Annotated in this window: 56 protein-coding genes (2 of these 56 only partly in view); 35 read left to right on the plus strand and 21 right to left on the minus strand. The window is 71.9% G+C overall.

The genetic code is table 11. From position 1 onward, the window contains the following. Together WDW90_RS03170 and WDW90_RS03175 are read right to left on the minus strand one after the other, a co-directional pair. On the minus strand, positions 1-903 hold the 5' portion of the coding sequence (locus WDW90_RS03170; RefSeq protein ID WP_336485813.1) for an alpha/beta fold hydrolase. It extends 9 nt beyond the left edge of the window; 903 of the gene's 912 nt are visible here — the first part of the coding sequence; its start codon is at positions 901-903; its stop codon lies off the left edge, out of view. A gap of 19 nt (positions 904-922) precedes the next feature. Then, positions 923-1258, minus strand: a complete 336-nt coding sequence (locus WDW90_RS03175) for a GIY-YIG nuclease family protein (protein ID WP_336485814.1) — start codon at positions 1256-1258, stop codon at positions 923-925. Positions 1259-1378: 120 nt separating this feature from the next. On the opposite strand from WDW90_RS03175, the gene WDW90_RS03180 reads away from it, so the two are divergent. From WDW90_RS03180 to WDW90_RS03205, 6 genes are all read left to right on the plus strand, one after another. Further along, a complete protein-coding gene (locus tag WDW90_RS03180; RefSeq protein ID WP_336485815.1) occupies positions 1379-2002 on the plus strand; it encodes a DUF2239 family protein in 624 nt (207 codons plus the stop codon). A gap of 555 nt (positions 2003-2557) precedes the next feature. Further along, on the plus strand, positions 2558-2719 hold the full coding sequence (locus WDW90_RS03185) for a hypothetical protein (RefSeq protein ID WP_336485816.1): 162 nt from the start codon (positions 2558-2560) through the stop codon (positions 2717-2719). Between the two features lie 92 nt (positions 2720-2811). Next, positions 2812-3015, plus strand: coding sequence for a hypothetical protein (locus tag WDW90_RS03190; RefSeq protein WP_336485817.1), 204 nt, complete (start codon positions 2812-2814; stop codon positions 3013-3015). A gap of 19 nt (positions 3016-3034) precedes the next feature. After that, positions 3035-3202, plus strand: a complete 168-nt coding sequence (locus tag WDW90_RS03195; protein WP_336485818.1) for a hypothetical protein — start codon at positions 3035-3037, stop codon at positions 3200-3202. 96 nt (positions 3203-3298) lie between these two features. Then, a complete protein-coding gene (locus tag WDW90_RS03200; protein ID WP_336485819.1) occupies positions 3299-4393 on the plus strand; it encodes a catalase family protein in 1095 nt (364 codons plus the stop codon). Between the two features lie 124 nt (positions 4394-4517). Further along, on the plus strand, positions 4518-4910 hold the full coding sequence (locus WDW90_RS03205) for an MAPEG family protein (protein ID WP_336485820.1): 393 nt from the start codon (positions 4518-4520) through the stop codon (positions 4908-4910). Positions 4911-4925: 15 nt separating this feature from the next. Here WDW90_RS03205 and WDW90_RS03210 read toward each other — a convergent pair whose 3' ends face one another. Both WDW90_RS03210 and WDW90_RS03215 read right to left on the minus strand, forming a co-directional pair. Beyond that, the gene (locus WDW90_RS03210) at positions 4926-6167 is read right to left on the minus strand and encodes an AI-2E family transporter (RefSeq protein WP_336485821.1); all 1242 of its coding nucleotides are present in this window, start codon (positions 6165-6167) and stop codon (positions 4926-4928) included. Positions 6168-6176: 9 nt separating this feature from the next. Continuing rightward, positions 6177-6647 carry a molybdenum cofactor biosynthesis protein MoaE gene (locus WDW90_RS03215; protein ID WP_336485822.1) on the minus strand — a complete coding sequence of 157 codons (471 nt, stop codon included), beginning with the start codon at positions 6645-6647 and terminating at the stop codon, positions 6177-6179. Between the two features lie 203 nt (positions 6648-6850). Here WDW90_RS03215 and WDW90_RS03220 point away from each other — a divergent pair, with 203 nt between their 5' ends. Beyond that, the gene (locus WDW90_RS03220) at positions 6851-7870 is read left to right on the plus strand and encodes a gamma carbonic anhydrase family protein (protein ID WP_336485823.1); all 1020 of its coding nucleotides are present in this window, start codon (positions 6851-6853) and stop codon (positions 7868-7870) included. 6 nt (positions 7871-7876) lie between these two features. On the opposite strand, the gene WDW90_RS03225 is transcribed toward WDW90_RS03220, so the two are convergent. The 3 genes from WDW90_RS03225 to WDW90_RS03235 all read right to left on the minus strand — a co-directional run bounded on the left by WDW90_RS03225 (position 7877) and on the right by WDW90_RS03235 (position 9503). Next, positions 7877-8434, minus strand: coding sequence for a pyridoxamine 5'-phosphate oxidase family protein (locus WDW90_RS03225; RefSeq protein ID WP_336485824.1), 558 nt, complete (start codon positions 8432-8434; stop codon positions 7877-7879). A gap of 178 nt (positions 8435-8612) precedes the next feature. Continuing rightward, complete coding sequence (locus WDW90_RS03230; protein ID WP_336485825.1) at positions 8613-8903, minus strand: hypothetical protein; 291 nt, start codon at positions 8901-8903, stop codon at positions 8613-8615. Positions 8904-8990: 87 nt separating this feature from the next. Next, positions 8991-9503: a TetR-like C-terminal domain-containing protein gene (locus WDW90_RS03235; RefSeq protein ID WP_336485991.1), complete on the minus strand. Its 513-nt coding sequence runs from the start codon at positions 9501-9503 to the stop codon at positions 8991-8993. 353 nt (positions 9504-9856) lie between these two features. On the opposite strand from WDW90_RS03235, the gene WDW90_RS03240 reads away from it, so the two are divergent. Further along, the gene (locus tag WDW90_RS03240; RefSeq protein ID WP_336485826.1) at positions 9857-13270 is read left to right on the plus strand and encodes an acyl-[ACP]--phospholipid O-acyltransferase; all 3414 of its coding nucleotides are present in this window, start codon (positions 9857-9859) and stop codon (positions 13268-13270) included. A gap of 33 nt (positions 13271-13303) precedes the next feature. Here WDW90_RS03240 and WDW90_RS03245 read toward each other — a convergent pair whose 3' ends face one another. Next, entirely contained in the window at positions 13304-14437 is a 1134-nt protein-coding gene (locus tag WDW90_RS03245) for an aminotransferase class I/II-fold pyridoxal phosphate-dependent enzyme (RefSeq protein ID WP_336485827.1), read from the minus strand. An 82-nt stretch (positions 14438-14519) separates the two neighbouring features. On the opposite strand from WDW90_RS03245, the gene WDW90_RS03250 reads away from it, so the two are divergent. The 3 genes from WDW90_RS03250 to WDW90_RS03260 all read left to right on the plus strand — a co-directional run bounded on the left by WDW90_RS03250 (position 14520) and on the right by WDW90_RS03260 (position 17159). Then, positions 14520-15773: an adenosylmethionine--8-amino-7-oxononanoate transaminase gene (locus tag WDW90_RS03250; RefSeq protein ID WP_336485828.1), complete on the plus strand. Its 1254-nt coding sequence runs from the start codon at positions 14520-14522 to the stop codon at positions 15771-15773. 113 nt (positions 15774-15886) lie between these two features. Beyond that, positions 15887-16276, plus strand: coding sequence for a response regulator (locus WDW90_RS03255; protein ID WP_336485829.1), 390 nt, complete (start codon positions 15887-15889; stop codon positions 16274-16276). Between the two features lie 175 nt (positions 16277-16451). Next, entirely contained in the window at positions 16452-17159 is a 708-nt protein-coding gene (locus tag WDW90_RS03260) for a MarR family winged helix-turn-helix transcriptional regulator (RefSeq protein ID WP_336485830.1), read from the plus strand. Positions 17160-17230: 71 nt separating this feature from the next. On the opposite strand, the gene WDW90_RS03265 is transcribed toward WDW90_RS03260, so the two are convergent. After that, complete coding sequence (locus WDW90_RS03265) at positions 17231-17500, minus strand: hypothetical protein (RefSeq protein WP_336485831.1); 270 nt, start codon at positions 17498-17500, stop codon at positions 17231-17233. A 392-nt stretch (positions 17501-17892) separates the two neighbouring features. Here WDW90_RS03265 and ileS point away from each other — a divergent pair, with 392 nt between their 5' ends. The 9 genes from ileS to WDW90_RS03310 all read left to right on the plus strand — a co-directional run bounded on the left by ileS (position 17893) and on the right by WDW90_RS03310 (position 30262). Beyond that, entirely contained in the window at positions 17893-20859 is a 2967-nt protein-coding gene (gene ileS, locus WDW90_RS03270) for an isoleucine--tRNA ligase (RefSeq protein ID WP_336485832.1), read from the plus strand. 109 nt (positions 20860-20968) lie between these two features. Next, complete coding sequence (gene lspA / locus WDW90_RS03275) at positions 20969-21481, plus strand: signal peptidase II (protein ID WP_336485833.1); 513 nt, start codon at positions 20969-20971, stop codon at positions 21479-21481. A 178-nt stretch (positions 21482-21659) separates the two neighbouring features. Further along, positions 21660-22307 carry a hypothetical protein gene (locus tag WDW90_RS03280; RefSeq protein WP_336485834.1) on the plus strand — a complete coding sequence of 216 codons (648 nt, stop codon included), beginning with the start codon at positions 21660-21662 and terminating at the stop codon, positions 22305-22307. A gap of 145 nt (positions 22308-22452) precedes the next feature. Then, positions 22453-23847, plus strand: coding sequence for a M16 family metallopeptidase (locus WDW90_RS03285; RefSeq protein ID WP_336485835.1), 1395 nt, complete (start codon positions 22453-22455; stop codon positions 23845-23847). A gap of 70 nt (positions 23848-23917) precedes the next feature. Beyond that, positions 23918-25201, plus strand: coding sequence for a M16 family metallopeptidase (locus tag WDW90_RS03290; protein WP_336485836.1), 1284 nt, complete (start codon positions 23918-23920; stop codon positions 25199-25201). Between the two features lie 177 nt (positions 25202-25378). Beyond that, the gene (locus tag WDW90_RS03295) at positions 25379-26311 is read left to right on the plus strand and encodes a ring-cleaving dioxygenase (RefSeq protein WP_336485837.1); all 933 of its coding nucleotides are present in this window, start codon (positions 25379-25381) and stop codon (positions 26309-26311) included. 147 nt (positions 26312-26458) lie between these two features. Beyond that, complete coding sequence (locus tag WDW90_RS03300; RefSeq protein WP_336485838.1) at positions 26459-27232, plus strand: ferredoxin--NADP reductase; 774 nt, start codon at positions 26459-26461, stop codon at positions 27230-27232. Next, entirely contained in the window at positions 27229-27915 is a 687-nt protein-coding gene (gene bioD / locus WDW90_RS03305; protein WP_336485839.1) for a dethiobiotin synthase, read from the plus strand. Before WDW90_RS03300 ends, bioD begins: the two co-directional genes overlap by 4 nt. Positions 27916-28312: 397 nt before the next feature. Next, a complete protein-coding gene (locus WDW90_RS03310; protein ID WP_431310962.1) occupies positions 28313-30262 on the plus strand; it encodes a potassium transporter Kup in 1950 nt (649 codons plus the stop codon). Positions 30263-30638: 376 nt separating this feature from the next. Here the strand turns inward: WDW90_RS03310 and WDW90_RS03315 are convergent, their stop codons facing one another. Beyond that, the gene (locus WDW90_RS03315) at positions 30639-31649 is read right to left on the minus strand and encodes a 2-dehydropantoate 2-reductase (protein ID WP_336485840.1); all 1011 of its coding nucleotides are present in this window, start codon (positions 31647-31649) and stop codon (positions 30639-30641) included. Between the two features lie 144 nt (positions 31650-31793). Beyond that, entirely contained in the window at positions 31794-32558 is a 765-nt protein-coding gene (locus tag WDW90_RS03320; protein WP_336485841.1) for a fumarylacetoacetate hydrolase family protein, read from the minus strand. 393 nt (positions 32559-32951) lie between these two features. Between WDW90_RS03320 and WDW90_RS03325 the strand changes: the two genes are divergently transcribed. The 7 genes from WDW90_RS03325 (at position 32952) to WDW90_RS03355 (ending at position 37176) form a co-directional block, all read left to right on the plus strand. Continuing rightward, positions 32952-33164 (plus strand): CsbD family protein, encoded by a 213-nt coding sequence (locus tag WDW90_RS03325; protein ID WP_336485842.1) that lies wholly within the window; start codon positions 32952-32954, stop codon positions 33162-33164. A gap of 176 nt (positions 33165-33340) precedes the next feature. Continuing rightward, a complete protein-coding gene (locus WDW90_RS03330) occupies positions 33341-33691 on the plus strand; it encodes a CsbD family protein (RefSeq protein WP_336485843.1) in 351 nt (116 codons plus the stop codon). A 221-nt stretch (positions 33692-33912) separates the two neighbouring features. After that, entirely contained in the window at positions 33913-34695 is a 783-nt protein-coding gene (locus tag WDW90_RS03335; RefSeq protein WP_336485844.1) for a creatininase family protein, read from the plus strand. Between the two features lie 90 nt (positions 34696-34785). Beyond that, a complete protein-coding gene (locus WDW90_RS03340; RefSeq protein ID WP_336485845.1) occupies positions 34786-35466 on the plus strand; it encodes a DUF1223 domain-containing protein in 681 nt (226 codons plus the stop codon). A gap of 73 nt (positions 35467-35539) precedes the next feature. Next, positions 35540-35782, plus strand: a complete 243-nt coding sequence (locus WDW90_RS03345) for a pentapeptide MXKDX repeat protein (protein WP_336485846.1) — start codon at positions 35540-35542, stop codon at positions 35780-35782. A gap of 172 nt (positions 35783-35954) precedes the next feature. Next, positions 35955-36524: a sigma-70 family RNA polymerase sigma factor gene (locus tag WDW90_RS03350; protein WP_336485993.1), complete on the plus strand. Its 570-nt coding sequence runs from the start codon at positions 35955-35957 to the stop codon at positions 36522-36524. Continuing rightward, entirely contained in the window at positions 36517-37176 is a 660-nt protein-coding gene (locus tag WDW90_RS03355; protein ID WP_336485847.1) for an NrsF family protein, read from the plus strand. The genes WDW90_RS03350 and WDW90_RS03355 overlap by 8 nt, the downstream gene beginning before the upstream one ends. A gap of 20 nt (positions 37177-37196) precedes the next feature. Here the strand turns inward: WDW90_RS03355 and WDW90_RS03360 are convergent, their stop codons facing one another. Then, a complete protein-coding gene (locus tag WDW90_RS03360) occupies positions 37197-37700 on the minus strand; it encodes a YciE/YciF ferroxidase family protein (RefSeq protein WP_336485848.1) in 504 nt (167 codons plus the stop codon). A gap of 154 nt (positions 37701-37854) precedes the next feature. Beyond that, positions 37855-38358 (minus strand): YcgN family cysteine cluster protein, encoded by a 504-nt coding sequence (locus WDW90_RS03365; protein ID WP_336485849.1) that lies wholly within the window; start codon positions 38356-38358, stop codon positions 37855-37857. A 268-nt stretch (positions 38359-38626) separates the two neighbouring features. On the opposite strand from WDW90_RS03365, the gene WDW90_RS03370 reads away from it, so the two are divergent. The 3 genes from WDW90_RS03370 to WDW90_RS03380 are packed head-to-tail and all read left to right on the plus strand — an operon-like array spanning position 38627 to position 42230. Then, positions 38627-40882: a transglycosylase domain-containing protein gene (locus WDW90_RS03370; protein ID WP_336485994.1), complete on the plus strand. Its 2256-nt coding sequence runs from the start codon at positions 38627-38629 to the stop codon at positions 40880-40882. Between the two features lie 44 nt (positions 40883-40926). Continuing rightward, positions 40927-41637: a DUF1214 domain-containing protein gene (locus tag WDW90_RS03375; protein WP_431310967.1), complete on the plus strand. Its 711-nt coding sequence runs from the start codon at positions 40927-40929 to the stop codon at positions 41635-41637. After that, on the plus strand, positions 41625-42230 hold the full coding sequence (locus tag WDW90_RS03380; RefSeq protein WP_431310963.1) for a DUF1254 domain-containing protein: 606 nt from the start codon (positions 41625-41627) through the stop codon (positions 42228-42230). The genes WDW90_RS03375 and WDW90_RS03380 overlap by 13 nt, the downstream gene beginning before the upstream one ends. A 110-nt stretch (positions 42231-42340) precedes the next feature. Here the strand turns inward: WDW90_RS03380 and WDW90_RS03385 are convergent, their stop codons facing one another. Both WDW90_RS03385 and WDW90_RS03390 read right to left on the minus strand, forming a co-directional pair. Then, the gene (locus tag WDW90_RS03385) at positions 42341-43159 is read right to left on the minus strand and encodes a hypothetical protein (RefSeq protein WP_336485851.1); all 819 of its coding nucleotides are present in this window, start codon (positions 43157-43159) and stop codon (positions 42341-42343) included. A 1-nt stretch (position 43160) separates the two neighbouring features. After that, on the minus strand, positions 43161-43379 hold the full coding sequence (locus WDW90_RS03390) for a hypothetical protein (RefSeq protein WP_336485852.1): 219 nt from the start codon (positions 43377-43379) through the stop codon (positions 43161-43163). A 502-nt stretch (positions 43380-43881) separates the two neighbouring features. On the opposite strand from WDW90_RS03390, the gene WDW90_RS03395 reads away from it, so the two are divergent. Beyond that, positions 43882-44181, plus strand: a complete 300-nt coding sequence (locus WDW90_RS03395) for a hypothetical protein (RefSeq protein ID WP_336485853.1) — start codon at positions 43882-43884, stop codon at positions 44179-44181. Positions 44182-44260: 79 nt separating this feature from the next. Further along, positions 44261-45211 (plus strand): glutathione synthase, encoded by a 951-nt coding sequence (gene gshB, locus WDW90_RS03400; protein ID WP_336485854.1) that lies wholly within the window; start codon positions 44261-44263, stop codon positions 45209-45211. 260 nt (positions 45212-45471) lie between these two features. Here the strand turns inward: gshB and WDW90_RS03405 are convergent, their stop codons facing one another. Further along, positions 45472-47043 carry a cation:proton antiporter gene (locus tag WDW90_RS03405; RefSeq protein ID WP_336485855.1) on the minus strand — a complete coding sequence of 524 codons (1572 nt, stop codon included), beginning with the start codon at positions 47041-47043 and terminating at the stop codon, positions 45472-45474. Between the two features lie 158 nt (positions 47044-47201). Between WDW90_RS03405 and WDW90_RS03410 the strand changes: the two genes are divergently transcribed. Continuing rightward, positions 47202-48800 (plus strand): gamma-glutamyltransferase family protein, encoded by a 1599-nt coding sequence (locus tag WDW90_RS03410; RefSeq protein WP_336485856.1) that lies wholly within the window; start codon positions 47202-47204, stop codon positions 48798-48800. A gap of 8 nt (positions 48801-48808) precedes the next feature. Here the strand turns inward: WDW90_RS03410 and WDW90_RS03415 are convergent, their stop codons facing one another. The 3 genes from WDW90_RS03415 to WDW90_RS03425 are packed head-to-tail and all read right to left on the minus strand — an operon-like array spanning position 48809 to position 51481. Next, positions 48809-50209 (minus strand): Tad domain-containing protein, encoded by a 1401-nt coding sequence (locus WDW90_RS03415; RefSeq protein ID WP_336485857.1) that lies wholly within the window; start codon positions 50207-50209, stop codon positions 48809-48811. Then, positions 50209-50877, minus strand: coding sequence for a TadE/TadG family type IV pilus assembly protein (locus WDW90_RS03420; RefSeq protein ID WP_336485858.1), 669 nt, complete (start codon positions 50875-50877; stop codon positions 50209-50211). Before WDW90_RS03420 ends, WDW90_RS03415 begins: the two co-directional genes overlap by 1 nt. Positions 50878-50881: 4 nt before the next feature. Continuing rightward, complete coding sequence (locus WDW90_RS03425) at positions 50882-51481, minus strand: TadE/TadG family type IV pilus assembly protein (protein ID WP_336485859.1); 600 nt, start codon at positions 51479-51481, stop codon at positions 50882-50884. 812 nt (positions 51482-52293) lie between these two features. On the opposite strand from WDW90_RS03425, the gene oxlT reads away from it, so the two are divergent. Further along, the gene (gene oxlT / locus WDW90_RS03430; protein ID WP_336485860.1) at positions 52294-53577 is read left to right on the plus strand and encodes an oxalate/formate MFS antiporter; all 1284 of its coding nucleotides are present in this window, start codon (positions 52294-52296) and stop codon (positions 53575-53577) included. Positions 53578-53689: 112 nt separating this feature from the next. On the opposite strand, the gene WDW90_RS03435 is transcribed toward oxlT, so the two are convergent. Further along, complete coding sequence (locus WDW90_RS03435) at positions 53690-54199, minus strand: OsmC family protein (RefSeq protein WP_336485861.1); 510 nt, start codon at positions 54197-54199, stop codon at positions 53690-53692. Between the two features lie 190 nt (positions 54200-54389). Further along, positions 54390-55157: an ABC transporter ATP-binding protein gene (locus WDW90_RS03440; protein WP_336485862.1), complete on the minus strand. Its 768-nt coding sequence runs from the start codon at positions 55155-55157 to the stop codon at positions 54390-54392. A 117-nt stretch (positions 55158-55274) separates the two neighbouring features. On the opposite strand from WDW90_RS03440, the gene WDW90_RS03445 reads away from it, so the two are divergent. Further along, a protein-coding gene (locus tag WDW90_RS03445; protein ID WP_336485863.1) for a hypothetical protein crosses the window boundary here: on the plus strand, positions 55275-55298 show its start. It continues 288 nt past the right edge of the window; only the first 24 of its 312 coding nucleotides appear in the window; its start codon is at positions 55275-55277; its stop codon lies beyond the right edge, outside the window.

Raw genomic sequence — 55298 nt, forward strand, 5'->3', positions numbered from 1 at the left:
CGGCATTGACGGCCGCGGCCGGCGCGCGGTTCGGTCGATGGCCCGGGCTACCGTGCGGAAGAGCCATGTGGGCAGATCGTGTCCCATCCCCTCGATCAACATCATCTCGGCATTCGGGATTGCGGCTGCGGTATCCTGACCGCAGGCAGGGGGGAAAAGAGGGTCGGCCGTCCCGTGAATGACGAGTGTCGGCGCCTTGATCGCCGCCAGCCGTGGCCGACGGTCGCCGGCCAGGGCGATGGCCGCGAGCTGCCGGCTAAATCCGCCCGGTGCATGGCCACGCCGGACTTCCTCCCGGAGAAGAGCACGGCAGGCCTCTTCGTCGAACGGATAAACGGTGCCCGCGATGCGCCGTGCGAAGGCTACGCCGTGATCGAGGAAACCGGCTTCGTCCGAGACGGGATCGGGAGCGGGGCGCCTCATCATTGTCATAACGTCGGGCTCTGCCGACGGCATGCCCGGGTTGCCCGTGGCCGACATGATCGAGGTGAGCGACAGAACACGGGACGGGCGCTCGCTTGCCATCGCCTGGGCGATCATCCCTCCCATCGAACGCCCAACAACGTGGGCCTGCGGGATGGAAAGGGCATCGAGTAGGCCAATTGCATCCCCGGTCATGTCGGCAAGCGTGTAGGGCACAGGTGGCCGCTGCCCCGCCATGAGAAGGGACACCAACGTTTCGAAATCCACGGCTCCGTGCCGGGCGAAGGAGGTCGAATGCCCGGTATCTCGATTGTCGAACCGGATGACGCGATAACCCGGCGCAGCCAGCTCCCAGCAAAAGGGATCTGCCCAGCGGATCATCTGCGTCCCCAGTCCGGAGATGAGCAGAATTGCTTCCGCCGCTTCCTCGCCGAAGCTGTCGTAGGCGAGCGTGATACCGTTGCTGCTCAGGCGTCTCATCGTCGTCCGCGTCTAGCTGTCAGATCCGAGTAGCCTGAAGCTTTTCCGCCCAGTGCATGAGGCGCTCCTGCAGGAGGCGGTCGCGGACATAGTCGATCTCCTCTTCTTCGAGACGCTCAAGGATCTCGTAGGTGAATGCCTCCGCCCCCTCGGCACGCCACGCGTCCTGGAGCGAGCGATGCGTGTTGTTTCCGAGCCGCAGGGTGAACCACAGCCTGTTCTGGATCGTGGACAGGTTGGGAGCTTGGCCGACCCAGACCGCTCCGGTCGGCACGCAGCGGACGGCGTAGATGCCAGTCGCGACCTCTCGTTTCCGATAGGCAGCGACGGCTGCCTTCCGATCCTCGCGTTTCATGACGTGAGCGCCTCCTGACGGCGGCGACCACTAGCCGAAGCAGCCCAGAAACGCAATATCGCCCGGGTGATATTGACCTGCGTATTTCTGGCCGGGTAAATAATGTGGAGTGGAGGGCCCATGTCCGATTACCTGTCCAAGCCGTGCACCGCTTTCGCTGGCACGGAGCAATTTGCAGCTGGGTCGCTGGTCGACGTGGCTTTGGCGATCAAGGCCGCCGAGGGCGAAGGGCGAGACGCGTCCGTTCTCGTCTTCGATGATGCTTCAGGCTCCGTCGTGGATCTGGACCTGCGAGGCACGACCGCCGACATCGTGGTCCGCCTCGGCGAGCGGGGGAAGCGTGAGGCACCGGCAAGGCCGCGAACGGCTTCGGACACCGATGCGGAGCCTCGTGGGCGTGGGCGACCGAAACTGGGCGTCGTTGCCCGGGAGGTCACGCTGCTTCCCCGACACTGGGAATGGCTCTCCGCGCAGCCCGGCGGGGCGTCACAGGCCTTGCGGCGTCTTGTTGACGAGGCTCGCCGTTCCGATGGCGGCCAGACCCAAGCCAAGGCCGCGCGCGAATCCGCCTACCGCTTTCTGACCGCGATGGCCGGTGACCTTCCCGGCTTCGAGGATGCTATCCGATCCTTGTTCGCGGGCGAGGAACAGGACTTTGCCGACCACATGAACGCTTGGCCGCCGGACGTGAGACGCCATGCTTTGAAGCTGGCAACTGACTCAGGTTCACTTCAAGCCGCTTAAGGAGCGGAGCCGGGGGCACGGTAGCCACCCGTTTCAGTCGTACGACTCCGTTTCACCAAGCAGCCCGGAAGCGGGCCTCCGCAGGGCCCGCTTTAGGTCGAAAGCGGCGGTTCAGGTCCTGCGAGGCCGATTTCCGCTCCAGGCGCCTTCCGGCTGTTCGCCCGCGAGCCGTCGCACGTCTGCGAGCCAGTCTGGGCCATCGGTGCGGGTGCCAACCGGCAGACATGGACCGCCAGGGTCCGGGCCGGCCGCGGCAGGACAGGGAGACGATGATCGCGAAAGGCCGTCGCCCTGCGGAGGATGGCCGCCCTGCGGAGGATGGGGGACAATCGTCCAGCTCGCCCGCGCCACGGGCGCCGCGACGGCTTAGAATTCGAAGGCCACGCGCTCCCATTCGGCCAGAAAGTTCAAGATCTTGAGCCCCGATCGCGTTGCGGGAATGCAAGTTTCATCGTGCGGAATGCAATATTGATCGGCGCGTACCCTATTTGGATGACGTCGGCGGCTGCGGCCACGGTACGATCTTGGACACATCTCCCGGATGGAGTGGGTCCCATGCACGCTGATCGACCGCCTTTCCTGTTCGTTGCCATCTGGGGCCTGTTGGCCGCTGCCATGATGCTGGGCCAGTTCCAGATGGCGAGCCATGGCATGACGCTCGCGAGCCTCATCGACATCCAGGATCCGGACATCGTCCAGCTCGCGGCACTCGATTGATCGCGGCGACGAGACGCGTTCCGCGAGATCTCCGGGACGGCTCCGTCCGGAGAAGCGCCTTCCAACACGGTCACGCACACAGGAAACCCACCATGTCCTCGATGGCCACCCTCGTGCTCGCCGCGCTCCTGACCCTCGCGGCGGGCGCGGCGAACGCCGGCGACATCGCCGCTGCCGCCGGGCAGGATTGCGCGGACGCCAATTCCGACTACGAGCGCTACGAACTGGGCTGCCCCCTCGATGCGGCGGCCGAGGCCGGACCGGCCGCGGCGCGGCCCGCGGGCACGCAGCCCTGATCTCGGAGGGCCGACCGCCATGCCGACCACATTGCCGGCCCGCAGGCCGGAGGGACGATCGGACAGGGCCATCCTCCTGGCCATCCTCGCCGCCGGCCTCGCGCTGATGGCGCTGACCCTCGCGGAGCCGGCCCTCACCGACACGTCGGCCGCGGCCGATCCGTTCAGCGAGATCGCCACGTACTGAACGGCTCCGGCCCGCCCGCCCTGGGAACGGCTCCGCTCGCCGCCCGTTAGGCCCCTGTCGGGCCCCGTCCCGGGCCCGCCATGCCCGGAGCCGCCCGTGACGTCCGCCCAGCCGATCCGCTACGCCCCCGACCTCGAAGACATCCGGCCCGACGAGGACGAGGTCCAGGCCGGGATGATCGAGCAGTTCGCCAAGATCCAGGGCACCACCTTCAAGGATTACGGCCACGCCGTGCGCGGCGTGCACGCCAAGGGGCACGGGCTGCTGACGGGCCGGCTCGAAATCCTGCCCGGCTTGCCGGGCCCGCTCGCGCAGGGCGCCTTCGCGACGCCCGGCACGCACGACGTGGTGCTGCGGCTCTCGACCAATCCCGGCGACATCCTCGACGACAGCGTCTCGACCCCGCGGGGCCTCGCCCTCAAGATCCTCGGCGTCGCGGGCGAGCGCTTGGCCGGCGCCGAGGGCGCGACGCAGGATTTCGTGATGGCCGACGCCCCGGCCTTCGTGGCGCCGGACGCCCGGGCCTTCCTGAAGAGCCTGAAGCTCCTGGCCGCCACCACCGACACGCCGCAGATCTTCAAGAAGGCGTTCTCGGCCACGCTCCGGGGCGTCGAGACCGTGCTCGAGGCCCTCGGCACCAAGAGCCCGACCGTGATCGCCCTCGGCGGCCACCCGGAGACCCATATCCTCGGCGAGACCTTCTACAGCCAGGTGCCGCTGCGCTGGGGCGACTACGTCGCCAAGGTCGCGGTGGCGCCGGTCTCGCCGGAACTGACGGCGCTGACGGGCGCGGCGCTCAACGTGAACGGCAAGCCGAACGGGCTGCGCGAGGCGGTGAGCCGGTTCTTCGCCGAGCACGCGGGCGTGTGGGAGCTGCGCGCGCAGCTCCTCACCAACCGCGAGACCATGCCGGTCGAGGACGCCTCCGTGCCCTGGCCGGAGGCGGAGAGCCCCTACGTGGCGGTCGCGCGCATCACCGTGCCGCGCCAGTCGGCCTGGGGCGAGGCGCGCGTGAAGGCCCTCGACGACGGCCTCGCCTTCAGCCCCTGGCAGGGGCTCGCCGCGCACCGGCCGCTCGGCTCGATCATGCGGGCGCGCCGCGCCGTCTACCCGAAATCCTCGGGCTTCCGCGCCGAGCGCAACGGCTGCCCGATCCAAGAGCCGGCGCGCCTGCCGCCGCTCGCGGACTGACGGGAGACGCGGCCCGACCATGTCGGGCCGCGTCTCCCGGTTCCTGCTCTCACGCGCTCCGCGAGGCCGAACGGGCATCCGCTTCGGCCTCGCGGAGCGCTCTCGGCCATCTCGGGGGATCTCCATGACGTTTCCGGCCATCACGGCGTTCTACGCCGGCCTTCTCGCGCTCCTGTATCTCGGCCTGTCGGGCTGGGTGGTGGCGACCCGCCTCTCGGCCGACGTGCTGCACGGGGCCGGCGGCGACCCGGATCTCGAGAAGCGCATCCGCATCCAGGGCAATTTCGGCGAGTACGTGCCCCTGGCGCTCCTCCTCGTCGCGCTGCTGGAGGCCGGCGGCGGCGGGCCCGTGCTCGTGCGCGCGCTGCTTCTCGTCCTCCTCGCGGCGCGCCTGATGCACCCGTTCGGGATGCTGGCGCCGAAGAACTCGCCCCAGCAATTCGCCTGCCGGGGCGGCGGCATCGTGGCGACCTTCGGGGTGATCGCGGTGGCGGCACTCGCTCTGCTGCTGCGGTGACGCCGGGCGGGCGCCTCAGCGCGCCTCCTCGCCGAGCGCCTCCTCCACGTAGAGCTGCTCGAGGAGCACCTTCATCACGGCGAGCAGCGGCAGGGCCAGCGCGATGCCCCAGAGGCCGAACAGCACGCCGAGCAGGAGCTGGCCGGCGAAGATCGTGGCCGGCGGGATGTCGAGGGCCCGCTTCTGGATGAAGGGCGTCAGCACGTAGCTCTCCAGCGTCTGCACCGCCAGGTAGACGCCGAGCGCGCCGAGCATGGCGGTCGGGCCCGAGGCGAGGCTCGCCAGCAGGATGATCACGCCCGCCACCAGCGGCCCGATGGTCGGGATGAAGGCGAGCAGGCCCGCCTGCAGGCCGAGGATCAGCGCGCTACCGAGACCCATGAGCGTCAGCCCGCCCCAGGTGCACAGGAAGATCACCGCCATGGTGATGAGCTGGCCGAACAGCCAGTGCCGCAGGGTCTCGCCCAGGCCGTCCAGCACCTTGGCGCCGCGCGGGCGCTGGCGCGGCGGCACGAAGCGGAGCGCCCCGTCGCGGTAGCTTGCCGGGTCGGCCGCGAAGGCGACGCCCAGGAACACGATGACCAGGAGATTGCCCACCGCGTCGAACAGGCCGAGCATCACGCTCGCGGCCGGCCCCAGCACGCTGCCGGCATCCGACAGGAGCGCGCCGGGGCTCCTGAGGACGCCCGAGGCGAGGCCCGCGAGCCCGCCGGACGTCCGGGCGAGGTCGCCCTCCTTGCCGCTGTCCCGGCGCGGGCCGGCAGCCTGCCCGGACGCTTGCCCGGGTTCTTGCCCGGGTTCTTGCCCGGGTTCTTGCCCCTGCCCTTGCCCCTGCCCCCGATCCTGCCCTTGCCCGGCGCCCTCCACCGCGCTGAGGAGCGGCACGTCGATCCCGTGGCTCGTCAGCCAGCCGCTCACCGTGCCCGATTGCTGGCGGATGGTCTGCCCGAGGTCGCGGGCCTGGCCCGCCACCGTGGCGCCCCCGAAGGCCACGAGCCCGATCATGGCCCCGGCCAGCATCAGGCTCGCGAGGCCGAGCCGGACCGCGCGCGGCAGCGGCAGCAGGTGGCCGAGCCCGCGGGTCAGCCCGTCGAGGAAGACGCCGAGCAGCGCGCCCGCGAAGATGAGGAGCAGCGTCGCCGCCGAGATCCAGGCGAGCGCCAGCAGCGCCGCGAAGGCCACCACGGCGATGCCGGCGAGCGCCAGCGCGCGGGGGTCGGTCCGCCGGTCGGCGGGGCGGGGGGGCTGGTGCAGCATGGGGCCGCCTCACCAGCGCCCGGCGGCCGAATCGTCGGCGGCCGCCGCCTCGACCCAGCCGCCGACCGTGCCGTCGGCGAGATGCTCGCGCTTCCAGAAGGGGGCGCGGGTCTTCAGGTAGTCCATCAGGAAGCTCGCCGCCTCGAAGGCGGCCGTGCGGTGGGCGGAGGCCGCCAGCACCAGAACGATCCCGTCGCCCGGCGCCACGAGCCCGTGCCGGTGGATCACCCGCACCCCGGAAAGCGGCCAGCGGGCCCGGGCCTCGGCGACGACGCGGCCGATCTCGGCCTCGGCCATGCCGGGATAATGCTCGAGCTCGAGCCCGGCGAGGCGTCCGCCCTCGTCCCGGCACAGGCCCGTGAAGGTCACGACTGCCCCGGCCTGCCCCCGCGTCTCGTCCGAGAGGCGCGCGATCTCGGCCGCCACGTCGAAGGGCTCGGCCTGGATGCTGACGGGCGGGGCTGCGACGGGATTCGGCAAGGGACCTCCGGAGGCTGCGGGCGCGACGCGGGCCGGGTGACAAGGGTACGCGTTCGCCGGTAAGTCTCGCTCGACTCGGACCCCACCCGCATGCGCCTATAGGGCGTTGCGACTCAAGGCCTGCGCCCCACGGGCGGGATCCGGCCCGAAGGCATCCCGCGTACCGGACCCGCCGGGGCGGGCCGCAGACGAAGGACCACCCGGTGACGCCCGACCTGATCCTGCCCCATGACGGCCTGCTGCCGCAATTCGCCTCCCGGCCGGTCTGGTGCGGGCGGGGCAGCACCGTGATCGGCGCGGCCACGCTGGGGGCCCAGGCCTGGATCGGCGACGACGCGGTGATCCGCGCCGACGGCCAGAGCGTGACGCTCGGCGACCGCTTCTGGCTCGGCCACCGCTCCACCGTGCACATCGCGACCTTCACGCACGGCACGCAGGTCGGCGACCGGGTCACGGTCGGGCGCAACGCGGTGGTGCATGCCTGCACGGTCGGCTCCGACGTGGTGATCGAGGACGACGTGGTGATCCTCGACGGCGCCCAGGTGGAGGACGGCGTCGTGATCGAGGCGGGCTCCACCGTCTTCCCGCGCGCCCAGCTGCCCGGCGGCTTCGTCTACGCGGGAAGCCCCGCCAAGGCGCAGCGGCCGATCGGCCCGGAGGAGGTCGCCGAGCGCGCCGAGCGCCTGCGCGAGGCGGCGGGCGACGGCGGCCCGGTGCCCCCCGCGGACGAGCCGGACGTGGAGGAGAGCGTCTTCGTCGCCCGCACGGCGCGGCTGCGCGGGCGCATCGCGCTGGGCGCGGGCTCCACCGTGCTGTTCTCCTGCGAGCTCGGCGCCGAGGTCGGGCCGATCGTGGTGGGCGCGGACACCAACATCCAGGACAATTCGGTGCTGCGCAGCCGGGGCGAGGGCATCGTGATCGGGCGCGACACCACGATCGGCCACAACGTGCGCATGGGCGATTGCCGCATCGGCGCCCGCAGCCTGATCGGCATCGGCTGCGCCATCGCGCCCGGCACCGTCATCGCCGACGACGTCATGCTGGCGGCCGGCGCCACCACCGATCCCGGCCAGCTCCTCGCGGGCGGTCATCTCTGGGGCGGGCGCCCGGCCCGCATCCTCGGCCCCCTCGATTCCGAGAAGCGGGCCATGATGAGCCGCATCGTCGAGGGCTATTGCGAGCACGGCCGCGCCTACAGGCGGCTGCAGGCGGAGAATCCCTGACCGGTCTCAGGCCTCGTCGAACAGGCCGGTCGGCAGGCCGTCCAGGCTCGCGACGTTCTTCTCGCGCCGATACGCGTCGAGCCCCGCCTCGCCCTTGGCGGCGGCCCAGCGGTCGAGGTTGTCCCGCTCGTCGCGGTAGTCGAACAGCGGCACGGCGTAGCCGCACGAGGTCTGCACGAGGTCGATGTCGAGCCGCACGATCTGGCGCGCACCCGGCGGCTCGGCGCCCCCGAACGCCGTCCCGAGGAGCGAGCGGTATCCCGCCCCGCCGCGGGCCAGCACGGTGCCGCGCCCGTAGAGCCGCAGGATCATCGGCAGGCCCTCGAAGGCGCAGAGCATGATCGTCAGCCGGCCGTCGGCCTTCAGGTGCGCGGCCGTCTCGTTGCCGCTGCCGGTCCGGTCGAGATACGCGACCGCGTCGGGGCCGAGGACCCTGAGCGCCTCGGTGCTGCGCGGTGAGACGTTCACCCGCGCGCCCGGCGCCGCCGAGGCCGTGAAGAAGACGCGCTGGCGGGCGATGAAGTCGCTCAGGCGCGCGTCGAGGCTGGGGAATTGCTTGGCCATGGAAATCGTCCGGGCGGGCTCGCCGCGGCTCCTCTACACGGGTGCGGCCCAAAGGCGCACGATGCCGCGCTCACGAAGATCTCGTTCTCTGGATCCTCGATCGCATCCCGGACCGGCCGCGGCAGGTTCGGATCGCCGGCTGCAAACCAGATCAGCGCGTGCGTATCGAGGAGCAGCCTCACGCCTCGCCCCAGGCGCGGCGCTCCTCCTCGGAGAGAGGCTCGAAGAATTCCGGACCGATCCTGAACTTGCCCGCGAAGGCGCCGAAGCGGCGCGGTTTGCGCGCGGAGCGGCGCGCCGGATCGGACGAAGCTTCGGCATCGAGGGCGCTGGCGAGCGCCTCGGCTTCCCGCTCAATGGCCGTGCTCACGCCCGCCCCCCTGAGATCGCGAAGGGCGTCGACGGCCGCGCGGACGGCCTCCTCGCGGATTTCGTCCGCGTCACGCGACGCTTCGTGACCGCGCTCCATGGAAACGCCCTCCTTCGACCCGCCGAACCGACGATGCAGGATGCGCGGTTCCCGTTCAACGGCCGCGGCCTCGGCGAACGATCGATCCTATCCCAGGAACCGCCCGACCAGCATCCGGGCGAGCGCCTCGGGCGGCTCCGGGGTCAGCATGGCGAGCTTGCGGGAGGTCGACAAGGCCGCGAGCCCGTGCAGGGCCGCCCAGAGGGCGGCGACCGCCTGGCGGCGCTCGGCCGGCTCCGGCAGGAGGGGGGCGAGCACCGCGTCGACCGCCGCGAGCGGCTCGGCGAGCGCGTCCGCGTACCAGTCCGGGAAGGCCGCGCCCGGCGCCGTCGCGTAGTCCGAGACGAGGCTCCACAGGGCGGGGTCCGCGGCCACGAAGGCGAGATAGGCATCCGCCAGCGCCAGCGCGTTCTCGCGCGGCGCGGCCTCGGGGCGCGTCGCCCGCGCGAGCGCGGCGCGCAGGCGCCGGAAGGTGCCGGCATTGACCCGCAGCACCACTTGGTCGAGGTCGCCGACCGCGTTGTAGATCGAGTTCGGCGCGTAGCCGATCGCGGCCGCGAGCCGGCGCATGCCGAGCGCGCGCAGGCCGTCCGCGCGCACGATCTCCTCCGCGGCCCGCGTGACGAGGGCGAGGAAGCCCTCGCGGTCGTGCTCGCCGCGGGGGCCGGCGGCGTGGGGTCCGGCGGCAGATCCGGGGCCGGATCGGGAGGGTCGCTTCACCTGATCCTGCCACCTTTCCCCGGCATTCTGGCCCGGCACCCGGGCCGACGTGCGCGGCCACACCCGCCCGCCGGCTTAGATTGCACGACGTGCAAAATCAAGCTTGCGGCCGGATGCGCCCGGACCTAGCTTTTGCACATCGTTCAAATTCGGACGCCGCGCCGGGCGCGGGGGCCGGAATTGACGGTTCACCGATCGGCGGGCAGTCATGCGTCACGCCGTGGAGGGCAGCCATGTTCCGTTCGCTGATGACGGCGCGCCGATTCGCGCCGCTGTTCTGGTGCCAGTTCTTCTCGGCCTTCAACGACAACTTCCTGAAGAACGCGCTCGCCTTCCTGATCCTGTTCAAGGTCGGGCAGGGGGACCACGCGAATTCCGGCGTGCTGATCACGCTGGCGAGCGCGGTCTTCATCGGGCCGTTCTTCATCCTGTCGGGCCTCGGCGGCCAGCTCGCCGACCGCTACGACAAGGCCGTGGTCGCCAGGCGGCTGAAATTCGCCGAGATCTTCGCCGCCGGCATGGCCGTCATCGGCTTCCTGTTCCACTCCGTGCCGGCCCTGTTCGTGGCGCTCGGCCTGTTCGGCACGATCGCGGCCCTGTTCGGGCCGATCAAGTACGGCATCCTGCCCGACCATCTCCGCCGCGAGGAGCTTCCGGCCGGCAACGCGCTGGTCGAGGCCGCGACCTTCCTGGCGATCCTGCTCGGCACCATCGTGGCGGGCCTCGCCATGGCGGCCGGCGGCGACGCCGTGGCCTTCGGCGGCCTGATCATGGGCTTCGCCGTGCTGTGCTGGCTCTCGGCCCGGCTGATCCCGCGGACCGGCGAGGGCGCGCCCGACCTCAGGGTCGACCCGAACGTCGCCCGCTCGACGCTCGCGCTGCTGCGCGACCTCTGGGCGGATACGCGCCTGTGGCGCGGCTCGGTGATCGTGAGCTGGTTCTGGCTGGTCGGCGCGGTGGTGCTGTCGCTGCTCCCCGTCCTGGTCAAGACCGGGCTCAACGGCTCCGAGACCGTGGTGACGCTCCTGCTCGCCACCTTCTCGGTCGGCATCGCGCTGGGCTCGGGCCTGGCCTCCTGGCTCGCGAGCGGGCGCATCGTTCTGCTGCCGACGCCGGTCGGCGCGGTGCTGATGGGCCTGTTCGGCCTCGATCTCGCCTGGACGGTGTCGCAGCTTCCGCCGGTCTCCGGGCCGATGATCGGCGCGGCCGAGTTCCTCGGCAGCGGCACGGGCTTGCGCGTCGGCCTCGACTTCTTCGGCCTCGCGGTGGCGGGCGGCCTCTACATCGTGCCCTCCTTCGCGGCGGTGCAGGCCTGGACCGAGAAGGCCAAGCGCGCCCGGGTGATCGGCGCCGTCAACGTGCTCACCGCCGCCTTCATGGTGGCGGGCACGCTGGCGCTCGCCGCGCTCCAGGGGGCGGGCCTCTCGATGGCCGCGCTGCTGGCCCTCGTGGCCGTGCTCAACCTGGTCGTCGGCGCGGTGATCCTCGCCACTCTGCCGACGAGCCCGTTCCGCGACTTCCTGTCGATCCTGTTCCGGGCCTTCTACCGACTCGAGGTGCGCGGTCTGGAGAATGTCGAGAAGGCGGGCCCGAACGCCATCGTGGCGCTCAATCACGTCTCCTTCCTCGATGCGCCGCTCGCCCTCTCGCTCCTCGAGCAGGAGCCTGTCTTCGCGATCGACCACGGCATCGCGCAACGCTGGTGGGTGAGGCCGTTCCTCAAGGTCACCAAGGCGATGCCGCTCGACCCGACGCGGCCGCTCGCCACCCGCACGCTGATCAACGCGGTCCGGAGCGGCGAGACGCTGATCATCTTCCCCGAGGGGCGGCTTACCGTGACCGGGAGCCTGATGAAGGTCTACGACGGTGCCGGCCTCATCGCCGACAAGTCGGGCGCCATGGTGGTGCCGGTGCGCATCGAGGGGCTGGAGCAGACCGCCTTCTCGCGCCTGTCCCGCGCCCAGGTGCGCCGCCGCTGGTGGCCGAAGGTGACCGTGACGGTGCTGGAGCCGGTGAGGCTCTCGGTCGCGCCCGAGCTGAAGGGCAAGGCGCGGCGCCAGGCGGCGGGGGCGGCCCTCTACGGCATCATGTCGGACCTCGTCTTCCGCACCACCGACATCGAGCGCGGCCTGATGGAGGCCCTGATCGAGGCGGGCGAGCGCCACGGCTGGCGCCGCATGGCGCTGGAGGACCCGGTCACCGGCAGGCTCTCCTACGGCCGCCTCGTGACGGGCGCCAACATCCTGGCCCGCAAGCTGATGCCGCTCGCCGAGGCCGGCAGGCCCGTCGGGGTGATGCTGCCGAACGCCAACGGCGCGGCCGTCACCTTCTTCGCGCTGGCCTCGGCGGGGCGGGTGCCCGCCATGATCAACTTCTCGGCCGGCCCCGCCAACGTGCTCTCCGCCTGCCGGACGGCCGAGATCCGCACGATCCTGACCTCCCGCGCCTTCATCGAGAAGGGCCGGCTCGGACCCCTCGTCGAGGCGATCCGCGGGGCCGTCGACCTCGTCTATCTCGAGGACGTGCGCGCCTCGGTGAGCCTCGCCGACAAGGTCCGGGGGTTCCTGGCGCCCCGCAAGCCCCTCGTGGCGCGCCGGGGCGGCGACCCCGCCGCGATCCTGTTCACCTCCGGCTCCGAGGGCACCCCGAAGGGCGTGGTGCTCGCCAACCGCAACATGCTGGCCAACACCGCGCAGGCCGCCGCCCGCATCGATTTCGGCCGCACCGACAAGGTCTTCAACGTGCTGCCCGTCTTCCACGCCTTCGGGCTGACGGTCGGGCTCGTCCTGCCGCTGGTCTCGGGCGTGCCGGTCTATCTCTACCCCTCGCCCCTGCACTACCGGATCGTGCCGGAGCTGATCTACGGCTCGAACAGCACCATCCTGTTCGGCACCGACACGTTCCTGGCCGGCTACGCGCGCGCCGCCCACGCCTACGACCTGCGCTCGCTGCGCTACGTGCTGGCCGGGGCCGAGGCCGTGAAGGATTCGACCCGGCGCGTCTGGGCGGAGAAGTTCGGGCTGCGCATCCTCGAGGGCTACGGCGTCACCGAGTGCGGGCCGGTGCTCGCGCTCAACACCCCGATGTTCAACCGCTTCGGCACGGTCGGCCGGCTGATGCCCGGCATGGAGGCGCGGCTCGAGCCCGTGCCCGGGATCGAGACGGGCGGCCGCCTGTTCGTGCGGGGCCCGAACGTCATGCTGGGCTACCTCCGGGCGGAGAAGCCCGGCGTGCTGGAGCCGCCGGAGGCCGGCTGGCACGATACCGGCGACATCGTGGCGATCGACGAGGCGGGCTTCATCGCCATCAGGGGGCGGGCCAAGCGCTTCGCCAAGGTCGCCGGCGAGATGGTCTCGCTCGCCGGGATCGAGGCGCTCGCCGCCGACCTCTGGCCGGACGCCCCCAGCGCGGCGGCGGCGGTGCCGGATGCCCGCAAGGGCGAGCGGCTCATCCTGTTCACCGAGCGGAAGGGGGCGACACGGGCCGAGTACCAGGCCTTCGCGCGCGGCCGCGGCGCCACCGAGATCGCGATCCCCGCCGAGGTGGTGGTGCTGGAGCGCATCCCGATGCTCGGCACCGGCAAGGTCGACCAGGTCGGCGTCGCGCGGCTCGCCCGCGAGCGGGCGGAGGCGGTCGAGGCGGCGTGAGGGGACGCCGTGCCCCTCGCGGGGAGCGGCGGCCTATCCCCGCAAGTCCCTCACCGCCTCCGCCAGCGCGTCGACCTGCGCCTCGTCATGCGCGGCCGAGAGCGCGATGCGCAGGCGGGCGGTGCCGGCGGGCACCGTCGGCGGGCGGATGGCCACGACGAGGAAGCCGCGCTCCTCGAGCGCCGCCGAGAGCGCGAGCGCGGCCCCGGCCTCGCCGACCAGCACCGGCACCACGGCGCTCTCGGCCTCTTCCAGGCCGAGGCGGGCGGTGAGGCGCCGGGCGAGCGCGAGCGGGCGGGCCGCCCGCTCCGGCTCGGATTCCAGGATGTCGAGGGCGGCGAGCGCCGCCGCGGCCGAGGCCGGAGGCAGGCCCGTCGTGTAGACGAAGCTGCGGGCCCGGCTCGTCAGGAGGTCGATGACGGCCGCGCTCGCGCAGACGTAGCCGCCGTAGGAGCCGAGGCTCTTCGAGAGGGTACCCATCTCGAGCGGCGCCCGCGCCCCGGCCTCGACCACGCCGAGGCCGTGCGCGTCGTCGACGAGGGTCCAGGCGTCGAATTCCTCCGCGAGCGCCAGAATCCCGGGAAGCGGCGCCCGGTCGCCGTCCATGCTGAAGACGCGCTCGGTGAGGATCAGGGCCCGCCTGTGCCGGCCCCTGTGCCGGTCGAGCAGGCACCCGAGGTCAGCGAGATCGTTGTGGCCGAAGCGCACCACCTCGGCGCCCGAGATCCGCGCCCCCGCCCACAGGCACGAATGCGAGAGCGCGTCGGCCAGCACGAGGTCGCTCGGGCCGACGAGGGCCGGGGTGATGCCGAGATTGGCCAGGTACCCGCTGCCGAAGACGAGGGCCGCCTCCTTGCCCTTGTGGCGGGCGAGCCGTTCCTCCAGCTCCGCGAGCAGCGGGTGGTTGCCCGTGACGAGGCGCGAGCCGCCGGCCCCGGCCCCGTAGCGCGCGGCGGCAGCTTGCGCCGCCGCGATCACGCGCGGATCGTTGGCGAGCCCGAGATAGTCGTTGCACGAGAACGAGACCAGGCGCCGCCCGTCGCGCTCGGCCACCGCGCCCGTGCCCCGGAGCGTGGGCCTGAGGCGGCGGCGCAGGGTGCCGGCATCGAGCTCGGCGAGCTTCGCCCGCGCGAAGGATTCGAGGCTGGAGGCGTTCGGATCGATCATGCGGCCTGAAGGCTCCCGCCGGAGCCGGGATGTCAAGACGCCCCGCTTGACCGCGCCGGCGCCTGCCCGCATTCCGGTCCCGATGCCCGCGCGCGATACCCATCTCTGGCGGCCCTACACGCAGATGAAGGGGGCGATCCCTCCGCTCGAGGCCGTGCGCACCCACGGCAGCCGCATCGTGCTCGCCGACGGGCGCGAGCTCGTCGACGGCATCGCCTCGTGGTGGACGGCGGTGCACGGCTACAACCATCCCCACATCCGCCAGGCGCTCGTCGCCCAGGCCGAGGCGATGCCGCACGTGATGTTCGGCGGCCTCACGCACGCGCCGGCCGAGCGGCTGGCGGCCCGCCTCGCCGCCCTGCTGCCGGGGGACCTCGACCACGTCTTCTTCACGGATTCGGGCTCGGTCGCCGTCGAGGTCGCCCTCAAGATGGCGGTGCAGCTCTGGATCAACCGCGGCGTCCCCGGCCGCACCCGGATCCTCGCCTTCCGGGAGGGCTACCACGGCGACACGCTCGGCGCGATGTCGGTCTGCGACCCCGAGGAGGGCATGCACCGCCGCTTCGGCGCTTACCTGCCGGCCCAGCTCTTCTGCGACCTGCCGCGCGACGCCGGCACGACGGCCGCCCTCGACGCCGCGCTCGCCCGCCACCGCGGCGAACTCGCGGCCGTCATCGTCGAGCCGCTGGTGCAGGGGGCGGGCGGCATGCGCATGCACACGCCCGAGACGCTCGCCGCGATCGGCCGGCTCGCCCGCCGCCACGGCCTGCCCCTCATCCTCGACGAGATCTTCACGGGATTCGGGCGCACCGGCACCCTGTTCGCCTGCGAGCAGGCGGGCCTCGTGCCCGACATCCTGTGCCTGTCGAAGGCGCTGACCGGGGGCACGCTGGCGCTCGCCGCCACGGTCGCGTCCGCGGAGGTGTTCGCGGGGTTCTGGTCGGACGACCCGGCCGCGGCGCTCATGCACGGGCCGACCTTCATGGCGAACCCGCTCGCCTGCGCGGCCGCCAACGCGAGCCTCGACCTGTTCGAGACCGAGCCCCGCCTCGATCAGGCCCGCGCCATCGGCGCCCGCCTCGCGGACGGGCTCGAACCCCTGCGGGGCCGGCCCGGCATCCGGGATGTCCGTACGCTGGGCGCCATCGGGGTGGTGCAGTTCGGGCGGGCGCCCGACCTCGCGGATCTGAAGCGCCGCCTCGTCGCGCGCGGCACCTGGGTACGCCCCTTCGGCGACATCCTCTACCTCACGCCCGCGCTCACCATCGGCCCGGCCGATCTCGACCACCTGATCGCGAGCGTCGCCGCCGCGGCGCGGGAATGCGCGGCCGCCTGAGGAGGGCACTGCAACCCGGACGCGGCTTCCACAGTTGGGCTTTCGACGCGGTTCGCGCCGGGGCCGACCCCCTCCCAGGCGAGCCGCTGCGCTGGAGCCGGAGGACGCACATCGTGACGGACGAGACGACGAGCCCCGAGGAGGACCGGCCCGTAATTCTCCTCGTCGAGGATGAGGCGCTGACCATCATGGACCTCGGCGACGTGCTGGAGAGCGGCGGCTACGACACCGTACAATGCGCCTCCGCCGAGCGGGCGCTCAGCATCCTGCAGGCCCGCCCCGACATCTGCGGCCTCGTGACCGACGTGGAGCTCTCGGGCCGCACCAACGGCTTCGACCTCGCGAACTCGGTCGCGGAGGCGCGCCCGCAACTGCCCATCGTGATCGTCTCGGGACGCGCGGCGCCCGACCCCGAGCGGATGCCGGCCGGCGCCCGCTTCATCGCGCGCCCCTGCAGCGGCGAGGACATCCTGGACCAGCTGCGGCGCCTGCTGCCCTGCTGACGGCCGGCGCGGACCTGCGCCTGTCATCTCACCTTCACACGAGCGCGTCACATGCCGTCCTGGCCGAGACCCGGCGCCCATCGTGCACCGGGGCTTTTCGGCTTGGATTGCGAGTTGGATTTCGAGCCGGAGGCCGGGGTTCCGGTCGCGGGCGCGGCGTGAGAGGGTGTGGGTCATGTCAGCGGCTGAAGACCATCCGGCGGCCGCGAGCAACGGCGATGTCCCGACGATGCAGGCGAACGGCAAGGCTCGGCCCGGCAGGGAGACTGGCAAGGAAACCGGCAGGGATTCCGGGAAGGACCCGGTAAAGGGGGTCAAGGAAGGCGGCGCCAAGGAGGCCGGCAAGCGCCTGCGCCCGCCCGGCGCCAAGAGCGTGGGCTGGGCCCTCGTCCAGGCCGCCCGGCTCCACCGCTCCCGCATCGGCGACCGGCTCGCCGCCCTCAACCTCTTCGCCGGCCAGGAGCAGGTGGTGCAGGCGCTCGCGGCCGCCGGCACCATGACGATGGGCGACCTTGCCGCGACCCTGCGTGTGCGCCCGCCCACCGCCTCGAAGACGATCTCGCGGCTCGCCGCCCTCGGCTTCGTCGAGCGCCGCGCGGAGGCCGGCGACGGCCGCATCGTGCGCGTCCGCCTCACGGAAGCGGGTCTCGCCAAGGCGGCGGCGATCGAGCGCCTGTGGGACGAGGTCGAATCCGAGCTCCTCGACGGGTTCGACAACAAGGAGCGGCGCCGCCTGCGCAAGCTCCTGCGCAAGGCCGCCCGCAACCTCGCGGAGGCCGCCGGCGTCACCGGCCACGAGCCCGAGGCGGAGATCGACGGCGACGAGGACGAGCCGGAGTCCGGCCTGATCGCCCCGGGCGGCGCGGCGGTCGCGCCGTTCTGACGGGACCGGATCCGCGGCGCGCGACGCGATCAGGGCGCGGCCGGCCGCCTGAACGGCCGGCCGCGGACGGCTCAGCGGTGATGCCGGCGGTGCCGGTAATGGCGGTGCGAGCGCATGTTCGTCCGGTAGGCGCGCCGGCCCGGATCGATGCCGAGCGCGCCGTTGACGGTGCCGACCGCGCCGCCGACCGCGCCGCCCACGACGCCGCCGACCGGGCCCGCGACGCGGTCGCCCTCCGCCGCGCCGCGGCGGATGCCGCCGGGCAGCCCCTGGGCCTCGGCGGCGCCGGACAGGGTGAGGGCCGACAGGGCCAGCGTGGCGGCGAGCAGAACGCGTCTCATGGCGGAATTCCTCGTGTCGTTGTCTCGCTTCTCGAGGCCGCGCCGCGGGACGGCGCGCCGGAAGGTCGCGGATTCAACGGCCGAGCTTGAAAAAGGTGGCATGCGCAAGCGGAAGCTCCGCGCCCGCTGTGAATACGCATCGGCGCCGGCGCTACCTGCGCGCTGGCGTCCGGCCTGTGCCGCTGATAGAAGCGCCTCCCATGCGCGCCCTCTGCGACTCGCGCGGCCTGCGCCGCCGCACCCGAATTACGGGCCCGGCCTCCGTGTGAGGGCCCGCGCTCGCGCGCAGGCCTTCCGGATGCCGGGAGAGCGAATGCCGCCGGCGCGATCCGCCGGCCTCGATGCCCCGCCCGCCGAGCGCGCCGATTCCTGATCCGAAGACGCCTGATCCCATGAGCGACACGACCGACGCCCGCGACTACTCGCAGACCCTGTTCCTGCCCCGCACCGAGTTCCCGATGCGGGCCGGTCTCCCCGTGCGCGAGCCGCACCTCCTGGAGCGCTGGGCGCGAATCGACCTCTACGGCCGCATCCGGCGGGCGGCCGCGGGGCGGCCGAAATTCGTGCTGCACGACGGCCCGCCCTACGCCAACGGCAACATCCATATCGGCACGGCGCTCAACAAGATCCTCAAGGACGTGATCGTCCGCAGCCAGGGCGCGCTCGGGCACGACGCCAACTACGTGCCGGGCTGGGACTGCCACGGCCTGCCGATCGAGTGGAAGATCGAGGAGCAGTACCGCGCCAAGGGCCGCAACAAGGACGAGGTGCCGGTGATCGAGTTCCGGCAGGAGTGCCGGACCTTCGCGGCCCACTGGCTCGACGTCCAGCGCGAGGAGTTCAAGCGCCTCGGCGTCACCGGCGACTGGGACCATCCCTACGCGACCATGGCCTTCCCGGCCGAGGCCGCGATCGCGCGCGAGCTCATGACCTTCGCGATGACGGGCCAGCTCTACCGCGGCTCGAAGCCGGTGATGTGGTCGGTGGTGGAGAAGACGGCGCTCGCCGAGGCCGAGGTCGAGTACGAGGACCACGTCAGCGACACCATCTTCGCGGCCTTCCCGATCCGCGAGGGCGCCGAGGGCGACCTCGCGGGCACCCGCATCGTGATCTGGACGACGACGCCCTGGACCATCCCCGGCAACCGCGCGGTAGCCTACTCGCGCAAGGTCGCCTACGGCCTCTACCGCGTCATGGGGGCCGCGGACGACAACTGGGCCAAGACCGGCGACGCCTTCATCCTCGCCGACACGCTGGCCGCCGGCGTCCTCTCGGCGGCCCGCGTCGAGGCGCACGAGCGGGTGCGCGACGTCGGGCCCGAGGAGCTCGCCGGCCTCACGCTGTCGCACCCGCTCGGCGGGCACGTTGCCGGCTACGACTTCCCGGTCCCGCTCCTTGAGGGCGAGCACGTCACCGAGGAGGCCGGCACCGGCTTCGTGCACACCGCGCCCGGACACGGCCGCGAGGATTTCGAGCTGTGGATGGCCAGCGGCCGGATGCTGGCGCAGCGCGGCATCGACGCGCGCATCCCCTACACGGTCGATGCGGACGGCGCGCTGACCGCGGAGGCCCCCGGTTTCACGGGAAAACTCGTTCTTAACCATAAGGGCGAGAAGGGCGACGCCAACAAGGCCGTGATCGCGGCGCTGACCGAGGCCGGAAACCTCATCGCCCGCGGCGTGCTGCGGCACAGCTACCCGCATTCCTGGCGCTCGAAGAAGCCCGTCATCTTCCGCAACACGCCGCAATGGTTCATCGCCCTCGACAGGCCGGTGGCGGCGCTCGGCAACCAAACCTTGCGGGAGGTGGCGCTCAAGGCCATCGACGAGACGCAATGGGTGCCGCCCCAGGGAAAGAACCGCATCAACGGCATGGTGGAGAACCGGCCCGACTGGGTGGTCTCGCGCCAGCGCGCCTGGGGCGTGCCGATCACGGTGTTCGTGAAGCGTGGCACCAGCGAGGTGCTGCGTGACGAGCGCGTCAACGCCCGCATCCTCGACGCCTTCGCGGCGGAGGGGGCGGATGCCTGGTTCACGGACGCGGACGGCGCCCGCTTCCTCGCGCCCGACCACGACCCGGCGGAGTACGAGAAGGTGACGGACGTCCTCGACGTCTGGTTCGATTCGGGCTCGACCCACGCCTTCGTCCTCGACGACCCCGAGGCCTTCCCGGGGCTTGCCGGCGTGCGCCGGAAGCGCGACGGCGGCGCGGACACGGTGATGTACCTCGAGGGCTCCGACCAGCACCGGGGCTGGTTCCAGTCCTCGCTGCTCGAATCGGCCGGCACGCGGGGCCGCGCGCCCTACGACATCGTGCTCACCCACGGCTTCGTCCTCGATCCGAAGGGGCTGAAGATGTCGAAGTCGAAGGGCAACGTCGTCGCGCCGCAGAACGTCATCAAGGATTCGGGCGCCGACATCCTGCGCCTCTGGGTGGCGGCCTCGGACTATGCCGACGACCTGCGGATCGGGCCCGAGATCATCAAGACCTTCGCGGAGACCTACCGGAAGCTGCGCAATTCGCTCCGCTGGATGCTCGGCTCGCTCGCCCACCGGGTGCCGGGCGAGGACGTGGCGCTCTCCGGCATGCCGGAATTGGAGCGCTTCATCCTGCACCGCCTCTCCGAGCTCGACGGCGAGATCCGCGAGGCCTACCGGACCTTCGACACGAAGCGGGTGGTGGCGCTGCTGAACGGCTTCATGACGGGCGACCTCTCGGCCTTCTACTTCGACGTCCGCAAGGACACGCTCTACTGCGATCCGATTTCCTCGACGGCGCGGCGCGCGGCGCTCCAGGTCATCGACGAGGCCTTCCGGCGGGTCACGATCTGGCTCGCCCCGGTTCTCGCCTTCACGGCCGAGGAGGCGTGGCTGGAGCGCTACCCGTCGCAGGACGGCTCCGTGCACCTGCACACCCTGCCGGACACGCCCGCGGATTGGCGCGACGACGCCTTGGCCGCGCGCTGGCAGAAGATCCGGCGGGTGCGGCGCGTGGTGACCGGGGCGCTCGAGATCGAGCGGGCGCAGAAGCGCATCGGCGCGAGCCTGGAGGCGGCGCCCACGGTCTCCATCGCCGATCCCGATCTCCTCGGGGCGCTCGACGGCATCGACTTCGCGGAGGTCTGCATCACCTCCGGCATCCGCGTCGAGGCGGGCGAGGGCCCGGCCGACGCCTTCCGGCTCGACGAGGTGCGGGGCGTCGCGGTGGTTCCGGCGCCGGCGCCGGGCCGCAAATGCGCCCGGTCCTGGCGCGTCACCCCGGATGTCGGGATGGACCGGGACTATCCCGACGTGACCCCGCGCGACGCGCAGGCGCTGCGGGAATGGGACGCGGCGCACGGGTCCGCGAGCGCGGCGTGAGGGCGGGGCGGACGAGCGCCGGGCGCCACCGCGACGGAGCCGGTCTCGGCGCGGACTCGACCTCTCCCGCTCGGGAGAGGCGGCGCGTCGCGTCGGCCGGGTGCCGCCCATGACCCCCTTCCGGCTCGGCCTCGCGGCGCTCGCCGCCACGCTCGCGCTCGACCAAGCCTCGAAGCTCTGGCTCTACCTCGGCACGGACCTCGTGCTGACGCAGCCCTGGCGCCTCGGCCCCTTCGTGGAACTCGTGGTGGTATGGAACCGGGGCGTGTCCTACGGCCTGTTCCAGCAGGAGGCCGGGCTCGGGCGCTGGCTCCTCGTGGCGCTCTCGGTCGCGGCGGCGCTGGCCCTCGGCCTCTGGATGCGCCGCGCCGGCTCGCGGCTCCTCGGCCTCGCGCTCGGGCTGATCGCCGGCGGCGCGCTCGGCAACGCCGTCGACCGGGCCGCCTACGGCGCCGTGTTCGACTTCGTGCACCTCTCGGCCCTGCCCTGGTTCCCCTACGTCTTCAACCTGGCCGATGCCGCGATCAGCGCGGGCGTGGTCGGGCTGATCCTCGACAGCCTGATGCCCGAGAAGGGGCGCGCCCTGCCCGACAACCCGAGCGGGACCCTGCCGCCCGTGTGATGCGTAAACCACATCGGCGCTCTCTCACCGGGGGAGGCTGGTGCAGCGCAGCCAAGGCGCCATACGATCGCCCGAAACCGGGATCAGGCCGGACGGGTCGGATCAGGTCGCCCGCGCTGGCGACTGCTCGGGACCCCGAAGGCGGGGCGCGGGCCCCGGCCGGAACCTGTGGGGCGCCATGACCCGGTATCGCCAGATCCTTCTCATCTCCGTCGCGGGGCTTCTCGTCTCCGGTGCCGCCCAGGCCCAGCAGCGCGGCGAACTGATGCGCGACACGCTGAGCACGCTCGGCCTGATCGAGAAGGAGCAGCCCGCGATCAACTACCACGAGCGCCCGCCGCTGGTGATGCCGCCCAAGCTCGACGGCAAGCCCCTGCCCGCGCCGCGCCCCCGGGCCGCCTCGCCGCAATGGCCCAAGGAGCCGGAGGTGGCGCAGCGCGAGCGCGACGAGCAGGAGCGCCGCGCGCCCCGCGGCAGCCAGATGCAGGGCCGCTACAACGACAACAACGCCACCGCCTCGATCGACGAGATGCGCTCGGGCCGCCGCGCCGGCGCGCAGATCCCGACCGAGAACGAGCGGAAGCCCGGCGACAACAGCCGCGATTCCTTCTGGCTCAACCCGTTCGAGCTGATGAAGGGCGTCGGCCAGGAGAAGACCGAGCCGTCCATCGCCGAGCCCTCGCGCGACATGCTGACGGATCCCCCCACCGGATACCGCAAGGCCCCCCGCAAGGTGGTGACGACGAACAGCGATCCGATCAACAATGCGAGCCGGGAACGGGAAGAAGCGGATCCCGGTGTCTATCTACGCTCGCAGGGACGTTGATCCCGCGGGCCGGATCGGCCCCGGAGCGGCCCCGGCATAGGATCGGGTACGCGTCTTGCCCCGCCCGAGCACCCGGACCCGCGCCGCGGGGCTTCAAGTCAGGAACGGACGGCTCTCCCCGGAGGACCGCACGAAGGACACCAGAATGCACCTGTTCAGGAAGGCCCCCGCCCGCTTCTCCACCCGCGTCGAGGCCCATGCCGGACGCCTGGAGGCCGCGCCCTTCGGGCGCTCGGAGGCCGGCGGGCCGGAAGTCTCCTCCTACACCCTCGACAACGGCCTCGACGTGGTGGTCGTGCCCGACCACCGCGCGCCCGTCGTCACCCACATGATCTGGTACCGCAACGGCTCGGCCGACGACCCGCTCGGCCGCTCCGGCATCGCCCATTTCCTCGAGCACCTGATGTTCAAGGGCACCGAGCAGCATCCCGTGGGTGCCTTCTCGAAGGCGGTGTCGGGGCTCGGCGGCCAGGAGAACGCCTTCACGAGCTACGATTACACGGCCTATTTCCAGCGCGTCGCCCGCGACCATCTCAAGACCATGATGGCGTTCGAGTCCGACCGGATGACCGGCCTCGTCCTCGACGACGCCGTGGTGGCGCCCGAGCGCGACGTGGTGCTGGAGGAGCGCCGCATGCGGGTCGAGACCGACCCCTCCGCCCAGCTTTCCGAGGCGATGGCGGCCTCGCTGTTCGTGCACCATCCCTACGGCATCCCGATCATCGGCTGGATGCACGAGATCGAGGAGCTCAACCGCGAGCACGCCCTCGACTACTACAGGCGCTTCTACACGCCCGAGAACGCCATCCTGGTGGTGGCCGGCGACGTGACGCCCGACGAGGTGCGCCGCCTCGCCGAGGGCACCTACGGCCGCGTGGCGCCGCAGGGCGCGCGGCCGCGGCGCCTGCGCGCCCGCGAGCCGGAGCCGAAGGCGCTCCGCCGCCTCAGCGTCGCCGATCCCAAGGTCGAGCAGCCGACCCTGCAGCGCCTCTACCTCACCCCCTCCTGCATGACCGCCCGCGACGGCGAGTGCCACGCGCTGGAGCTGCTGGCCGAGGTGCTCGGCGGCGGCGCCACCTCCTACCTCTACCGCAAGCTCGTGATGGAGCTCGGCCTCGCGGTGAATGCGGGCGCCTGGTACATGGGCTCGGCCATCGACGACACCCGCTTCTCCGTCTACGCGGTGCCGGCCGAGGGCGTCGGGCTGGAGCGGCTGGAGGAGGAGGTCGACCGGGTGCTGCGCCGCGCCCCCGCCGAGGCCCTCGATGCCGAGGCGATCGAGCGGGCCAAGACCCGGCTCGTGGCCGAGACGGTCTATTCCTCCGACAGCCAGTCCTCGCTCGCGCGCATCTTCGGCTCGGCGCTGGCCATCGGCGAGACCATCGACGAGGTCCGCCGCTGGCCCGTCGACATCGAGGCCGTCTCGCGGGAGCGCCTCGCGGCGGTGGCCGAGCGCTACCTGACCCCGGCCCGCTCCGTGACCGGCACCCTCATCAAGACCCGCGATCCCGACGCGCCGCGGGCCCTGGCGGCGGAGTGAGAGCCGCCCGACCCGACATTTCCGGCCCGCGGCCCCGGCCGCGGATCCGCACAAGAACAACGAGGTTCCCATGAACTTGGCCGAGACTGCCACCCGCACCGCAACCTCCCCGGCCCAGGCGCAGCCCATCGCGACGACCGGCGGCATCGAGGCGTGGCACGTCGAGTCCCCCGTGGTCCCGATGATCGCGCTCGCCTTCACCTTCGAGGGCGGGGCCGCGCAGGATCCGGAGGGCAAGGCCGGCTGCGCGCAGCTGCTGGCGCGCCTCCTCGACGAGGGCGCGGGCGATCTCGGCTCGGACGCCTTCCAGGAGCGGCTCGCGGCCCGCGCCATCGAGCTCTCGTTCCATGCCGGGCCCGACGCCGTCGGCGGCTCGCTCAAGATGCTCGTCAAGCACGCCGACGAGGCGGTCGAGCTCCTGGCGCTGGCGCTCGCCAAGCCCCGCTTCGACCCCGACGCCGTCGAGCGGGTGCGCGCCCAGGCCATCGCGGGCCTGCGCTACCAGCAGAACGATCCCGGCGTGCGGGCCTCGCGCCGCTTCTTCCGGGAGGCCTTCGCGGGCCACCCCTACGGCCGCCCCTCCTCGGGCACGATCGAGAGCCTCGCGGCCATCACTCGCGACGACCTCCTGGCGATGCATGCCCGGCTGATCGGCCGCGGCGCCGTGAAGGTCGCGGCGGTGGGCGCGATCGATGCCGCGCGCCTCGCCGAGGCCCTGAACCGCGCCTTCGGCGCCCTGCCGGAGGCCGGCACCCTGCAGGCCGTGCCTCGCACGAGCGTGCAGGATCTCGGGCGCCGCGTCGTCGTCGACCTCGACGTGCCGCAATCCGTGATCCGCTTCGGCATGGCGGGCGTGGCCTGGCGCGACCCGGACTTCATCCCGGCCTACGTGCTGAACCATGTCCTCGGCGGAGGCGCCTTCACGTCGCGCCTGTTCCAGGAGGTGCGCGAGAAGCGCGGCCTCGCCTACTCGGTCGGCACCTCGCTGGTCAGCCACCGCGCCGCCGCCATGACCTGGGGCTACACGGCCACCAAGAACGAGCGCGTCGGCGAGGCCCTCGCGGTGATCGGCGACGAGATCGGCCGCCTGATCACGGACGGGCCCTCGGACGAGGAGCTGCAGAAGGCCAAGGACTACCTGACGGGCTCCTACGCCCTCGGCTTCGACACCTCGACCAAGATCGCCCACCAGCTCGTGCAGATCGCCTTCGAGGGCCTCGGCATGGACTACATCGCTCGGCGCAACGCCATGGTGGCGGCGGTGACGCAGGCCGACATCCGCCGCGCCGCCGGCCGCACCTTCGTGGACGGCCGGATGCTGGTCGTCGCCGCCGGCCGGCCGACCGATTTCTGAGAAGGGCGCGGGGTCACCTCTCCCGTTCAGGAGAGGGGCTGCGTCGCGCGTGCGGGGCTGTCGCCCGTCGCGATGCGCGGAAGCAGGTTAGCCCGCGCGGGGGAAGGGCCTCGCCCTTCCGCCGCCGCGCCCGCGACCCATCCGCGGGGCTCCGAGCCCCGCAGCGGAGACGCCGCGATGCACCTCACCGGCCTGCACCACCTCACTGCCGTCACGGCGCGGGCGGCGGACAATTTCGCCTTCTACACCCGCGTCCTCGGCCTGCGGCTCGTCAAGAAGACGGTGAACCAGGACGACGTCTCGGCCTACCACCTGTTCTATGCCGACGCCCGCGCCTCGCCGGGCACGGATCTCACCTTCTTCGACTGGCCGGCTCCCCCTGAGCGGCGGGGCGCGAACAGCATCGTGCGCACCGGCCTGCGGGTGGCGGGCGAGGGGGCGATCGACTGGTGGCGCGAGCACCTCGCGCGCCAGGGCGTCGCGCACGCGGCCCCGGCCGAGCGCGACGGGCGCCTCACGCTCGATTTCGAGGACGGGGAGGGTCAGCGCTTCAGCCTGGTGGACGATGGCGGCGCCGGCGAGGCCCATCCCTGGGCGGGAAGCCCCGTGCCGGCCGCGCGCCAGATCCGGGGGCTCGGCCCGGTGCGCCTCGCGGTGGCGGTGCCGGACCGCACCGAGGCCGTGCTGACCGAGATCCTCGGCATGCGCCGCGACCGGACCTTCGCGCTGCCCGAGGGCGAGGTGCGGGTCTATGCCATGGGCGAGGGCGGCGCCGGCGCCGAGCTGCAGGTGATCGCCGACGCCTCCGCGCCCGCGCGCCAGGGTGCGGGCGCCGTGCACCACGTCGCCTTCCGCATCCCGGACGGCGATTACGGCGCTTGGGCCGACCGCCTGAAGGAGCACCGCATGCCCTCGAGCGGGCCGATCGACCGCTTCTACTTCCGCAGCCTCTACTTCCGCGAGCCGAACGGCATCCTGTTCGAGATCGCCACGGACGGACCGGGCTTCACGGCCGACGAGCCTCTCGACGCGCTCGGGACACGCCTCGCCCTGCCGCCCTTCCTCGAGCCGCGCCGGGCCGAGATCGAAGCCGGCCTGAAGCCGCTGTGAAGATCGCCGGCCGTCGGGCGCAAGTTTTGGGAGCCGTTCCGGACAATCGTGTCATCCCGCACCCGCGGCGCTGCCATGCCTTGACGGGTGTGCTGCAGGTGCGAGAAGACGCGGCAAAAGCCGCGAGATTCGGGGAAACCTTCGTCGATGAGCAAGTACAATGAGGAGCGGGTCCTGAGCGTCCATCACTGGACGGAGACGCTCTTCTCGTTCCGCACGACGCGCGATCCGTCGTTCCGCTTCCGCAACGGCGAGTTCACGATGATCGGCATCGAGGTCGAGGGCCGACCCCTGCTGCGCGCCTACTCGGTGGTCTCGGCCAATTACGAGGAGGAACTGGAGTTCTTCTCCATCAAGGTGCCGAACGGCCCGCTCACCTCCAAGCTCCAGCACCTCAAGGTCGGCGACCCGATCATGGTCGGCAAGAAGCCGACCGGCACGCTGGTGCTCGACAACCTGATGCCGGGCCGCCACCTCTATCTCCTCGGCACCGGCACCGGGCTCGCGCCCTTCATGTCGATCATCAAGGATCCCGAGACCTACGACCGTTTCGAGAAGGTGGTGCTGGTGCACGGCTGCCGGCAGGTGTCGGAGCTCGCCTACGGCGAGACGATCACCCAGGACCTGCCGAACCACGAGTTCCTGGGCGAGATGATCAGCCGGCAGCTGGTCTATTACCCGACCGTGACGCGCGAGCCGTTCCGCAACCGGGGCCGCATCACCGACCTGATGGTGTCGGGCAAGCTGTTCTCCGATGTCGGCCTGCCCGAGATGTCGGTCGAGGCCGACCGGTTCATGCTGTGCGGCTCGCCTGAGATGATCCGCGACACCCGCGAGCTCCTCACCAGCCGCGGCTACGAGGAGGGCAACCACGGCGAGGGCGGCCACTACGTCATCGAGAAGGCCTTCGTCGAGAAGTGAGCCCGCAGAGCCGGTCCGCGCTCTTCGTCGCCGGGGCCGGCACCGAGATCGGCAAGACCTACGTCACCGCGGCGCTCGTCCGGCAGCTGCGGGCCTCCGGTCGCCGGGTGCGCGCCCTGAAGCCGCTCGCGAGCGGCGTGCCGCCCATCGATGATCCGGACTTCGCCGGGAGCGACACCGGCCGGCTTCTGGCCGCGCAGGGCCTGGCCCTCACCCCCGAGACCGTGGCGGCCTGCTCGCCCTGGCGCTTTGCCGCGCCGCTCGCCCCCGACCTCGCCGCGGCGCTCGAGGGACGCGCGCTCGCCCTCGACGACCTCGTCGCCTGGTGCGCGGGCGAGATCGCGGCGGCCGGGCCCGGCACGGCCGTGCTGATCGAGGGGGTCGGCGGGCTGATGAGCCCGATCGCCGAGGCCGCCACCGGCCTCGACTGGCTGAGGGCGCTCGGCCTGCCCGCGCTCCTCGTCTCCGGCTCCTATCTCGGGGCGATCAGCCACGCGCTCACGGCGATCGAGACGCTGCGCCGCCACGCGGTTCCCCTCGCCCTGGTCGCGGTGAGCGAGAGCGCCGGCGCGCCGACCCCGCCCGAGACCGTCGCGGGGGCCATCGCGCGCCACGCGGGTGTGCCCGTCGCCTGCCTGCGCCGGGGACGGGGCTGGCCGGAGGGCGTTCCCGCGCCGGTCTGATACGGCATCCGCTCGATCCCTTCGGTCTTGGTGCGGGGTCCTACCTTCCCCCTCATCCTGAGGTGCCGCAGTGCAGCGGAGGCCTCGAAGGAGGGTACCGGGGAGCGCAGGGGCCACTGGAGGCCTCCTTCGAGGCCGCTGACGCGGCGCTTCAGGATGAGGTCGAGGGTGGGACGCTCAACGCCGAACCGAAGGGATCAACCGGCCACGGTCTGAGACGCCGGGATCCGCATCGCGGAGACATGATCCGGATTTCGCGGGACGGCCTGAGACACGAGCCCGTGAGTGTCGCCGCGCGGTGCCGAAAGCGCGCTGGACGGCGTTATCCTGGTTTCTACCTTGGCGAGGAACAGCCAAGCCGCAATCGGGCAGCCTCGATCCCGCCGGAGGGCCAGCCGTGAGCCACGTTGAAGCCCGCCTCGAACCCGGGATCGCCCATCCGGCGAAGGAGGGCGCCCGGCACGGGGCCGGGCGCCTGCGGCCGGCGCTCCTGCTCGGGGCCCTCGGCGTCGTCTACGGCGACATCGGCACGAGCCCGCTCTACGCCTTCAAGGAAGCGGTGCGGGCGGCGAGCCGGGGCGCGCAGGCCGCCGAGCCGGCGGCCGTCCTCGGCGCCGTCTCGCTGATCCTGTGGGCGCTCATCATCATCGTGTCGGTGAAGTACGCGGTGCTGATCCTGCGGGCGGACAACCGGGGCGAGGGCGGCATCGTCGCCATGCTGGCGCTGCTCGGCGCGCGCCACGCCAGGCCCGGCACGTGGCAGGCGCTGCTCCTCGTGGTCGGCCTCGTCGGCGCGGCCCTGCTCTACGGCGACGGCGCCATCACGCCCGCGATCTCGGTGCTCTCGGCGGTGGAGGGGCTCAAGGTCGATGCGCCGGCGCTCGGCCACTACGTCGTGCCCATCACCGTGGCGATCCTGATCGGGCTGTTCCTGGTGCAGAGCAAGGGCGTCGCTTTCATCGGCCGCATCTTCGGACCGGTGATGCTGGCCTGGTTCGCCGTGCTGACGCTCCTCGGAATCGGGGGCATCCTGCACCATCCGGAGATCCTGGCGGCCGCAAACCCCTGGCGGGCGGTCGATTTCCTGACCCATGCCGGCTGGCACGTCAGCTTCACGATGCTGGGCGCCGCCTTCCTGGCGGTGACGGGCGGGGAGGCGATGTACGCCGATCTCGGGCATTTCGGCGCCAAGCCGATCCGGGTCGCGTGGTTCGGCCTCGTCCTGCCGGCCCTCGTCATCAACTATTTCGGCCAGGGCGCGGTGCTGCTCGCCGAGCCCGACGCCATCGAGAACCCGTTCTACCGGCTCGCGCCGGACTGGGCGCATTACCCGCTGATCGCGCTCGCGACGACCGCCACCGTGATCGCCTCCCAGGCCATCATCTCGGGGGTGTACTCGCTCACCCAGCAGGCGATCCAGCTCGGCTTCCTGCCGACCATGCGCATCATCCAGACGGCGCATGACGAGCGCGGGCAGATCTACGTGCCGGTGGTGAACTGGCTGCTCGCCGTCGGCACCCTGACGGCCGTGGTGGTGTTCGGCTCCTCCGACGCGCTCGCGGGCGCCTACGGCATCGCCGTCTCGATGCTGATGGCCATCACGACGCTGCTGGCGGCTCTGATCGCGCTGAAATGGGGCTACAACCCCATCGCCGTGGTGATGCTCAACGGCTTCTTCCTGCTGATCGACCTCGTCTTCCTCGGCGCCAACAGCGTGAAGCTGTTCGAGGGCGGCTGGTTTCCCCTCGTGCTCGCGGGCCTCGTCGCCCTGATGATGCTGACCTGGAAGAAGGGCACGGCCCTCGTCGAGGAGAAGCGCGCGGCCCTGCGCCTGCCGGAGGACGTCTTCCTGGAGCGGCTGCGGGCGAACCCGCCCATCCGCCTGCCGGGCGTGGCCGCCTTCCTGTCCGCGGCTACCCACGGGATCCCGCTGCACCTGTCCCGCTTCGTCGAGCGCAGCCACGCGCTCACCGAGCGCATCCTGATCGTCACGGCCCTCTACGAGGAGAGCCCGACCGTGCCGGAATCCGGGCGTGCCGAGGTCAGCCAGATCGCCCCCGACTTCTACCGGGTGACGCTCCGCTACGGCTTCATGGAGGACGCCTCGATCCCCGAGGGCCTCGCCTGCGCGGTCCGCTCGGGGTTCCTGCCGGAGAACTTTTTGGTCGAGGACCTCACGGTCTTCATCGGCCACGACACCGTCATCCCGAAATCGGACCGGCGCGGCATGGCGGATTGGCGCGAGAAGCTCTTTGCCTTCATGCAGCGCAACGGCGAGCGCACCGGCGCCTTCTTCTGCGTGCCGACCCGCCAGGTGATCGAGGTGGGAACGGAGATCGAGATCTAGCGCGTTGTCCGCCGAAGCGGCTGCCGGTTCGGCGCAAAAAATGCGACGCCATGAAGAGTTGGAGCATTCTCCGCGATCCGGAGATCGTGGAAAGCGCTCTCATACGGCGTCCGCTCGATCCCTTCGGTTCGGCGCCAGCCGTCCCGCCCTCGTCCTGAGGCGCCGGAGCGCAGCGGAGGCCTCGAAGGAGGGCTCTAGGGAGCGCAGGGGCCGCTGGACCCCTCCTTCGAGGCCGCTGGCGCGGCGCCTCAGGATGAGGGCGAGGGTGGGACGCTCAAGGCCGAACCGAAGGGATCAACCGACAACGGTATCAGGCGCTCCTCGCCCCGGCGCGCCTCTCCCGCGCGGGAGGGAGAGGGCGCGGTCGGCGGCCGCCTCACGCCGGCTGGATCGACAGTCGGCCGTTGGCGGTCTCGAGGCTGCGGGCGAGCATCCGCATCAGGGCGTAGACCGTGTCGATATGCGGCGTCGCCGTGCCGGTGAGGCGGCCGAGCTCGATCACCGAGCCGACCAGCGCCTCGAGCTCGATCGCGCGGCCGGCCTCCACGTCCTGCAGCATCGAGGTTTTGTGCGCGCCGACCTTCTCGGCGCCCGCGATGCGCCGGTCGATGTCGACCCGGAAGGTGACGCCGAGCGCGTTGGCGATCGTCTGCGCCTCCTCCATCATCGCACGCGTGAGCGCCCGCGTGTCGGGGAACCGGCAGATGTCGACGAGCGTCGCGTGGGTCAGCGCGGAGATCGGGTTGAAGCTGAGGTTGCCCCAGAGCTTGAGCCAGATCTCGCAGCGGATGTCCTCGATCACCGGCGACTTGAAGCCCGCCGCCACGAGCCGCCGCGACAGCTCGCTCACCCGCGCGCTGACCGTGCCGTCCGGCTCGCCCAGCGTGTAGCGGTTGCCCTCGACGACCTTCACGGTGCCGGGCTCGGTGAGGATCGCGGCCGGGTAGACCACCGAGCCGATCACCTGGGCCGGGTCGAGGTGCCGCGCGATCTCGCCGCCGGGATCCGAGTTCTCGATATGGGCGCCGCGGTGGTCGCCGCGGTAGCCGTGCAGGAAGTACCACCACGGGATGCCGTTCTGCAGCGTCACCACCGAGGTGTTCGGGCCGATCAGGTGCTTGAGGTCGGCCGCGATCGGCCCGACCTGATGCGCCTTGACGGTGAGCAGCACGTAATCGTGCACGCCGGCCTCCGCCATCGACTTCGTGGCCCGCACGTCGCGCACGTGGATCTCGGAGCCGTCCTCCTCGATCAGCCGCATCCCGTTCGACTGGATGGCCTCCAGATTGGCGCCGCGGGCGATGAAGGTGACTTTCTCGCCCGCATGGGCGAGCTTCACGCCGAGTTGGCCGCCGATGGCGCCGGCGCCGACGATCGCGATACTCATGGGTCTGGTCCCTGTCATTCGGAGCCGGCGGCCCCTCAAGGGCGTCCGGCCTTCTGCGGGTTGGTCGGGCGGCGGCCCGCCATGGACTACTCGGTCCGGGAGGCTCGGCGGGGCGGGTTCAGCCTGACGCCGCGCTCCCCCGGCTCACGCGAAGCGGTTCTCGAGCACGCCGATCCCGGCGATCTCCACCTCCACCCGCATGCCGCGCTTGATCGTGCCGGCCCCGTTCGAGGTGCCGCAGGCGATCACGTCGCCGGGCTCCAGGGTCAGGCCCTGCGAGATCATGGCGACGACCTCGCGGGGGCTGTAGATCATGTCGGAGAGCGGGTAGTTCTGCCGCTCCTGCCCGTCGAGGCGCACCACCACCCGGGCGGCGTCCGGGTCGAGGTCGGTGGCGATCACGGGGCCGAAGGGCGAGAAGCCGTCGAGACCCTTCGAGCGGGTCCATTGCGGGAAGCTCTCGTCCGCCCGCAGGATGTCCAGCGAGGTGACGTCGTTGAGGCAGGTGTAGCCGAAGATGTGGTCGGCCGCCGCCGCCGGCGTGAGGTCGCGCCCGCGCCGCCCGATCACGATGCCGAGCTCGCCCTCGTAGAGCACGCGGCCGGCGGCCTCCGGCATCGCCACGGTCTCGCCGTGCGCCGCGTAGGAATTCGGCGGCTTCACGAAGAAGAGCGGCGCCTGCGGGTGCGCGAGGTTCTGCTTCTCCGCCATCGACCGGAAGTTGTTCCACAGGGCGATGAGCTTCGAGGGGCGGCAGGGCAGGTCGACCCTGACCTCGGCGAGCGGCAGGCTCCGGCCGGTCGGCACGGGAGCGCCGAACAGGTCGCCCTCGTGAACAAGGATGGTCTCCCCGTCGAGGCGGCCGAAGCCCTCCCGCCCGTCGTACCGGTAGCGGATCCAGCGGGTCATGGTCAGGCTCTCCCTGTCATGCGGATCGCGGGGCCGCGCCGCCCGGTCGCGACGGCGTGCGACCGGCGGCGACCGCGATCACATCTTGATTATCTCGCCGGCTCATCGGCGATGTATTTTGCATGCCAGAAACAGTGCCGGACTTTGCCTCTCAAGTCCTTTTCAAAATTTTTGGCCGGACCGCACGAAAAATTTGAGAGACGGCGCCGATCCGGGGCGCGCACCGGTCGCGCCGCGGGGCCTCGCTCGGACCGTGCCGTGCGGACAAGGACGCTCACCCCTGCGTGATCGGGCGGAACAATCGTCCCCGCCTCCCGTTCAGCCTGCCACGAGCGGGCGGCCACGCTTTCGGGCCGTCGACGCTTCCCCCAGAGCAGGACGGGAGAGTTTCCGATGAGCAGCACCACCGACAAGATCAAGGGTCTCGCCAACGAGGCCGTCGGCAACATCAAGCAGGGCATCGGCAATGCCACAGGCAACGAGAAGCTTCAGGCCGAGGGCAAGGCCCAGGAGCTGAAGGGCGAGGCCCAGAAGACGATGGGCGATGCCAAGGATGGCGTGAAGAACGCCGCCCAGAGCGCGGCCGACGCCGTCAAGAAGATCTGAGCGCCGCCGCGGGCGATCGCGGGCTCGGCGGCAGGACTCGGTGGCAGGACTCGGTGGCAGGACTCGGTGGCAGGACTCGGCGCCCGCCGCGCGGGCCGATCCCGGGCCGGGCGGGCCGACATTGGAAAGGCCGGCCCCGCCGGCCTTTCGACCTTATCGCGGACAAGGATTCCGGCATGAACAGGGATCGGATCGAGGGCGGCATCCGTCACCTCCGGGGACGTGCCAAGACGGCTGTCGGCGCGGTGGCCGGCCGCCCGATGCCGCAGGTCGAGGGCGCGATCGATCAGGCCGCGGGCGCGGCCCAGTACGCCTACGGACAGGCCCGCGAGACCGCCCGCGGCCTGCGCCGGGACGGCGAGCACCTGCTCGACGAGACGCGCCGGCACGGGCGGCACTATCGTGACGAGGCCCTGCATCGCGGCCGGGCCGCGGTGCGCCGGGCCGACGAGAACAGGACCGCGACGCTCCTCCTCGTCGCCGCCGCGGCCTTCAGCTTCGGCTGGCTGCTGCGCCGGGCGCGCTGAGGGACCCGTTCCCTCCGCAGGGGCCGCGCCTCAGCCCTCACCGGCGCGGGAGGGGAGGCGCGTCGCGGATCCTCAGCCCTCGGGCCAGAGGACGGTTTGTCGGCATCCAGGCCCGCATGGGAGAAGCGGCGTCCCTCGGAGGCCGGTCTTCCGCCCCATCCCCCGATCCCGTACATCCGGGCATCGGGCCCGCGCCGCGGGCCGATGCGGGGACGCGAGCGATGCCGGTCCGATCCTGGGGCGATCTCACCACGCGGGACCTGCTTGCCCGCGCGATGGACCGCGCCGTCGCGGTGCTGCCCGTGGCGGCGATCGAGCAGCACGGGCCGCACCTGCCGCTCGCCACCGACGCGATCATCGCGGAGGGCTACCTCGCGGCGCTCGCGCCCCTCGTGGCGGACGATCTCGATGTGCTCGTCCTGCCGGTCCAGAGCGTCGGCAAGTCGGACGAGCACGACGCCTTCCCGGGCACGCTGAGCCTCACCGCCGAGACGGCTTTGCGCGCCTGGACCGAGATCGGGGCGGGCCTTGCCCGCGCGGGCTGCGGCAAGCTCGTCATCGTGACCTCGCACGGCGGCAACAGCGCGCTGATCGACCTCGTGGCGGGGGAACTCCGGAGCCGCCATAGCATGGTCGCGGTGACGACCTCGTGGAGCCGCCTCGGCTATCCCGAGGGGCTCTTCTCCGAGGCCGAGATCCGCCACGGCATCCACGCCGGCGGGATCGAGACCGCCCTGATGCTGGCATTGCGGCCCGACCTCGTGCGGGGTGCCGAGATCGCCGCCTTCACGCCCCGCACCGTGGCAATGGAGCGGGACTTCGCGCATCTGCGCGCCGGCCGGCCGGCCGCCTTCGCCTGGAAGGCGGGCGACCTGCACGCCTCCGGCGCCATGGGCGACGCGCGCCTCGGCACCGCGGAGGCCGGCCGCGCCGCCCTCGACCACGGCGCCCGCGCCTTCGCCGCGCTCCTGCGCGAGGTCGACCGGTTCCGGCTCGATCCGTGACGATTCGTCCCGGCCGCGCATCCGGCGCGTAACCCGCGCAGGCGCGCCGCCGAAGCTCCGGTATCCCGCGAAGCCCGGAGCCATCAGGCCATGCGAAGCCCCGCCCTCCTTCTCTCCCTCGCCCTTCTCGGCGCGGGCCCGGCGACGGCCGCCGGGCGGCCGGTCGTCGTCGAGCTGTTCACCTCGCAGAGCTGCTCGTCCTGCCCGCCCGCCGAGGCGCTCCTCGGCGAGCTGGCGGAGCGACGCGGCGACCTGCTGCCGCTCGCCTTCCATGTCACCTACTGGAACGGGCTGAGCTGGCGCGACACCTTCTCGCTGCCGGCCGCCACCGAGCGCCAGCAGGCCTACGCGGCCCGTCTCGGCGACAACCCCTTCACGCCCCAACTGGTGGTCGACGGGCAGAGCAGCGTCGTCGGATCCCGCCGGGAGGACGTGGCCGCCGCGATCGGGCGAGCCCGCGGCGAGGCGGCCGCGGTGGCGCCGGTGGCGCTCGCCCGCGAGGGGACGAACCTCGTGATCCGCCTCGGCGCGGGGACGGGCGCGGGCCGGGTCACCCTCGTCGGCTTCGATCCGCGCCACGAGACCCGCGTCGCCCGCGGCGAGAATGCCGGGCGCAGCATCCTGCAGGCCAACGTGGTGCGGTCGGTGCGCGAGGTCGGGCGCTGGTCCGGCGCGGAGCAGACGCTCTCGGAGCCCTGGCCCGCCGGCGCGCAGGCCGCCGTGATCGTGCAGGCCCAGGACGGCCGCATCCTCGGCGCGGCGCGGCTGTAACCGCCGCCTCCGGCTCGCGAATAGGGTCCGTCACCGCGGGCCAGCCCGGTGGCTTCACGGAAGGAACCCCGCCATGCGCCACGCCGTCCTCGCCGCCGCGTCCGCCGCCCTCCTCTCCCTCGCCGTCGCCCCGGCCCTCGCCAAGGACGAGATGAAGAAGGATTCGATGAGCAAGGAGACGATGTCCCACGATTCCATGAAGAAGGGCGGGATGAAGCACGACGCCATGAAAGGCGATGCCATGAAGGGCGATTCCATGAAGGGCGATTCCATGAAGAAGGACGGCATGAAGTCCGACCAGATGGGCAAGCATTGAGCCTCGCGGGGCGGCCGCCGTGTCGCCCCATTCCCACCGGAACCTGCCACCGGAACCCGCCCGGATGATCCTCGCTCCCGCCCTGGCGCCGCTCGGCCCCGGCCGGCTTCCCTCACGTGCCCTGCCCGGCGTAGAAGCGGCAGCCGGGGCACGCGGGAGCGGCAGGGCCACGATGGTGCTCGAGACGAGGCTCTCGGCCGCGATGGCGGCGGCGCAGGGCGGCGACGCGGCGGCCTACCGGCTGCTGCTGCGCGAGTGCCTGCCCGTGATCGCCGGCATGGCCCGTGCGCAGGGCGTGCGTGGCGATGCGGTGGACGACGTGGTGCAGGACACGCTTCTGACGATCCACAGGGCGCGTGCCACCTACGACCCGTCCCGGCCCTTCCTGCCCTGGCTGCGCGCCATCACGCAGCGGCGCGCCATCGACCGGCTGCGCCGCGCCGGCCGCCGGCCGCAGGAGGTGCACGACCCGCTGGCCTACGAGGCCGAGGCGGATTCCGGTCCGGCGCCCGGCGACGCGCTCGATGCGCGCGAGCGCGCCGCCCGCCTCGCCCGCGCGGTCGCGGCCCTGCCCGAGGGCCAGAGGCAGGCGGTCGAGCACCTCGCCTTCCGGGAGCGCTCCCTCGACGAGGCCGCCGCGCTCACCGGCCGCAGCAAGGGCGCACTCAAGGTGAACCTGCACCGGGCCCTCAAGGCCCTGCGCGCGACCCTGAGGCGGGAGAAGGAGGGGGACGGTGTCTGACACCTCGCGGCACGACGGTCTCGTCGAGGATCTCGTCGGCGGCCTCAGGCCCGTGCGGCGCCTGCCCCCGCCCGGCTTGCGCGCGCTCGCCTGGATCGCCGCCGCCCTGGCTCTCGCCCTCCTCCTGATGCCGATGGCGGATCTCGACGGGATGCGCGCCCGGATGGAGGTGGCGGACCTGCGCATCGCGGCGGTCGCGGCCGCGCTGACCGCCGTGACGGCGGCCTTCGCGGCTTTTCAGGTCAGCGTGCCCGGCCGGCCGCTGCGCTGGGCCCTGCTGCCGGTCGCCCCCGCCCTCGCCTGGATCGGCGCGAGCGGGCTCGGCTGCCTGCGCGGCGTCCTGGCGCCGGGCGCCAACATCGCGGACGCGCACGAGATGGGGGGCTGCTTCACCTTCCTCGTCGGCGTGTCGCTGCCGCTCTCAGGTCTGCTCGTCGTGATGCTGCGCCGGGCCTGCCCGCTCCACCCGAACCTCACGGCCGCGCTCGGCGGCCTCGCGGCCGCGGCGGCCGCGGCGGCGCTCCTCGTGCCCTTCCACCCGCACGACGCGACCGCCACCGACCTGCTGATGCATCTCCTGGCGGTGCTGGCGGTCATCGGCGCGAACGGCATCGCCGGCGGGCGGCTGCTCGCCGGCGGCAGGCTGCCCTGAGGGGCAGGGCACCCCCGGCCTCAGGCCGCCTTCCTGTTGACGTTCGCCTCGGCGAGCCCCGTCAGGGTCTTGTCGGTGTTGCGCTCCTCCTCGAGCGTCTGCTGCAGGAGGCTCACCACGTTGGAGTGACCGAGCTGCTTGGCGTAGGCGATGATGGTGCCGTAGCGCGTGATCTCGTAGTGCTCCACGGCCTGGGCGCCCGCGATCAGGGCCGCGTCCAGCACCTCCTTGTCGCCGACGTCGCTCATGATCTCCTTGGTCTCGGCGATGATGCCGTTGATCGCCGCGCACTCGACGCCCTTGGCCGGCTTGCCGAGCTGCTGGAACACCTGATCGAGGCGCTGGATCTGGCCTTCCGTCTCGCGCAGGTGCTTCTCGAAGCCCTGCTTCAGCTGCGGCTCGCTCGCCTTCTCGATCATCTTCGGCAGAGCTTTGGTGATCTGCTGCTCTGCGTAGTAGATGTCCTGCAGCATATGCGTGAACAAATCGTCCATCGTCTTGATCGGGGTGGTAAAGAGACCCATTGCTCGCTCCCGTAATGCTTCAGCTTGACAGGCGACCGGACTGTGACGTGATCGCCGACTTGACAGGAAACGATGTGACGATGGCCGAGTTCCTGAACATGATTTTGGTTTAACTTGGCGGTTGCGGCCCGTTCCCCGGCCGCGCGCCGGCGCGTCACGCCTCCTCATCCTGGCCCGGCGCGAGGCCCGGCCAAGCGACGATGCGCTCCGGGTACTCGTCCTCGGTGAATTCCTCCTCGTTGCCGGACAGCCGCCCGCGCACCGAGATCCCGGCCTCGTGCACGCTCGCCGCCCGGCCGGAGACCAAGGGGTGCCAGTCGTGGAGGTCCCGGCCCTCGCGCACGAGGCGGTAGGCGCAGGTCGGCGGCAGCCACGGGATCGTGCGCACGGCCTCGGGCGTCAGGCGCACGCAATCCGGCACCCGCTTCTGGCGATGGGCGTAGTCGCGGCAGCGGCAGCCGAGCCCGTCGAGGAGTGTGCAGCCGATATCGGTGTGGTGGACCTCGCCCGTCTCCTCGTCCTCGAGCTTGATCAGGCAGCAGCGCCCGCAGCCGTCGCACAGGCTCTCCCACTCGGACGGGCTCATCGCCTCGAGGCTCTTCGTGCGCCAGAACGGTTCTGCGCCGGCGCCGCGGCGCGCGGCCGTGCGGTCCCCCATCGGGAGCCCCTCGTCTCAACGGAAGCGTCGGATGCGCCCTCCTCTGCCGCAAGGCGGCCCGGGGGGCAAGCGGAGCCGGGCCGGCCGCCACCCGGGCGCCCCATTCCGCCGGCAAGGTCGATTGCCTGCTGCCGGCCGGGCCGGCCACGCGCCGGCCTCGGCGTCGCGTTAAGCCTCGCGGTCGGGCGCGGGGCTTGATAGAGAGGGAATGCGGGGCGGTCGATCCCCGACCCTGCAACCCTGGGTGCCCGAGGAACCGGATCAGATCGTGCGCCTGCCGAACCTCACTTCCCTCCTGACGCGCGTCCGGCACGCGGCCCTGGCCTTCGACGCCTGGGTCAATGCGGGCCTCTACGACAGCGGCCGCTCGACCGGCGAGGCCTACGAGCGCTTCCAGGAGCGCATGAGCGCGTTCTCGGTGCGCGGCTGGAAGCGTGTCGCGCTCGACCTCGCCAGCGAGGGCGTCACCATCGGCACCGGCGGCGCGATCCTGATGCTGGCGCTCGCCCAGCCCGCCTTCAACCTGACGAGCGACAACTGGCTGAAGGCGCAGGACCTCGCCGTCACCTTCCTGGACCGCTACGGCACCGAGGTCGGGCGGCGCGGCATCAAGCACGACGATTCGCTCAAGCTCGACGACTTCCCCGACATCATGATCAAGGCGCTGGTCTCGACCGAGGACCGGCGCTTCTACGAGCACTGGGGCATCGATCCGATCGGCACGGCGCGGGCGCTCGTCAACAACTCGCGCGGCGGCGGCAACACGCAGGGCGGCTCCTCGATCACGCAGCAGCTCGCCAAGAACCTCTTCCTGACGAACGAGCGCTCGCTCGAGCGCAAGGTCAACGAGGCCTTCCTGGCGCTCTGGCTCGAGAGCCATCTCACGAAGAACGAGATCCTGAAGCTCTATCTCGACCGCGCCTACATGGGCGGCGGAACCTTCGGGGCGGTGGCGGCGGCCGACTACTATTTCGGCAAGCCGCTCAAGGACATCAGCCTCGCGGAGGCCGCGATGCTGGCCGGCCTGTTCAAGGCGCCGACCAAGTACGCGCCGCACGTGAACCTGCCGGCCGCCCGCGCTCGCGCGGTGGACGTGCTGCACAACATGGTGGAGGCGGGCTTCGTCACGGAGGGCCAGATCCAGACGGCCCTGCGCAACCCCGCCACCCCGGTGACGCGCACGCGCGACATCACGGCCGACTACTACCTCGACTGGGCCTTCGGCGAGATCAAGGGCATGGCGGATGCGGGCAAGCTCCGCAACGACCGGGTGCTGACCGTGAAGACGCCGCTCGACATCGCCATCCAGAAGCGGGCGGACGAGGTGGTGGAGAACGTGCTGCGCAAGTACGGCGACCAGTACGACGTGGACGAGGCCGCGATGGTGATCCTCGATCCCGACGGGGCGCTGCGCGCCATGGTGGGCGGCGCCGATTACGGCGAGAGCCAGTTCAACCGCGCCACCGACGCGCTGCGCCAGCCCGGCTCCTCCTTCAAGCCCTACGTCTACGCCGCGGCGCTCGCCTCCGGCCAGTTCCGGCCGGACACGACGGTGGTCGATTCGCCGGTCTGCATCGGCAATTGGTGCCCGCAGAATTACGGGCGCTCCTTCTCGGGCCGCCAGCCCATGTGGCTCGCGGTGGCGAAATCCATCAACACGATCCCCATCAAGGTCTCGATCGCGCTCGGCAAGGCCATGGGCATCTCCCACGAGGCCCGGGCCGCCAAGGCGGGGCGCGCCAAGATCATCGAGACGGCGCATGCCATGGGCATCACCACGCCGCTCACCGACTCGGTCTCCCTGCCGATCGGCTCGGCCGAGGTGAACGTGATCGACCAGGCGGCGGCCTACGCGGTCTTCGCCAACGGCGGCCGGCGCGCGAAACCCTACGCCGCCATGGAGGTGAGGAACTCGGCCGGCGAGGTGATCTACCGGCACGACGACGAGCGCCCCGAGCAGGTGCTGTCGACCCAGGTGGTCGCCGACATGAACTTCATGCTGAACAAGGTGGTGGAGGAGGGCACCGGCAAGCGGGCCCAGCTCGAGGGCATCAAGGTCGCGGGCAAGTCCGGCACCACGAACGCCTACCGGGACGCGTGGTTCGTGGCCTATACGGGCAACTACGTGGGCGCCGTCTGGTACGGCAACGACGACCACACCTCGACGAACAAGATGACCGGCGGCTCGCTGCCCGCCATGACCTGGCACGACGTGATGGAGACCGCCCACCAGGGCATCGAGCTGAAGCCGATGCCGGGCCTCAAGGACAGCGGCCGGCCGGCCGCGCAGGCGAGCAGCAACCCGGCAGCGCCCGCGAATGCGGGGTCGGGCGCGTCCGGCAAGCTGTCGCGGCGCTCCTTCGAGGCGATCGGCAACCTGAACGGCCTGTTCCGCTCGGTCGAGCCGGCCTCCGTCGCGGGCGCGCCGAAGCCGGGCGCCAAGCCCGCCGCCGGCACCGCGCCGGCGACCGGGGACGTCGCCGAGGGCGCCCGCTCGGTCGGCGGCCGCATCGGGACACCGTGAGGCAGGTTTCGGCCGTGGCACAACTGAGCGAGACTCTGGGACGCCTGCGCGCGCCGCTCCGGACGGGAACCGGGCAAGGAGCCGGGCAGCGAGCCCGGACGGTTGCGGCGCGCGCGGGCGGGCACCGGCTCGGGGCCGCCGGCCGCGGGCTCGGCCGCCTCCTGCGCAAGACCTCGACCGTCGGCCTCGTGCTCTACGCCCTGGCGCTCGGCGCGGTGCTGGGGCTGGCCAGCGCCGACTGGGCGACGCGGGGCGGCTACCCGTTCGGGGGCGTCGCGGTCGGCGCCTGGACGGCGTGGCCGCGCACGGGCTCGATGGCGGCCGATCCTTACGCCCGCGCCGTCAACGCGCGCCGGGGCGAGATCCCGCTGGCCGTCGGCGAGGGCATGCTGCTGACCGCGGCCGCCGACGATTCGGGCAGCACGCTCGACGCCACCTGCACGTACCGGATCGAGGGCGTGACCCCGCCGGCCCGCGCCTGGACGCTGACCGTCGCGGGCCGCGGCGCGCCCGATCCCGCCCGTCCGCCGCTGCGGGAGGGCTTCACCTCGACCGAGGTCCTGCGCGCGCGCGACGGGCGCTTCGCCATCGTGGTCGGCCCCGAGGCCGAGCCCGGCAACTGGCTTCCGAGCCCGCGCGCCAGCGGCCCGATCCGGCTGGCGCTTCGCCTCTACGACACGCCGGTGGCGGCGAGCGCCGGCAGCCTCGACCGCGAGGCCGTGCCGGCCATCACCCGCGTGAGGTGCGGCGCGTGAAGATCCGCTTCCTGTTCGCGACCCTGTGCGGGCTCGTGCTCGCCGGCCTCGTCCACATCGTCACCGTGCTGGCGATCCCGGCCCTGTCGGAATCGGACGCGCTGACCCGCGCCCGCACCAGCGAGAGCCTCGACCACCCGCAGCGCATCTACACGCTCACGACCGGCGACAACCCGGCCCCGGCCGAGGCGTGGCTGCCGATCCCCGACCCGGCGGTGGCGGTGGGCGTCTGCGCCTACAATCTCGACGACGGGCCGATGCGGGTCTCGGCCCGCACGGGGCCGCAGATGCTGTCGCTCGCCGTGCACGGGCGCCGGGGCGCCTTCTACGCGGTGACCGACCAGGCCGCCGTGCGCGGCGCCCTCGACCTCGTGATCCTCACCCGCGCCCAGTACGACGAGGCGCTCGCCAGCGAGGACGAGAACGAGCCGAGCCGCGACGTGCGCATCGTCGCCCCCGAGCGCCAGGGCTACGTGGTGGTGCGGGTGATCGCCGCGCTTCCGAGCCAGCGCCCGGCCGCCAACGACGCGGTCCAGGCCGTCTCCTGCACGATCGACAGCCCGAGCGAGGAGCCGGCCAAGCCCAACGGCTGAGCGGGGGCCGCACGCGTGACGGGAACGGGATTCCCTCGGACGCTCGGCGGGGTGCCCCGGACGGCATCGGGATCTGGCGCGGGTTCCCGGATCGAGAAGGCCGGTTCCGGTCAATCCTTGGTCACGAGCGGCGGCCCCGCCCCGAGCAGGGCCACCGGAAGCTCGGGTCCGGCGAGGCCGCAGCGCTGGGCGGCGTCGGGCGGCAGGAGCGGCTCGAGCAGGACGCGGCGCCCGTCGAGGGACGCGATGCTGCGCTCGGCGCCGACCGCCTCCGGGCCCGGCACCTCGATCACGAGATGTTCCGCCGCGTAGCGGTAGCGCGCCACCCGCCCGGCCACCTCGAGGCGCACCCAGGCGATCAGGCAGCGGTTCTCGGCCACCCGCATCGCCGCGTTGCGCACGTCGACATCGTCCAGAACCTTGACGAAGGGCAGGCTGCGCAGGCGCAGGCCGTCGGCCTCGTTCACCCGCGCGGCGTTGGCGGCGAAGGAGGGGATCAGCCGCGCATCCGCGATCGCGTCGTCCTGGAGGCGGCGGTAGCGGGAGACCGGCGAGCGGAACGGCTCAGAGACCAGGATGTCGTGGTAGGCCGCCACGTCCGGCAGGCGCCAGGCGGGGGGCAGCACGCGGGTGCGGGTGAGATTGGCGAGCACGTCCGTGAAGGCCGCGCGCCCGGCCGCCGGCATCAGGAAGCGCCAGGCCCGGTCGCGCAGGGTCTCTTCCTCGTCGGTGAGCGGGAACAGCGAGGCGGGCCCGCCGCGCTCGCGGGCGGCGAGCGTGCCGGTCGTCGCGACGAGGCTGTTCCAGGCGCCCGCCTTCAGCCGGCCGAAATCGCCCTCCTGCGCGCAGGAACCGAGCAGGAGGAGGAGAGTGGCGGCCGGCAGGAGCCTGCGCGGCTTCGCCGCAGGGCTGTGGCGTCGCCGAGTCACGTCAGGAGCGGCGCCGGCGCGGCGCCACCGGAACCGCCTCGGGCTCCGAGACGCGCTCGTAGCGCACGCCGAGGAACAGCAGGATCTCGCCGCGGGGCTCGTCGGCCGGCAGGGGCTCGCGCCGCTGGCGCCGGGCGCCGGGGAAGGCCAGCACGGCGCCGCCCGGGCGCGCGGCCGGATCGGACGGGCGCGGCGTGGAGGGCGGGGCGATCAGGGTCATGGCAGGATTCCTGGCGGTGTTCCCGGGCTGCGGCCGGCATGGTTCGTCCGCCGCTCGGCTCCCTCGACAGGCGCGTCCCAAGGGCGTGGCATGACATCAGCACGACGTGGTTAACGGATCGTTTCCGGGCGGGGCGGCCCCTGTCGGAACGGTCCCACGCCGCGAAGCGGCCCTCATGCCCACGCCGCGAAGCGGCCCACGTGCCCGCGCCGATCGGGCCCGCGCGAACGCGGGGCGATCGGCCGTCCCGGCAGGCTCGGACCGAGGCGCGCCCGCCGGGCTGGCGTGCGCCTTGCATCGCCTCCTCCCGCCCATGGCGGGCGTTTCCTCCCTTGCACTCGGCCCCGTTCGCATCGCGGACGGGGCCCCTTTGTGTCGGGATCCCGCCACCGCCCGACCTCGTGACCCGCGCGGGCGGAACCGCGGCGGTCGCCGGCGCTTGCCTAGCCACCGGCATGCCCGATATGCCGTTCCTCTCATCGACATCGAAGGACAACGCCGGATGCGACTGGATACGTCACGACGCACGCGACCCTCGGCGGGCCGCTCAGCTGCCCTGAAGGTCGCCCCGTTCGCCCTGCTGATGCTGGCGGCCGCCCCCGCCCAGGCGCAGCGCGAGGACCAGGGTCTGCAACTCGGCTGCGCGAACGACTATTTCCGTCTCTGCGCGGGCGTCGACCCGAACAGCGACGATGCCGAGCGCTGCATGACCCGGAACCGCAAGCGTCTCTCGCCGGAATGCCGCACCGCGATCGGCGATTACGACCGCCGCACCGGCTCGAAGTCGATGCCCAACAACTGACACGCCGCGGCCGGGGATGACCGGAGGGGGCGGCCCTCGCAACGCGATCCCACCCACGCGAGACGACGGAACGACCCGCATGGCCCTCACCGTGGCGGTCCAGATGGACCCGATCCAGAACATCCGGATCGCCAGCGACACCACCTTCGCCCTCCTGCTGGAGGCGCAGGCGCGCGGGCACCGGCTGCTCCACTACACGCCGGACCGGCTCTCCCTGCAGGGGCGGCGCGCCACGGCGCGGGTCGAGCCGCTGACCGTGCGCGACGTCGAGGGCGCGCATGCGAGTCTCGGGCCGGTCGAGCGGATCGACCTCGCCGAGGCCGACGTGGTGCTGATGCGCCAGGACCCGCCCTTCGACATGGCCTACATCACGGCGACCCACATCCTGGAGCATGTCCACCCCGGGACCCTCGTGGTGAACAACCCGGCCGAGGTCCGCAACGCCCCCGAGAAGCTGTTCGTCCTCGACTTCCCGGAGCTGATGCCGCCGACCCTGATCACCCGCGACAAGGCGGAGATCGAGGAGTTCCGGCGCGAGCACGGCACCATCGCGATGAAGCCGCTGCACGGGCACGGAGGCGCGGCGGTGTTCCGCGTCTCGGAGACCGATCCGAATTTCGGCTCGATGTTCGACCTCTTCGCCGCGACCTTCCGGGAGCAGTGGGTGGTGCAGCGTTTCCTCGAGAAGATCACCGAGGGCGACAAGCGCATCATCCTGGTCGACGGCGAGCCCATGGGGGCGATCAACCGGGTGCCGGCGCTGAACGACATCCGCTCCAACATGGTGCGGGGCGGTGCGGCGGCGGCCTCCGACCTGACCGGGCGGGAGCGCGAGATCTGCGCGGCGATCGGCCCGGAACTGCGTCGGCGCGGCCTGATCCTCGTCGGCATCGACGTGATCGACGGGCACCTGACTGAGATCAACGTGACCTCGCCGACGGGGATCCGGGCGATCAGGCGCCTCGGCGGCCCGGACCTCGCGGTGTCGGTCTGGGACGCGATCGAGGGCCGGCTTGGGCGGTCGGCATAGAGCATTGTCCGTGGTTTCTGGATCGCGGAAAATGCTCCAAACCCTTGATCTGGCGCGCTTTCTGATCGCCAAACCGGCAACCATTTCGGCGGAACGCGCACTAGGATCACCGCGCCCCGTCATCCCGGGGCGGAGCGGGCGAGACCGGGATCCGTTCTCGCGACGACGCGGGGCCCGGCATCGGCGCCCGAGGCCGGGTCACGCTCCCGCGGCCCCGGAACGGCGCCGCGCGGGTCCCGCGGGACCGGCTGCCGCCGCTCTCACGTCTCCGCCCGCGGCGTGGCGTTGAGCTCGGCCCAGTCGAACTCCTCCTCCAGCACGTAGTAGGCGTCGTCGCCGATGCGACCCTGGCGGCGCAGGCTCAGCACCGTGTCGCGGGCGGCCGCGATGGCGCGGCGGCGGGCGGCGTCCGAGGGCAACGATTCGGGGGCGAGCCCCTCGTCGTGGGACTTCGCCTCCGCGAGCGCCGCCCGGAATTCCTCCCGCAGGGCCTCGGTGCCGGCTTCGTCCCCGGACCCGAGGCTCTCGAGCGCCGCCGCGAAGGCCTCGGCGCGCGCCCGACCGACCTCCCGCCCGACCGGGTCGTCGTCCTCGAGCCCGAGCCACGCCAGCAGGGGACTTAGGGTCAGCCCCTGCACCACCAGGGTGCCGATCACCGTGCAGAAGGCCGTGAAGACGATGAGGTCGCGGTAGGGGAAGCCGCCGTCCGGCCCGCCCTGCGGCAGGGCGAGGGCCGCCGCGATGGTGACGATGCCGCGCATGCCCGACCACGCCACCGCCACCGCCGCCTTGAGGCCGAGGATCTCCTCCGAGGTGCCGCGGCGCGGCCGGCGGTGGCTCGTGAATTCGAGCCGTCCGATGCCGCTCGCCGGCAGCACCCAGGCGATGCGCACCAGCACCACCGTGAGGAGGACCATGCCGGCGAGGATATAGGTGGAGACCTGCTCGGACTGGTTCAGCCGCGCGAGGATCGGGCCGATCTGGATGCCGATGAGCACGAAGGCGAGCACGTTGAGCACGAACACCGCCGTGTCCCAGACCGCGTAGGACAGGATGCGGGTGCGCGGGGCCGTGATGCCGGGGGAGTAGCGCGCCACCGTGATGGCGAAGCTGACGACCGTCAGGACGCCCGAGAGCTCGAGCCCCTCGGCGGCGATCCAGAGGCCGAAGGCGGCCACGAATTGCAGCACGATGGTGCTCGCCGCGTCGGTGAAGCGGCGCATTACCGCGACGTAGGCGTAGGCGAGGACGGGCCCGGCGACCAGGCTGGCGACCACGCCGAGCAGGAAGGTCGGGGCGATCTCGCCCGGGTGGAAGACGCCCGTGATCGCGGCCGCCACGCCGAGCCGGTAGATCAGCAGCGAGCCCGCGTCGTTGAGGAGGCTCTCGCCGCGCAGGATCGTGGTCAGCCGGTGCGGCAGGGATACGTGGCGCAGCACCGAGAGGGCGGCCACCGCGTCCGGCGGCGCCACGACGGCGCCGAGCACGATGCAGGCCGCGAAGGGCATCCCGGGCACCAGCGCCTTGGCCACCACCGCGACCGCGATCGTGGTCGCCGCCACGGCCCCCAGGGCGAGCCCCGCGATCGGGCGCCAGTTCGCCTTGAGGTCGCGCAGCGAGGTGGCGTAGCCCGCATCGAGCAGGACGGGGGCGAGGAACAGCGCCAGCGCGAGTTCCGGGTCGAGCTTCAGGTTCGGCACGCCGGGCACGAAGGCGAGCGCCACGCCGCCGAGCGCCAGGAAGGCCGGATAGGGCGCGCCGATCCGTCGGGCGAGCGCCGCCAGCAGCACGGCGCCCAGGAGGACGCTCACGACCCACTCGAAAATCTCCATCCTGCCGAACGAGATAGGGCGGGAGCCGTTCCAGCGGAGGAGAGGCCGGCGACCGGTGACGGCGACGGAAGCGGCAGAACCGCTTGCGATTCTGATGCCTTCTCAAGGCGGGCGCAGTTTCGTAACGATCGGCGGACCGAGCCTCCAGCGGATTGCCCATGCGAGATACCCCGACCTTCGCCTCCGCCGCCGTCGCGGCACCCCACAGCCTGGCCGCGGAGGCCGGCCGAACCGTGCTGGCGCAGGGCGGCAACGCCGTCGAGGCGATGATCGCCATGGCGGCGGCGATCGCGGTGGTCTATCCGCACATGAACGGGATCGGGGGCGACGGCTTCTGGCTCGTGCGCGAGCGGAACGGGCGCGTGCGCGGCATCGAGGCCTGCGGCCCGGCCGGGCGCCGCGCCACGGTCGCGCGCTACCGCGAGAAGGGCCTCGACGCGATCCCCGCCCGCGGTCCCGACGCCATGGTGACGGTCGCGGGGGCGATCGGCGGCTGGGCGATGGCGCGCGACCTCGCCCGGGCGCTGGGCGGGCGGCTGCCCCTGGACGTGCTCATGGCCGACGCGATCCGGCATGCCCGCGAGGGCTGCCCGGTCTCGGCCTCCGAGGGGCGCTACGTGCCCAAGGAGCTCGACACCCTGCACGACGCGCCGAACTTCGCCGCGACCTTCCTGAAGGACGGCAAGCCGTGGCCCCCGGGGCAGACGCGCCGCCTGCCCGCGCTCGCCGCGACGCTCGAGCAGCTCGCCCATGCCGGGCTCGACGATTTCTACCGGGGCGACGTCGGCCGTGAGATCGCCGCCGATCTCGAGCGCCTCGACGCCCCCGTGACCCGGGCCGATCTCGAAGCCTACCGCCCCGCCGAGCGTGCGGCCCTGTCGATCCGGCGTCGCGGCGCCACGATCTACAACTTCCCGCCGCCCACCCAGGGCCTCGCGGCGCTCCTGATCCTCGGCATCGTCGACCGGCTCGACATCCGGGAGCCCGAGACGGCGGCGCATTACCACGGGCTGATCGAGGCGACGAAGCGGGCCTTCGCGATCCGCGACCGGGTGGTGACCGACTTCGACCGCCTCGGCGTCGACCCGGCGCGCTTCCTCGCCCCCGAGCGCCTCGCCCGCGAGGCGGCGGCGATCGACATGGCCCGCGCCGCCAGCCTTCCGCTGCGCAACCCCGGCGAGGGCGACACGGTCTGGATGGGGGCGATCGACCGCGACGGGCTCAGCGTCTCCTACATCCAGTCGATCTACTGGGAATACGGCTCGGGCACCGTGCTGCCCGCCACCGGCATCCACTGGCAGAACCGCGGCATGTCCTTCTCCCTCGACCCGAAGGCCGTGAACCCGCTGGAGCCGGGGCGGCGCCCGTTCCACACCCTGATCCCGGCGCTCGCTGCCTTCGACGACGGACGGGTCTCGGCCTACGGCAGCATGGGCGGGGATGGGCAGCCGCAATTCCAGGCACAGGTGTTCACCCGCTACGCGGATTACGGGATGAGCCCCGCCGAGGCGGTCGACGCGCCGCGCCTGCTTTATGGGCGGACCTGGGGCGCCGAGTCGCTGACCGTGAAGGTCGAGGACCGGTTCGAGCCGGGCTGCATCGCCGCGCTCCGTCGCATGGGCCACGAGATCGAGGAGCTCGGCGGCGCCTATGTCGACTCGCTCGGCCATGCCGGCATCCTCGTGCGCCACCCCGGCGACGGGCGCGTCGAGGCGATGCACGATCCCCGCTCGGACGGCGGCGCGCTGGGCTTGTGACGCGCGCCTCAGTTCGTGATCTGCGGCTGCAGCGCGGTCAGGGCGAACATCCTGGCGAGCGCCCCGTCGATCGCCTGGCCGTCCGAGGCCTCGGCGTACCAGCCCGGCGAGGCGCAGGCCTGCAGGTTCGGGGCGATCTGCGCGGCGAAGGGCTGGACGAGGTTCCTGTAATCCTTGTGCAGCGCCGTGCTGCCGTCGGTCGGGTTGTTCAGGATCGGCAGGTAGGTGGTGTAGATCACCCCGACCGTGATGCCGGCGTTCTTGTAGAGCTGGCAGACCGAGGGGTCGAAGGCCGCCGTGCAATGGCCCGAGGTGCAGGGGCCCTTCACGTCGCGCAGGCCGTCCGTGACGATGAACAGGAAGGCGCGCGCCTTCGTCTGGTCGGTGCCGTCGCCGCTCGCGGGGATCTTCGCCTTGAGGTCGGTGAGCGGCTCCTTGAGGAAGCTGTCGCCGGTGCCGCCACCGTTGTTCGGGCCGAGCGTGATGCCCGTCGCCGCACGCTCCAGGGACGTCCAGTTCGCGCTGAGCGGCGCGAGTTCGGTGAGGCCGTAGGTCGTCGCGTTCGCGGCGGCGAGGCCCATCGCGTAGAGCGCGATCCGGTAATTGCTGGTGCCCGCGGCCTGCGCATCGCTCCGGGCCGTGCTGATCGTCCGGGTCACGGCGTCGCGCAGCACGTCGATCCGCAGCTGGATGCCGGCGCCGGCCGCGAGGTTCTGGTAGCTCTGCGGCACGACGCTGCCGTTCTGCACGACGTGGCATCCGAACACGCAGCCCGTCGCCGACCTGTTCCCGCCGTTGCGCTCCGCGTCGTAGGTCAGCTTGAACAGCTTCCCGGCCCCGTCCGTGGTCGAGGCGAGGCCCATCGACTGCGACACGTCGAGGGCCATGTAGAGGTCGGTGTAGAGCGGCATCGAGGCCTTGGAGGCCGACCGGCCCCCGCCCGTGAGGCTGGGGCGGCCGAACAGGCCGCCGATGGCCGTGCGGATGGAGACGCTGAAGCGCGCCTCCGCGGTGATCTGCTGGCCGGTCCTGGTGACCTCGACGGTGCCCGTCACCGCCGACTTGACCGTGCGCGCCACGTGCGCGTTGAAGAGGGCGGTGGCCCGGGTCTCGGCCTCCGCCCGGGCGGCCGCCACCGCGGCCGCGCTGCCGTCCGATCGCTGGATCAGGTCCTTGGCGACGCCGCTCGCGTAGAGGGCCGCCGCGTCCGCGCCCGTCTGGCAGGCCCCGCGGGCGACGAGGAGCTGGCCGTAATCGACGGCCAGCCCCATCGTGCCGACGAGCGGCAGGAACAGGAATCCGAACAGCACCGCGATGTTGCCGCCCCGGGCCGCGCGCCAGCGCCGCCGCATCCCGGCGAGCCGGGCGGGGCCGGCGAGCCGGCGCGGAACGGGCGGATGCGGGGCCATCAGAAACCGGGGCAGTTGGCGCTGGAATCCACCCGCGCGACCTGGCGCGGCCGGAAATAGGCGGAGCGGCGGAAGCCGGTCGGGAAGGGCAGGGCCGTGAGCACGAGCGGCCTGAAGAACACCTCGACGTCGACCACCACGAGCGGGACCGGCCCGAAGATCGAGGCCGGCAGCGTCAGCGGCGTCGTGGCCGCGGAATCGGGGGCCGGCAGCTGGGCCCCGCAGGGGCGTGCGCTGCCCGACAGCGCGCGGCTGAACACCGTCGCGCCGAGATAGGTGCAACTGGCGGTGCAGCTCGCGACCGCCTTGGTGAAGGCCACGCTCGAGATCGTGACATTGGCGAGCGCGTCGAGATCCCTTCTGCCGACCTGCCGGGCGTAGCGCAGGATGTCCGAATCGATCAGCGGCGCACTGCGGATCAGGCCGTCGATGTCGGCGGTGCTGAGCGTGCCGGTGGTCTGGGATACGAGTTCCGCGATCGAGTCGGCGACGTAGCCGGCGCGCGACGCCGCGGTGACGGCGCGGCTCGCCTCGACCGCGCCGAGGAAGAGGAGCAGCAGGATCGGGGCGACCAGCGCGAACTCCACCGCCGAGGCGCCCCCGGACGCCGCGAGCCCGCCTCGCGGCGTCCGGGCCCGCGCGGCGGGGTCGCGGCTCTCCGGCTTCATCGGACTAGCACCCCGCCTGCGTGCTGCCCGACGCGACTTGGAAGGGCTCGTTGGCGACGAGGTTCGTCGAGCGCAGCGTGACGGCGTTGCCGGCGACGGCGCCGGTGATGCTCTGGATGAAGCCCCCGACGTTCAGGAAGCTGTAGGTCACATCCACGAACAGGAAATCCCCCGGGCCGCCGAGGCAGTAGACCCTCTGGTTCGGATCGAGGTTTGCCGGCTTCAGGGCTGGGACGCTCGCGTCGATGTACGGATCGATGTCCGGCGCGTTCTGCGCCGATCCGCGCTTGCCGACCTTCGAGATGCTGACGCCGACCCGCGCGCAGTCGAGCGGCATCTTGAGCGCCGGGCAGAGCAGGTTCGCGCGGAACTGGTCGACCGTCAGCGCCTGCGCCTGCACGCCCCCGGTCATGATGGAGCGCGAGGCCGTGCGCGTCGCGTCATCGAGCGACTGCGCGGCGAAGTGATAGAGCGCGACCTGGAAGATCGCGAGGACGAAGCCGAGGAACGGCACGGATGTCAGCGCGAACTCGACCGCCGCGCTGCCCGCCTCGTCCCCGAATGCCCGGATCGCCCTGAGGCGGGGTCGCTTCCCGGTCGGCATGTCCCCTCTCGTCGCGCATTGCGGGCCTGCCCCGGCCGTCCGCCGGCCCGCAGGCACCCGCAGGCCGCTACGATGCATGCCGGCGCTTACCGGCGCGTGAAGGAAAAGAAGTATTCGGACGGCGACGAGGCCAAATATTGCTATAAATCACACGAGACTGAGCATTTTTTGTCAGTACTTGTGATAATTTCGACGTGCATGCCGACGATGTGAAACACTTGCTGTGATATGCTGCATCTCGGATGTTTTCGAGAGATGGCATCCGAGACATCCGAAGCTCTGCCCAGGCTCAAATCGTCGTGCGGCACGGGACCAACGTCCTTCGTGACCGGCATGAAATGCTCAGGTTCCGCCGCGCCCTGCCGGACGGGAGCGCCCGTTGCGAAGCCCGCTCGCCGCGGTGAGGGGCGCGGTGAGCCTGCGCCCGCACGTGGCTTGATCAAGATCACGAAGCGGCCGCATGCGGCAAATCCTTGCCGGCAGGAACTGCCGAGGCCAGGCATACAGCTTTTCAGGCCACACTATCCGCGACGCAGCGCATTCGCGGCATCCCAACCGCATGCCGTGCGATCGGATTTGGATTGATGACTTGAGAGATGGCGGAACCTGGATTTGAATGCGCTCATCGGCGTTGCGTTTCTGCCGAATGCTGGTCACTCTTGCCCGCCGATTGAGCAATCGTTCGCGCATATCCGGGATGGCGGCTGCTCGGCCTGACGGCCTGTACGCCGTTCCGCCGGCACCCCGCGGTCCGGCCGCGCGGGCTCTGGCACGGATGTTGCCCGGCGGACGCAACCGCAAGGGAGCGCATAATGGATACAACCGTCTCGAGCCGCCGCTGGCTGCAACTCCTGCTTGGGCTGATCGTCATGATGACGATATCGAGCCCGCAATACGTCTGGACCCTCTTCGTCAAACCCTTCCAGACGACCACGGGTGCCTCGCTCGCCGCCGTGCAGGTCACCTTCACGCTGGTGATCGTGCTGCAGACCTTCTTCTCGCCGGTCCAGGGCTGGCTGATCGACCGGTTCAGCCCCAAGCTGATGATCGCGATCGGCGCCGCGCTGAGCGGGCTCGGCTGGATCGCGGCCTCGTATGCCGACAGCCTGCTCGCCCTCTACGCCACCTACGGCCTCCTCTGCGGCCTCGGCACCGGCATCGTCTACGTGGGCATCGTCGGCCTGATGGTGCGCTGGTTCCCGGATCGCCGCGGCTTCGCGGTCGGGATCGTCGCGGCCGGCTACGGCATGGGCGCGATGATCACGACCTTCCCGATCACCGACCTGATGGCCGCGACCGACTACCGCCACACCCTCCTGGTGTTCGGCCTGATCCTCGGCGCCGTCGGCATCCTCGCGGCGCTGGGCCTGCGCGCGCCGCGCGCCGACGAGATGGCCGGCATCCCCGAGACCCGGATCCTGTCCGCGGCCCACGACACAGCCCCGAGGGCGATGCTGCGCACGCCCCTGTTCTGGCTGATGTTCTGCATGATGACGATGATGTCGACCGGCGGCCTCATGGTCGTCGCGAACTTCGCCAACTTCGCCCGCGAATTCGGCGTCGCCGACGCCCTCGTGTTCGGCTTCGCGGCACTGCCCTTCGCGCTGACCTTCGACCGCATCACCAACGGCCTGACCCGCCCCTTCTTCGGCTGGGTCTCCGACCATATCGGCCGCGAGAACACCATGGCGATCGCCTTCGCGCTCGAGGCGCTGGCGATCTGCCTGCTGCTCTACTACCGCCAGAACGCCTACGCGTTCGCGCTGCTCTCGGGCGTGGTGTTCTTCGCCTGGGGCGAGATCTTCTCGCTGTTCCCGTCGATCCTGACCGACACGTTCGGCACCCGGCACGCCACCACGAATTACGGCTTCCTCTACATGGCCCAGGGCGTCGGCTCGCTGCTCGGCGGCCCCGTCGCGGCGCTGATCCACGACGCGGCCGGCAACTGGGTGCCGGTTTTCTCGATCGCGATCGTCCTCGACCTGATCACGGCCGTGCTTGCCTATTTCGTGCTGAAGCCGATGCGGCGGACCTGGCTCGGGCGCGATGCGGCGCCCGTGCCCGAGGCCGCCCTCGGCAAGCCCGCGATGGTCTGACGGCGCGGGCCTCGACGAGCGGGGCGGGGCGGGGATGCCGGCATCCCCGCCCCGTCCGCGCGAAGGCTCAGCTCTTGAGGGTTCAGTTCTTGAGGGCTCAGTTCTTGAGGGCTCAGTTCTTGGCGGCCTTCACCGACAGGTCCGGCTTGTGGTTGAGGGTCTGGAAGACGACGCAGTAGCGCTCGGTGAGCTTGAGAAGCTGGTCGAGCTTCTCCTGCGGGGCATCGGTGTCGAGGGCGAAGGACAGGCGGATGGCCCGGAAGCCCACCGGCGCCTCCTTGTCGACCCCGAGCGTGCCGCGGAAGTCGAGATCGCCTTCCGCCGAGACGGTGCCGGACCGCAGCGGGATCTCGAGCGCGGTCGCCACGGCCTTGAGCGTCACGCCCGCGCAGGCGACGAGCGCCTCGAGCAGCATGTCGCCCGAGCACAGTTCCGCGCCCGAGCCGCCGGTCGCCGGGTGGAGGCCCGCCACCGCCAGCGCGCGGCCCGTCTCGACCTTGCAGGCGATGCTGGAATCGTCGAGCGAGCCCTTGGCCTTCAGGGTGATGACGGCGGAATCGGGGGTGCTGCGGTACTGGTCCTTCAGCGGGGCCTGAAGCGCGCGCAGGGCAGTGGCGTCCATGGGGTTTCCTCGTTGTGGTCGACCAAGGCTCGCGGGTCTAGAGCATGCTGCGAAAAAGTGGCAACGGTTTTTCGCGCGAAGCATGCCCTAACTGATTGAATCGATCATGTTTTCGGCGTTTTGACCGAATCGGTCGAAACGCGGCATGATCTAGCCTGCCGCGCGGGCCTCGGCCAGCCGGGGCGCCGGCCTACCACCAGTTCGCGGTCTGCGGGCTCGCCTCGGCGGGGCGCAGCGAGCGGTCGAGGGCCGAGAGGATCCGGCGCGCGGCGGCCTCGCTCGGGGGCGAGGCCGGGTCCCGGGGGCGGGCCAGGGGAAGCGCCACCGTGTCGTCGAGGCGGCCGGGCTTCGGGCGCATCACCACGGCCCGGTCGGCGAGCGCCACCGCCTCGCCGACGTCGTGCGTGACGATGAGGACGGTCGGGCGCACCTCCTCCCACAGGGCGAGCAGGTGCCCGTGCAGGTCGCGCCGGGTGAAGGCGTCGAGCGCCGAGAACGGCTCGTCGAGAAGGAGCACCCGCGGGTTCGCCACGAAGGCGCGGGCGATCGAGACCCGCTGCTGCTGTCCGCCGGACAACTCGCGCGGCCAGCGGCCCGCGTGCTCGGCGAGCCCCACCCGCTCCAGCGCGTGGGCGACGCGGGCGCGGCGCTCCGTCCCCGGCAGGTCGGCGAGGCCGAAGCCGACATTGTCGGCGACGTCGAGCCATGGCAGCAGGCGCGGCTCCTGGAAGACCAGGCCGACGCCGGGATGGGGCGCCGTGATCGGCTCGCCGTCGAGCCGGACATGGCCCGAACTCGCCCGGTCGAGACCCGCGACGAGCCGCAGCAGGGTGGTCTTGCCGCAGCCCGAGCCGCCGATCAGGGCGACGATCTCGCCTGCCGGCACGTCGAGGCCGATGCCGGAGAGCGCCTGCGTGCCGTCCTGGTAGGTCTTGGAGAGATCGTGGATTTCGAGCAAGCGTCGGGCTCCGGTCGCCTCCGCATCGGGCGAAGACCTGTCACGGGAATGGCATAGCCGTGCCGGCCCGCCCGATGCTACAGGCGAACGGCGAATGTGGACCGGAGGCGCGCCGCCGTGACCGTGGTTTCATGCCGGATC

This window comes from Methylobacterium nigriterrae (assembly GCF_037106235.1).
GTDB classification, from domain to species: domain Bacteria; phylum Pseudomonadota; class Alphaproteobacteria; order Rhizobiales; family Beijerinckiaceae; genus Methylobacterium; species Methylobacterium nigriterrae.

Coding starts and splice junctions, on each gene's coding strand:
- WDW90_RS03175 (WP_336485814.1), bottom strand. CDS start 1,258: ATGAAACGCGAGGATCGGAAGGCAGCCGTCGCTGCCTATCGGAAACGA.
- WDW90_RS03180 (WP_336485815.1), top strand. CDS start 1,379: ATGTCCGATTACCTGTCCAAGCCGTGCACCGCTTTCGCTGGCACGGAG.
- WDW90_RS03185 (WP_336485816.1), top strand. CDS start 2,558: ATGCACGCTGATCGACCGCCTTTCCTGTTCGTTGCCATCTGGGGCCTG.
- WDW90_RS03190 (WP_336485817.1), top strand. CDS start 2,812: ATGTCCTCGATGGCCACCCTCGTGCTCGCCGCGCTCCTGACCCTCGCG.
- WDW90_RS03195 (WP_336485818.1), top strand. CDS start 3,035: ATGCCGACCACATTGCCGGCCCGCAGGCCGGAGGGACGATCGGACAGG.
- WDW90_RS03205 (WP_336485820.1), top strand. CDS start 4,518: ATGACGTTTCCGGCCATCACGGCGTTCTACGCCGGCCTTCTCGCGCTC.
- WDW90_RS03210 (WP_336485821.1), bottom strand. CDS start 6,167: ATGCTGCACCAGCCCCCCCGCCCCGCCGACCGGCGGACCGACCCCCGC.
- WDW90_RS03225 (WP_336485824.1), bottom strand. CDS start 8,434: ATGGCCAAGCAATTCCCCAGCCTCGACGCGCGCCTGAGCGACTTCATC.
- WDW90_RS03230 (WP_336485825.1), bottom strand. CDS start 8,903: ATGGAGCGCGGTCACGAAGCGTCGCGTGACGCGGACGAAATCCGCGAG.
- WDW90_RS03240 (WP_336485826.1), top strand. CDS start 9,857: ATGTTCCGTTCGCTGATGACGGCGCGCCGATTCGCGCCGCTGTTCTGG.
- WDW90_RS03245 (WP_336485827.1), bottom strand. CDS start 14,437: ATGATCGATCCGAACGCCTCCAGCCTCGAATCCTTCGCGCGGGCGAAG.
- WDW90_RS03250 (WP_336485828.1), top strand. CDS start 14,520: ATGCCCGCGCGCGATACCCATCTCTGGCGGCCCTACACGCAGATGAAG.
- WDW90_RS03260 (WP_336485830.1), top strand. CDS start 16,452: ATGTCAGCGGCTGAAGACCATCCGGCGGCCGCGAGCAACGGCGATGTC.
- WDW90_RS03265 (WP_336485831.1), bottom strand. CDS start 17,500: ATGAGACGCGTTCTGCTCGCCGCCACGCTGGCCCTGTCGGCCCTCACC.
- ileS (WP_336485832.1), top strand. CDS start 17,893: ATGAGCGACACGACCGACGCCCGCGACTACTCGCAGACCCTGTTCCTG.
- lspA (WP_336485833.1), top strand. CDS start 20,969: ATGACCCCCTTCCGGCTCGGCCTCGCGGCGCTCGCCGCCACGCTCGCG.
- WDW90_RS03280 (WP_336485834.1), top strand. CDS start 21,660: ATGACCCGGTATCGCCAGATCCTTCTCATCTCCGTCGCGGGGCTTCTC.
- WDW90_RS03285 (WP_336485835.1), top strand. CDS start 22,453: ATGCACCTGTTCAGGAAGGCCCCCGCCCGCTTCTCCACCCGCGTCGAG.
- WDW90_RS03290 (WP_336485836.1), top strand. CDS start 23,918: ATGAACTTGGCCGAGACTGCCACCCGCACCGCAACCTCCCCGGCCCAG.
- WDW90_RS03295 (WP_336485837.1), top strand. CDS start 25,379: ATGCACCTCACCGGCCTGCACCACCTCACTGCCGTCACGGCGCGGGCG.
- WDW90_RS03300 (WP_336485838.1), top strand. CDS start 26,459: ATGAGCAAGTACAATGAGGAGCGGGTCCTGAGCGTCCATCACTGGACG.
- WDW90_RS03315 (WP_336485840.1), bottom strand. CDS start 31,649: ATGAGTATCGCGATCGTCGGCGCCGGCGCCATCGGCGGCCAACTCGGC.
- WDW90_RS03320 (WP_336485841.1), bottom strand. CDS start 32,558: ATGACCCGCTGGATCCGCTACCGGTACGACGGGCGGGAGGGCTTCGGC.
- WDW90_RS03325 (WP_336485842.1), top strand. CDS start 32,952: ATGAGCAGCACCACCGACAAGATCAAGGGTCTCGCCAACGAGGCCGTC.
- WDW90_RS03330 (WP_336485843.1), top strand. CDS start 33,341: ATGAACAGGGATCGGATCGAGGGCGGCATCCGTCACCTCCGGGGACGT.
- WDW90_RS03335 (WP_336485844.1), top strand. CDS start 33,913: ATGCCGGTCCGATCCTGGGGCGATCTCACCACGCGGGACCTGCTTGCC.
- WDW90_RS03340 (WP_336485845.1), top strand. CDS start 34,786: ATGCGAAGCCCCGCCCTCCTTCTCTCCCTCGCCCTTCTCGGCGCGGGC.
- WDW90_RS03345 (WP_336485846.1), top strand. CDS start 35,540: ATGCGCCACGCCGTCCTCGCCGCCGCGTCCGCCGCCCTCCTCTCCCTC.
- WDW90_RS03350 (WP_336485993.1), top strand. CDS start 35,955: ATGGTGCTCGAGACGAGGCTCTCGGCCGCGATGGCGGCGGCGCAGGGC.
- WDW90_RS03360 (WP_336485848.1), bottom strand. CDS start 37,700: ATGGGTCTCTTTACCACCCCGATCAAGACGATGGACGATTTGTTCACG.
- WDW90_RS03365 (WP_336485849.1), bottom strand. CDS start 38,358: ATGGGGGACCGCACGGCCGCGCGCCGCGGCGCCGGCGCAGAACCGTTC.
- WDW90_RS03390 (WP_336485852.1), bottom strand. CDS start 43,379: ATGACCCTGATCGCCCCGCCCTCCACGCCGCGCCCGTCCGATCCGGCC.
- WDW90_RS03395 (WP_336485853.1), top strand. CDS start 43,882: ATGCGACTGGATACGTCACGACGCACGCGACCCTCGGCGGGCCGCTCA.
- gshB (WP_336485854.1), top strand. CDS start 44,261: ATGGCCCTCACCGTGGCGGTCCAGATGGACCCGATCCAGAACATCCGG.
- WDW90_RS03405 (WP_336485855.1), bottom strand. CDS start 47,043: ATGGAGATTTTCGAGTGGGTCGTGAGCGTCCTCCTGGGCGCCGTGCTG.
- WDW90_RS03410 (WP_336485856.1), top strand. CDS start 47,202: ATGCGAGATACCCCGACCTTCGCCTCCGCCGCCGTCGCGGCACCCCAC.
- WDW90_RS03415 (WP_336485857.1), bottom strand. CDS start 50,209: ATGGCCCCGCATCCGCCCGTTCCGCGCCGGCTCGCCGGCCCCGCCCGG.
- WDW90_RS03420 (WP_336485858.1), bottom strand. CDS start 50,877: ATGAAGCCGGAGAGCCGCGACCCCGCCGCGCGGGCCCGGACGCCGCGA.
- WDW90_RS03425 (WP_336485859.1), bottom strand. CDS start 51,481: ATGCCGACCGGGAAGCGACCCCGCCTCAGGGCGATCCGGGCATTCGGG.
- oxlT (WP_336485860.1), top strand. CDS start 52,294: ATGGATACAACCGTCTCGAGCCGCCGCTGGCTGCAACTCCTGCTTGGG.
- WDW90_RS03435 (WP_336485861.1), bottom strand. CDS start 54,199: ATGGACGCCACTGCCCTGCGCGCGCTTCAGGCCCCGCTGAAGGACCAG.